Annotated in this window: 47 protein-coding genes, 2 tRNA genes and 2 pseudogenes (1 of these 51 only partly in view); 22 read left to right on the top strand and 29 right to left on the bottom strand. The window is 66.3% G+C overall.

Annotation, left to right across the window (positions count from 1 at the left end):
- Positions 1-145, top strand: the 3' end of a protein-coding gene (locus AC3WQZ_RS00255; RefSeq protein WP_010814563.1) for a hypothetical protein. 386 nt of this gene lie to the left of the window's left edge; the window shows 145 of its 531 coding nt (coding positions 387-531); its start codon lies off the left edge, out of view; its stop codon occupies positions 143-145.
- A gap of 8 nt (positions 146-153) precedes the next feature.
- Here AC3WQZ_RS00255 and AC3WQZ_RS00250 read toward each other — a convergent pair whose 3' ends face one another.
- Positions 154-624, bottom strand: coding sequence for an Lrp/AsnC family transcriptional regulator (locus AC3WQZ_RS00250; RefSeq protein WP_010814564.1), 471 nt, complete (start codon positions 622-624; stop codon positions 154-156).
- Between the two features lie 151 nt (positions 625-775).
- On the opposite strand from AC3WQZ_RS00250, the gene AC3WQZ_RS00245 reads away from it, so the two are divergent.
- A complete protein-coding gene (locus AC3WQZ_RS00245; RefSeq protein ID WP_010814565.1) occupies positions 776-1,117 on the top strand; it encodes a hypothetical protein in 342 nt (113 codons plus the stop codon).
- Between the two features lie 7 nt (positions 1,118-1,124).
- On the opposite strand, the gene AC3WQZ_RS00240 is transcribed toward AC3WQZ_RS00245, so the two are convergent.
- Positions 1,125-2,048, bottom strand: coding sequence for a LysR family transcriptional regulator (locus AC3WQZ_RS00240; protein ID WP_010814566.1), 924 nt, complete (start codon positions 2,046-2,048; stop codon positions 1,125-1,127).
- Positions 2,049-2,178: 130 nt separating this feature from the next.
- Between AC3WQZ_RS00240 and metE the strand changes: the two genes are divergently transcribed.
- A complete protein-coding gene (gene metE, locus AC3WQZ_RS00235) occupies positions 2,179-4,557 on the top strand; it encodes a 5-methyltetrahydropteroyltriglutamate--homocysteine S-methyltransferase (RefSeq protein WP_010814567.1) in 2,379 nt (792 codons plus the stop codon).
- Between the two features lie 90 nt (positions 4,558-4,647).
- Here the strand turns inward: metE and AC3WQZ_RS00230 are convergent, their stop codons facing one another.
- The 6 genes from AC3WQZ_RS00230 to AC3WQZ_RS00205 all read right to left on the bottom strand — a co-directional run bounded on the left by AC3WQZ_RS00230 (position 4,648) and on the right by AC3WQZ_RS00205 (position 9,737).
- Entirely contained in the window at positions 4,648-6,063 is a 1,416-nt protein-coding gene (locus AC3WQZ_RS00230) for a DUF1254 domain-containing protein (protein WP_492299735.1), read from the bottom strand.
- A 249-nt stretch (positions 6,064-6,312) separates the two neighbouring features.
- Positions 6,313-7,092, bottom strand: a complete 780-nt coding sequence (pcaD, locus tag AC3WQZ_RS00225; RefSeq protein WP_011617320.1) for a 3-oxoadipate enol-lactonase — start codon at positions 7,090-7,092, stop codon at positions 6,313-6,315.
- A gap of 39 nt (positions 7,093-7,131) precedes the next feature.
- Positions 7,132-7,416 carry a muconolactone Delta-isomerase gene (gene catC, locus AC3WQZ_RS00220; RefSeq protein ID WP_010814570.1) on the bottom strand — a complete coding sequence of 95 codons (285 nt, stop codon included), beginning with the start codon at positions 7,414-7,416 and terminating at the stop codon, positions 7,132-7,134.
- A 53-nt stretch (positions 7,417-7,469) separates the two neighbouring features.
- Complete coding sequence (locus AC3WQZ_RS00215) at positions 7,470-7,766, bottom strand: YciI family protein (RefSeq protein ID WP_010814571.1); 297 nt, start codon at positions 7,764-7,766, stop codon at positions 7,470-7,472.
- A 41-nt stretch (positions 7,767-7,807) separates the two neighbouring features.
- On the bottom strand, positions 7,808-9,148 hold the full coding sequence (locus AC3WQZ_RS00210; protein WP_011617321.1) for a short-chain fatty acid transporter: 1,341 nt from the start codon (positions 9,146-9,148) through the stop codon (positions 7,808-7,810).
- Positions 9,149-9,359: 211 nt separating this feature from the next.
- Positions 9,360-9,737, bottom strand: coding sequence for a short-chain fatty acid transporter (locus tag AC3WQZ_RS00205; RefSeq protein WP_492299734.1), 378 nt, complete (start codon positions 9,735-9,737; stop codon positions 9,360-9,362).
- 224 nt (positions 9,738-9,961) lie between these two features.
- Between AC3WQZ_RS00205 and AC3WQZ_RS00200 the strand changes: the two genes are divergently transcribed.
- Both AC3WQZ_RS00200 and AC3WQZ_RS00195 read left to right on the top strand, forming a co-directional pair.
- Positions 9,962-11,659 (top strand): MBL fold metallo-hydrolase, encoded by a 1,698-nt coding sequence (locus AC3WQZ_RS00200; RefSeq protein WP_011617323.1) that lies wholly within the window; start codon positions 9,962-9,964, stop codon positions 11,657-11,659.
- Between the two features lie 88 nt (positions 11,660-11,747).
- Positions 11,748-11,824, top strand: a tRNA-Arg gene (locus tag AC3WQZ_RS00195).
- A gap of 90 nt (positions 11,825-11,914) precedes the next feature.
- Here the strand turns inward: AC3WQZ_RS00195 and AC3WQZ_RS00190 are convergent.
- Positions 11,915-12,811: a hydrolase gene (locus AC3WQZ_RS00190; RefSeq protein WP_037024230.1), complete on the bottom strand. Its 897-nt coding sequence runs from the start codon at positions 12,809-12,811 to the stop codon at positions 11,915-11,917.
- A 217-nt stretch (positions 12,812-13,028) separates the two neighbouring features.
- Between AC3WQZ_RS00190 and AC3WQZ_RS00185 the strand changes: the two genes are divergently transcribed.
- Positions 13,029-14,834 carry a GGDEF domain-containing protein gene (locus AC3WQZ_RS00185; protein ID WP_058696818.1) on the top strand — a complete coding sequence of 602 codons (1,806 nt, stop codon included), beginning with the start codon at positions 13,029-13,031 and terminating at the stop codon, positions 14,832-14,834.
- A 172-nt stretch (positions 14,835-15,006) separates the two neighbouring features.
- Here the strand turns inward: AC3WQZ_RS00185 and AC3WQZ_RS00180 are convergent.
- The 7 genes from AC3WQZ_RS00180 to AC3WQZ_RS00150 all read right to left on the bottom strand — a co-directional run bounded on the left by AC3WQZ_RS00180 (position 15,007) and on the right by AC3WQZ_RS00150 (position 21,932).
- Positions 15,007-15,093 (bottom strand) — tRNA-Leu (locus AC3WQZ_RS00180).
- A 95-nt stretch (positions 15,094-15,188) separates the two neighbouring features.
- A complete protein-coding gene (locus tag AC3WQZ_RS00175) occupies positions 15,189-16,475 on the bottom strand; it encodes an amidohydrolase family protein (protein WP_058696819.1) in 1,287 nt (428 codons plus the stop codon).
- A gap of 70 nt (positions 16,476-16,545) precedes the next feature.
- Positions 16,546-17,238 (bottom strand): TetR/AcrR family transcriptional regulator, encoded by a 693-nt coding sequence (locus AC3WQZ_RS00170; protein WP_010814578.1) that lies wholly within the window; start codon positions 17,236-17,238, stop codon positions 16,546-16,548.
- Positions 17,238-17,924 (bottom strand): uracil phosphoribosyltransferase, encoded by a 687-nt coding sequence (gene upp, locus AC3WQZ_RS00165; protein WP_010814579.1) that lies wholly within the window; start codon positions 17,922-17,924, stop codon positions 17,238-17,240. The genes AC3WQZ_RS00170 and upp overlap by 1 nt, the downstream gene beginning before the upstream one ends.
- A gap of 73 nt (positions 17,925-17,997) precedes the next feature.
- Positions 17,998-19,320: a URC4/urg3 family protein gene (locus AC3WQZ_RS00160; RefSeq protein WP_010814580.1), complete on the bottom strand. Its 1,323-nt coding sequence runs from the start codon at positions 19,318-19,320 to the stop codon at positions 17,998-18,000.
- Positions 19,317-20,555: a GTP cyclohydrolase II gene (locus tag AC3WQZ_RS00155; RefSeq protein ID WP_010814581.1), complete on the bottom strand. Its 1,239-nt coding sequence runs from the start codon at positions 20,553-20,555 to the stop codon at positions 19,317-19,319. Before AC3WQZ_RS00155 ends, AC3WQZ_RS00160 begins: the two co-directional genes overlap by 4 nt.
- 276 nt (positions 20,556-20,831) lie before the next feature.
- On the bottom strand, positions 20,832-21,932 hold the full coding sequence (locus AC3WQZ_RS00150) for an acyltransferase family protein (protein ID WP_011617328.1): 1,101 nt from the start codon (positions 21,930-21,932) through the stop codon (positions 20,832-20,834).
- Between the two features lie 811 nt (positions 21,933-22,743).
- Between AC3WQZ_RS00150 and AC3WQZ_RS00145 the strand changes: the two genes are divergently transcribed.
- From AC3WQZ_RS00145 to AC3WQZ_RS00120, 6 genes are all read left to right on the top strand, one after another.
- Positions 22,744-23,841 carry a substrate-binding domain-containing protein gene (locus AC3WQZ_RS00145; RefSeq protein ID WP_081050156.1) on the top strand — a complete coding sequence of 366 codons (1,098 nt, stop codon included), beginning with the start codon at positions 22,744-22,746 and terminating at the stop codon, positions 23,839-23,841.
- A gap of 62 nt (positions 23,842-23,903) precedes the next feature.
- On the top strand, positions 23,904-24,926 hold the full coding sequence (locus AC3WQZ_RS00140) for an ABC transporter substrate-binding protein (protein WP_010814584.1): 1,023 nt from the start codon (positions 23,904-23,906) through the stop codon (positions 24,924-24,926).
- A 143-nt stretch (positions 24,927-25,069) separates the two neighbouring features.
- Positions 25,070-25,888, top strand: coding sequence for an ABC transporter permease (locus AC3WQZ_RS00135; RefSeq protein ID WP_037024235.1), 819 nt, complete (start codon positions 25,070-25,072; stop codon positions 25,886-25,888).
- Between the two features lie 10 nt (positions 25,889-25,898).
- A complete protein-coding gene (locus AC3WQZ_RS00130) occupies positions 25,899-26,774 on the top strand; it encodes an ABC transporter permease (RefSeq protein WP_058696821.1) in 876 nt (291 codons plus the stop codon).
- Positions 26,767-27,825 carry an ABC transporter ATP-binding protein gene (locus tag AC3WQZ_RS00125; protein WP_010814587.1) on the top strand — a complete coding sequence of 353 codons (1,059 nt, stop codon included), beginning with the start codon at positions 26,767-26,769 and terminating at the stop codon, positions 27,823-27,825. Before AC3WQZ_RS00130 ends, AC3WQZ_RS00125 begins: the two co-directional genes overlap by 8 nt.
- Positions 27,822-28,667: a phosphodiesterase gene (locus tag AC3WQZ_RS00120; protein ID WP_010814588.1), complete on the top strand. Its 846-nt coding sequence runs from the start codon at positions 27,822-27,824 to the stop codon at positions 28,665-28,667. Before AC3WQZ_RS00125 ends, AC3WQZ_RS00120 begins: the two co-directional genes overlap by 4 nt.
- Before the next feature lie 407 nt (positions 28,668-29,074).
- Here AC3WQZ_RS00120 and AC3WQZ_RS00115 read toward each other — a convergent pair whose 3' ends face one another.
- From AC3WQZ_RS00115 to AC3WQZ_RS00085, 7 genes are all read right to left on the bottom strand, one after another.
- Positions 29,075-29,428 (bottom strand): hypothetical protein, encoded by a 354-nt coding sequence (locus tag AC3WQZ_RS00115; RefSeq protein WP_011617333.1) that lies wholly within the window; start codon positions 29,426-29,428, stop codon positions 29,075-29,077.
- 206 nt (positions 29,429-29,634) lie between these two features.
- Entirely contained in the window at positions 29,635-31,020 is a 1,386-nt protein-coding gene (locus AC3WQZ_RS00110; RefSeq protein WP_010814590.1) for an FAD-binding oxidoreductase, read from the bottom strand.
- A gap of 120 nt (positions 31,021-31,140) precedes the next feature.
- Entirely contained in the window at positions 31,141-34,404 is a 3,264-nt protein-coding gene (locus AC3WQZ_RS00105) for an AfsR/SARP family transcriptional regulator (RefSeq protein WP_492299731.1), read from the bottom strand.
- A 759-nt stretch (positions 34,405-35,163) separates the two neighbouring features.
- On the bottom strand, positions 35,164-36,240 hold the full coding sequence (locus tag AC3WQZ_RS00100; RefSeq protein WP_010814593.1) for a lipocalin-like domain-containing protein: 1,077 nt from the start codon (positions 36,238-36,240) through the stop codon (positions 35,164-35,166).
- Positions 36,237-38,762: an FtsX-like permease family protein gene (locus tag AC3WQZ_RS00095; RefSeq protein WP_492299729.1), complete on the bottom strand. Its 2,526-nt coding sequence runs from the start codon at positions 38,760-38,762 to the stop codon at positions 36,237-36,239. The genes AC3WQZ_RS00100 and AC3WQZ_RS00095 overlap by 4 nt, the downstream gene beginning before the upstream one ends.
- A 3-nt stretch (positions 38,763-38,765) precedes the next feature.
- On the bottom strand, positions 38,766-39,461 hold the full coding sequence (locus AC3WQZ_RS00090) for an ABC transporter ATP-binding protein (RefSeq protein ID WP_011617337.1): 696 nt from the start codon (positions 39,459-39,461) through the stop codon (positions 38,766-38,768).
- Between the two features lie 495 nt (positions 39,462-39,956).
- Positions 39,957-41,021, bottom strand: a complete 1,065-nt coding sequence (locus tag AC3WQZ_RS00085; RefSeq protein ID WP_492299728.1) for a VWA domain-containing protein — start codon at positions 41,019-41,021, stop codon at positions 39,957-39,959.
- 75 nt (positions 41,022-41,096) lie between these two features.
- On the opposite strand from AC3WQZ_RS00085, the gene AC3WQZ_RS00080 reads away from it, so the two are divergent.
- The 4 genes from AC3WQZ_RS00080 to AC3WQZ_RS00065 are packed head-to-tail and all read left to right on the top strand — an operon-like array spanning position 41,097 to position 45,128.
- On the top strand, positions 41,097-42,044 hold the full coding sequence (locus tag AC3WQZ_RS00080; protein ID WP_011617338.1) for a S1C family serine protease: 948 nt from the start codon (positions 41,097-41,099) through the stop codon (positions 42,042-42,044).
- 12 nt (positions 42,045-42,056) lie between these two features.
- The gene (locus tag AC3WQZ_RS00075) at positions 42,057-43,070 is read left to right on the top strand and encodes an AAA family ATPase (RefSeq protein ID WP_439669149.1); all 1,014 of its coding nucleotides are present in this window, start codon (positions 42,057-42,059) and stop codon (positions 43,068-43,070) included.
- Positions 43,048-44,073: a DUF58 domain-containing protein gene (locus AC3WQZ_RS00070; RefSeq protein ID WP_492299727.1), complete on the top strand. Its 1,026-nt coding sequence runs from the start codon at positions 43,048-43,050 to the stop codon at positions 44,071-44,073. The genes AC3WQZ_RS00075 and AC3WQZ_RS00070 overlap by 23 nt, the downstream gene beginning before the upstream one ends.
- Positions 44,070-45,128 carry a VWA domain-containing protein gene (locus AC3WQZ_RS00065; protein WP_010814600.1) on the top strand — a complete coding sequence of 353 codons (1,059 nt, stop codon included), beginning with the start codon at positions 44,070-44,072 and terminating at the stop codon, positions 45,126-45,128. Before AC3WQZ_RS00070 ends, AC3WQZ_RS00065 begins: the two co-directional genes overlap by 4 nt.
- A 56-nt stretch (positions 45,129-45,184) precedes the next feature.
- On the opposite strand, the pseudogene AC3WQZ_RS00060 reads toward AC3WQZ_RS00065, so the two are convergent.
- Positions 45,185-45,381: pseudogene (locus AC3WQZ_RS00060) on the bottom strand (ISKra4-like element ISBte1 family transposase); the annotation flags it as partial.
- Between the two features lie 293 nt (positions 45,382-45,674).
- Between AC3WQZ_RS00060 and AC3WQZ_RS00055 the strand changes: the two are divergent.
- The 5 genes from AC3WQZ_RS00055 (at position 45,675) to AC3WQZ_RS00035 (ending at position 51,270) form a co-directional block, all read left to right on the top strand.
- Positions 45,675-46,511: a phytanoyl-CoA dioxygenase family protein gene (locus tag AC3WQZ_RS00055; protein WP_058696828.1), complete on the top strand. Its 837-nt coding sequence runs from the start codon at positions 45,675-45,677 to the stop codon at positions 46,509-46,511.
- Positions 46,512-46,536: 25 nt separating this feature from the next.
- Positions 46,537-46,944 carry a RidA family protein gene (locus AC3WQZ_RS00050; protein ID WP_011614750.1) on the top strand — a complete coding sequence of 136 codons (408 nt, stop codon included), beginning with the start codon at positions 46,537-46,539 and terminating at the stop codon, positions 46,942-46,944.
- A 95-nt stretch (positions 46,945-47,039) separates the two neighbouring features.
- Positions 47,040-48,473, top strand: coding sequence for an MFS transporter (locus AC3WQZ_RS00045; protein ID WP_058696830.1), 1,434 nt, complete (start codon positions 47,040-47,042; stop codon positions 48,471-48,473).
- A gap of 43 nt (positions 48,474-48,516) precedes the next feature.
- A complete protein-coding gene (locus AC3WQZ_RS00040) occupies positions 48,517-49,878 on the top strand; it encodes an NAD(P)/FAD-dependent oxidoreductase (protein WP_058696831.1) in 1,362 nt (453 codons plus the stop codon).
- Between the two features lie 87 nt (positions 49,879-49,965).
- Positions 49,966-51,270 (top strand): flavin monoamine oxidase family protein, encoded by a 1,305-nt coding sequence (locus tag AC3WQZ_RS00035; RefSeq protein ID WP_010814605.1) that lies wholly within the window; start codon positions 49,966-49,968, stop codon positions 51,268-51,270.
- 7 nt (positions 51,271-51,277) lie between these two features.
- Here the strand turns inward: AC3WQZ_RS00035 and AC3WQZ_RS00030 are convergent, their stop codons facing one another.
- Positions 51,278-51,937 carry a TetR/AcrR family transcriptional regulator gene (locus AC3WQZ_RS00030; protein ID WP_010814606.1) on the bottom strand — a complete coding sequence of 220 codons (660 nt, stop codon included), beginning with the start codon at positions 51,935-51,937 and terminating at the stop codon, positions 51,278-51,280.
- A 371-nt stretch (positions 51,938-52,308) separates the two neighbouring features.
- Here AC3WQZ_RS00030 and AC3WQZ_RS00025 point away from each other — a divergent pair, with 371 nt between their 5' ends.
- Positions 52,309-53,547: a porin gene (locus AC3WQZ_RS00025; protein WP_081050157.1), complete on the top strand. Its 1,239-nt coding sequence runs from the start codon at positions 52,309-52,311 to the stop codon at positions 53,545-53,547.
- A gap of 113 nt (positions 53,548-53,660) precedes the next feature.
- On the opposite strand, the gene AC3WQZ_RS00020 is transcribed toward AC3WQZ_RS00025, so the two are convergent.
- From AC3WQZ_RS00020 to AC3WQZ_RS00005, 4 genes and pseudogenes are all read right to left on the bottom strand, one after another.
- The gene (locus tag AC3WQZ_RS00020; protein ID WP_058696842.1) at positions 53,661-54,587 is read right to left on the bottom strand and encodes an MBL fold metallo-hydrolase; all 927 of its coding nucleotides are present in this window, start codon (positions 54,585-54,587) and stop codon (positions 53,661-53,663) included.
- Positions 54,588-54,816: 229 nt separating this feature from the next.
- Positions 54,817-56,289 (bottom strand): NAD(P)(+) transhydrogenase (Re/Si-specific) subunit beta, encoded by a 1,473-nt coding sequence (locus tag AC3WQZ_RS00015; protein WP_492299725.1) that lies wholly within the window; start codon positions 56,287-56,289, stop codon positions 54,817-54,819.
- A complete protein-coding gene (locus AC3WQZ_RS00010; RefSeq protein ID WP_058696833.1) occupies positions 56,286-56,636 on the bottom strand; it encodes an NAD(P) transhydrogenase subunit alpha part 2 in 351 nt (116 codons plus the stop codon). Before AC3WQZ_RS00010 ends, AC3WQZ_RS00015 begins: the two co-directional genes overlap by 4 nt.
- A 22-nt stretch (positions 56,637-56,658) precedes the next feature.
- Positions 56,659-57,054: pseudogene (locus tag AC3WQZ_RS00005) on the bottom strand (NAD(P)(+) transhydrogenase (Re/Si-specific) subunit alpha); the annotation flags it as partial.

The following is a 57,054-nucleotide window of genomic DNA, read 5'->3' as shown; positions in this document are numbered from 1 at the left end:
CCATCAACTGGTAATAACGCCGGTGCGTGAGGCCGTGCAACATGGCCGCTGGGCGCTACTGGTACACCCGACCACGCCGCAGCAATGCAACGAGGCTATGCGCGCGCTGCGCAATACCACCGCCGAGGTGCTCAGGACAGCCTGACAAGCTGCTCAGGGCTCGACCGAAGGCTCGCGCTTGAGCGTGCGCAGCACAAAGGTCGAGCGGCTGTGGCGCAGGCCAGGCAGCTTGTATAGCTTGTGCCGCAGGAACTCCTCATAACCCAGGGTCCCCGCCACGGCGACCTTGATCAGGTAGTCATATTCGCCCGTCAGCAAGTGGGCCTCCATCACCTCAGGCAATTCCGCCAGGGCCTTGCCGAAGCGGTACAGCATGTCGTCGTCGTGCCGCTCCAGCGTGACCTCGATCAGCACGGTATCCGGCAATCCCAGCGCCTTCTGATTCAGCAGCGCGGCGTAGCCTTCGATCACCCCGCTTTCTTCCAGCGCGCGCACACGGTTCCAGCAGGGCGTGGCCGACAGGCCGACTTGCTCGGCCAGCCGCGCATTGGACAGGCGGCCATCGCGCCGCAGTTCACGCAGGATGCGCCGGTCGGTGTCGTCGAGTTTGGGCGGCTGTGCCATCGCAATACCCACAAGAAAAGAAACATCCTTAGATTCTGCCATGAATGGATGTTTATTCTCCAATAGAAGCCATATCGAAGAAAATTCAGAAGCCAATTTTGCGTAACGGCTGGTAAATTTACCTTATCGAACGACCTGCCGAAAACAACACATGCCAGCCACCACCCTCCCCACCTTGCACCTCTCGCTGCGACTCGAAACCGCCGACCTGTTCGGCGCCATGGAATGGGTGCTGGCCAATGCGCGCCGTACCGGCCTGGCGCCCGCGCAACTCAGCTTCGACGCGGCCCGGCAGGCCGTGCTGCATGCCACCCTGACGGCGCAGGATGCCGGCCAGCTGTGGCTGTTCCTGCGCCGCCTCGACAATGGCTTCGACGTGGAACTGCTGTTTGCCGACGTGGATGACCCCGACAGCGACGCCGTGGCCGAGCCGGCACCGCGCGCCGCCATGCGCCGCACCAACAGTGAGCCGGCCCTGGCCCTGCCCGCGTGAACCGCGCCTAAGCAGCCTGCGGCAGCAGTTCGATCCCATCGAGCTGCGCCGCGCACGTATCGCGCACGATCGAGACAAAGTCCGCCACATAGGGCCTGCGCGCCATCGCCGCCGGCACCGTGGCATAGAGCTCGCTCCACAAGCCTCTGGCACCGATGCGCTTGGCCAGCACGTAGTCGTGGTCGACGTAGTTCTTCACCCCCCAGTTGGGCAGCGCCGCCACGCCGCGGCGGCTGGCTACCAGCTGCAGCACCGCCACCGTCAGTTCCGCCGTGCGCCGTTCCAGGTGGATGCCCGCGGGCTCCAGCACCTCGCGGATCAGGTCGATGCGCTGCTCGGGCACCGGATAGGTAATCAGCGTTTCGCCGGCCAGGTCTCCGGCTTCGATGCGGCGCTTGTTGCGCAGCCGGTGTTCATTGGCGATGACCGCCAGGATCTCGAAGCGGAACAGCGGCGCCACCTCCAGCCCGCGTCGGGCCGCCGGCTGCGAGCCTATCACCATGTCGGCGCGGCCGTCGCTGAGCAGCGCGATCGGGTCGGCGTGGAAGCCCGCCACCAGATCCACCTCCACTTCCGGCCAGCGGCGGCGGAACTCGTCCATCACGGGCATCAGCCAGTCGAAGCAGGTATGGCATTCCAGCACCACGCGCAGCTCGCCACGGGTGTCGCCCTTGAGCCGTTCGATATCGCGGTCGGCGGCGCTGACCGCGGCCAGCACCTCGCGCGCCAGCGCCAGCAGGCGTTCGCCCGCCGGCGTGAAGCGCAGCCCCTGGCGCGTGCGGTCGAACAGCGGCAGGCCGTAGTGCGATTCGATCGCCTTGATCTGGTGCGACAGCGCTGACTGGCTGACATGCACGCGCTCGGCCGCGGTGGCCAGCTTGCCGGACTCGGCAATCGCCACCAGCGAGCGCAAATGGCGGACTTCGATCATGCGGCGCCCCCAACCTGTTGCCCGTCTGTCTTGATATGAAACTCATTCATATGTTGTTTAAAACTTGTCGCTTGATTCATTTTACGGGCAAACCGACACTGTGCGCCAGACATCTTCCGGAGCAACCTCCATGGCACGCACCCATATCCTCGGCTTTCCCCGCATCGGCGAACGCCGCGAACTGAAATTTGCGCAAGAAGCGTTCTGGCGCGGCGATCGCACCGAAGCCGAGCTGCGCGACGTGGCCGCGCAACTGCGCCGCCGCCACTGGCAGCTGCAGGCCGACCACGGCCTGGACACGGTGGCCACCGGCGACTTTGCGTATTACGACCAGATGCTGAGCCTGACCGCGCTGCTGGGCGCGCTGCCGCGCCGCTTCGGCTTCGATCCGGCCCGGCTCACGCTGACGCAGTACTTCGAGCTGGCACGCGGCAACCGCGAGCAGCCGGCCATGGAAATGACCAAGTGGTTCGACACCAACTACCACTACCTGGTCCCTGAGCTGGACGCCGAGACCACTTTCGGCGGCGGCCCGGCCTGGTTCTTCGAGGAAGCCGATGAGGCGCTGGCGCTTGGCCTGCGCGCCCGCCCGGTGCTGATCGGGCCGGTCACCTACCTGTGGCTGTCCAAGAGCCATGTGGCGGGCTTCGACCGCCTGACCCTGCTGCCGCAACTGCTGCAGGGCTATCGCCGCATCCTCGGCCAGCTCAAGGCGCGCGGCATCGAATGGGTGCAGATCGACGAGCCGGCCTTGTGCCTGGACCTGGAGCCGGCCTGGCTCGACGCATTCGACACCGCCTACGCTGCCTTGCGCGAAGCCGGCCCCAAGTTGCTGCTGGCCACCTATTTCGACACCGCCGCCGACCATGCGCAGCGCGCCGCCGCCCTGCCGGTCGACGGCTTCCATATCGACCTGGTGCGGGCGCCGGAACAACTGGCCGCATGGCAGGCCGCGCTGCCCGCGCACGCCGTGCTGTCGCTGGGCGTGATCGACGGCCGCAATATCTGGCGCACCGACCTGCGCCGAGTCCTGGACACGCTGCGCCCGGTGCAGGCCGCGCTGGGCGAGCGCCTGTGGCTGGCACCGTCGTGCTCGCTGCTGCATGTGCCGGTGTCGCTCGCGCATGAAGTGCGTCTCGATGTCGAGCTGAAGTCGTGGCTCGCCTTTGCCACCGAAAAGCTCGACGAGCTGTCCGTGCTGGGCCGCGCGTTGAATCAAGGCGACGCCGTGGTCGCCGAAGCGCTGGCAGCATCCGACGCCGCGCAGGCCTCGCGCCGCGCCTCGCGCCGGGTGGTCAACCCGCGGGTGCAGCAGCGGCTGGCAGCCGTGAGCGCCGGCATGGCCGACCGCGCCAGCCCCTTTGCCGAGCGCATCGAGCGCCAGCGCCAGGCGCTGCAGCTGCCGCTGTTGCCGACCACCACGATCGGCTCGTTCCCTCAGACCGCGGCCATCCGCCAGACCCGCGCCGCGTTCAAGCGTGGCGAGATCGGCGCGCTCGAATACCTGGAACGCATCCGTGCCGAGATCGCGGTGGCCGTGCGCAAGCAGGAAGCACTGGGCCTGGACGTGCTGGTGCACGGCGAAGCCGAGCGCAACGACATGGTCGAGTACTTCGGCGAGCAGCTGTGCGGCTACGGCTTTACCGAGAACGGCTGGGTGCAGAGCTATGGCTCGCGCTGCGTCAAGCCGCCGGTGATCTACGGCGACGTGTACCGGCCCGAGCCGATGACGGTCGATACCGCCCGCTACGCGCAATCGCTGACCGAGCGGCCGATGAAGGGCATGCTCACCGGCCCCATCACCATGCTGCAGTGGTCCTTCGTGCGCGACGACCAGCCGCGTGCCACCACCGCGCGCCAGCTGGCCCTGGCCATCCGCGACGAAGTGTGCGACCTGGAGCAGGCCGGCATCCGCGTGATCCAGATCGACGAGCCCGCGCTGCGCGAAGGCCTGCCGCTGCGCCGTGCCGACTGGGATGCCTACCTGGACTGGGCCGTCACTGCCTTCCGCCTGTCGGCCAGCGGCGTGCAGGACCAGACCCAGATCCACACGCATATGTGCTATGCCGAGTTCAACGATATCCTGCCCGCCATCGCGGCCATGGACGCGGACGTGATCACCATCGAGACCTCGCGCTCGGCGATGGAACTGCTGGAAGGCTTCGGCGACTTCGACTACCCGAACGAGATCGGGCCGGGTGTCTACGACATCCACTCGCCGCGCGTGCCGTCGGTGCAGGCCATGGAGCGGCTGCTCGACCGCGCCTGCGAGGTGGTGCCGCCGCAGCGGCTGTGGGTCAACCCGGACTGCGGCCTGAAGACGCGCGGCTGGGAAGAGACCGAAGCAGCGCTGGCCAATATGGTCAGCGCGGCCCGCGCGCTGCGCGCGCGGCTGTCGGCGCGGGGCGCAACGACCTGGAAGCGCCTCAGCAAGCCTGCAGCCGCCACCGCCGCGGCAGTGCCCCACGCCGGCAACGCCTGCACGGCCTGCGCCACGCACGCGAACTGAGACGGCGTAGCGCCAGTTGCGCTGGCAGGAAAAGACAAAGGCCGCATGCCCCTCACAGGCATGCGGCCTTTGTCCTCGATGGCGGCCTCGTCAGTCCACCTGCATCACCGCCGGCGGCATCCAGTTGCCGTCCAGCAGCACCTGCTCCGGCCAGTACGCGCGCAGCATCATGTTCAGGCCATCGGGCGGCGCCGGCAGCCAGTTCGCCGCCTTGGCGCCGGCCGGGCGCTCGTGCTGGATATAGATATCGAGCGAGCCGTCGCGGTTGTAGCGCAGGCGGTCGCGGCTGCCCACGGCGTAGCGCTGGATCGGGTTGGAAATGAACGCCTGCCGGTCGTTGTACAGCGTCAGCGACCAGAACGCGCGCGCCGGCGGCAACTGGTCCTTGTCGAAATGCAGCACATAGCGCGCCCCGCCCTGCAGCGGCTTGCCGTTGGCATCCGTGCGGGTGGAGGCGTAGATCGCGTCTTCGGGCAGGTTGGCACCCAGGCCCACCCACGCGGTCACCGCGCGGCGGCCGTAGCTGGTGCCATAGGTGCCCAGGTCGCGATGCATGACCCAGCCGTTGCCGGCATCGGCATTGCCCTTGCGCGCACCCTGAACGATCGCGGCCAGCGCAGCGGTAGCACCCTCCTGCACCGCGCGCGCGGTGGAGGGCTCCATCACCGTGGTCTTAAACGGCACCCCCGGGGTGATGCCCATGCGGCGGAGCTTGTCCACCATGGCGGCATCGGCGGGCGCCGGCGGATTGGCCGGCAGCAAGGCGGCAAAGCGCGTGAAGAAAGCCTGTGCATCCATTGCCGCCACCAGCTCCACGGGCGAGCTTTCAGGGTCGATGGCCGTGGGCCGCGGCGCGGCCCTCTCCGGCACGCGCCGCCCGCCACCCCAGGCCGACAGCGGCGTCAGCCGGTACTGGTCCTGGAGCCGGTGCACCGCCGGGAAGTCCTGCTTGCCATTGGCCTGCGTACGGCCGATCAACCAGACCATCGACGTGGGCGAACGGATCTCCTGCATGCCCTTGGGCAGCGTGCCGCGCCAGTCAGGCCCGGTGATGGCGAAGTTGCCGCGGCGGGTGCCGGTGGTGCGCTTGCCCGGCGACGCGAACACATTGGTCCACGCATCCATCAGCGGCATCAGGTAGTAGCGCCCGTACGTATCGGGCACCGACAGGATGACCGGCTCCCTGGACAGGTCGAGCCAGGCCGACGAATACAGCGTGTCGGCGTTGGGGCTGACCACGTCGGTGAAGCTGGCGTCCGGGAAGGTGCGCTTGTGGTGGAAGGTATTGGCCGGCGTGCGCAGCGTCATCAGCTCGCGCGTCACGTCCGTCAGCACCATCGGATAGGCGAAGGTGAAGACCTCGGCGGACAAGGCCTTCATCGCCTGGTCGGACGGCGGTTGCTCGGCGACTGCCGGGCTGGTTCCGTGATCCGGCGCGGACGCACAGCCGGACAGCATGACGGCAAGCGTGACCGCGCTCGCCAGTTGACACAAGGATGGCTTCATGACCCCGTTTTCCCAATGTTTTTGCGGCTTTTCGGGTGTTGCGGCTATGACTGCCGGCATGTCGTCCCGAAGGCGCATCTATTCCGTGCGCATCTTGTCCCGCGCGCCGGTGACCTGTCAATTCCTCTGAAGCCGGGAAGCGAGGGCAAGCGCACCGAACGCCGGCGGCATCGGTCACGGGTGAATCATGAAGCACTATCAGGGGTGATGAAAGCCGCACGCATGGCTCGGCCTTTCCGCCTCAGAGCCTCAGCGCGTCAGGAAATCCAGCACCACCTTGCTGAACGCCTCGGCCTGCTCCAGGTTGGAGATATGTGCGGCCTCCAGCTCGACATAGTGGGCGCCCGGGATCGTCTGCGCCAGGAACACGCCATCGCGCGGCGGCGTGGGCAGGTCGCCCGAGCCAGCGATCACCAGTGTCGGCGTGGTGATCTTTTCGATTTGCGCGCGCAGGTCGGCATCGCGCACCGCCAGGCAGTTGGCCGCGTAGCCCGCAGCCGGGGTGGCCCCGAGCATGGCGCGCAGCGATGCCACCAGCCCCGGATGCGCGGCCGCGTACGGCGGGGTGAGCCATTTGTCGACTACCGCGGCAGCGATCGATGCCACGCCGTCGCGCCCGACCGCAGCGGCGCGGTTGGTCCAGTTCTCCGGCGGGCCGATATAGGCAGCGGTATTGCACAACACCAGCTTGCGCAGGCGCGGACCATGGTTCAGGGCCAGCCACATGCCAGTGATGCCACCCATCGACAAGCCGCAGAAACTGGCTTCGCCGATGCCAAGGTGATCGAGCAACGCGATCACGTCGCCGCCGAGTTGCGCGATGCTGTACGGACCCGCCGGCACCGACGACTCGCCATGGCCGCGCGTGTCATAGCGCAGCACGCGGAAGTGCTGGCTGAAGGCCGCCACCTGCGGCTCCCACATGCTGAAGCTGGTGCCCAGCGAATTGGACAGCACCAGCACCGGCAGGTGCTCGGCGCCATCGAGGCGGTAATGCAGTCGGAGGTTGGCGAGGTCGGCGTATGGCATGGCGTTTGGCTCAGGATCAGGTGGCTGGATGGCAGGCGCTCAGTTCGGCGCGATGGCCGAACCGTGTTGCGCCAGCGGCGTGACCTTGATCTCCATGTACGGGTACAGCGGCAGCATGGTCAGCAGCGTGTGCAGTTCGTCGTTGTCGCCGACATCGAAGATGCTGACGTTGGCGTACTGGCCCACCACACGCCACAGGTGGCGCCACTTGCCTTCGCGCTGCAGGCGCTGCGACATGGCCTTCTCGTCGGCCTTGAGCTGCTCCACCAGTTGTGGATCGAGCGATGCGGGAATCTTGACGGTCATTTCTGCCATGAACAACATGGGGTCTCCTTGTCCGGGGGTATGGTGGGATGGAGGCAGCGCGGGCTGCCTCGTCAAAGATGGCGCACGCCGTCGAGATAGGCCTTGCGCCAGCGCACGATGCGCACCTCGGCAAACAAACCCGCCTCGGTGAACGGATCGGCGTCGATGAATTGCTGTGCCGCGTCGCGGGTGTCGACATCGACGATATAGATGCCGCCTCCGGCATCCGAGCCATCGTCGTTGAGCTTGGCGCCGCAAGCCAGCAGCAAGTCCTTGTTGGCTTCCAGGTAATCCAGGTGGCTGGCACGGGTGGCCTGGCGCACATGCTGGTGATTGGGCTTGTCGACGGTTTCGATCAGGTACGGCATGGCAATCCTCCTGTCAGCGGCACGCTGGCCGCGGGTCAAAGTCAGGCAATCTGCGCGCCCCACAGCAGCAGCGCGGCAATGTAGATCAGGCCCACCCAGAACATCATGATCACGGTGTAGCCCATCACGTCCTTCAGGTTCAGCCTGGACAGCGCCAGCGCCGGCAATATCCAGAACGGCTGCACCAGGTCGTTCCAGGCATTGCCGAGCATCACCGACATCGAGGTCTGGCTGACCGAGCTGTTGATGGCCTTGGCCGCATCGACCATGAACGGGCCCTGGATCATCCAGTGGCCACCGCCCGACGGTGCGAAGAAGTTGATCACGAACGAACTGAGCAGCCCCCAGAACGGCAGCGTCTGCGGCGTGGCGATCTCCACGAACACACGCGAGATGGTATCCACCAGCCCCGAGCCGGCCATGATCGCCATGATGCCTGCATAGAACGGATACTGCAGGATGATGCCGGAAATGGTCTTGATGCCTTCGTTCAGCTTGGCCACGTAGTTGACCGGCGTGCCCAGCAGCAGCACGCCCGCGAACAGGATCAGGAAGTTGATCAGGTTCAGGTCGAGCGAGCCGCCCTGCGTGAAGTAGATGACCGCGTAGGCCATGCCGCACAGGCCGATGGCCAGGCTCAGGATACGGCTGTTGTTCAGGCGCGCGGCCAGGGTGTTCTCGCCGCCCATGCTGTGGGCCGAGCCGGCCTCGGCCTTGGCGGGTTCCTGGTCGCGGCGGATCTCCACCACATCGGCCGGGTTGCGCGGATGCAGCCAGGCATTGAGCAGCGGCAGCGTGACGATCACCGCCAGGCTGGTCAGCAGCATCGGCGTGGAGAAGATGGTTTCAGACAGCGGGATCACGCCCATCAGCTTTTCCATCGGGTGGCCCGGGGTGGAGATCAGCACCGGGATGCTGGCCGACAGGCCCAGCCCGTACAGGGTGAAGCCGCTGTACGCGGCGGCGATGATGAGCGGGTAATGCACGCCACGGACCTTCAGCGCCAGCTTCCTGGCGATGATGCCGCCGATCACCAGCCCGAAGCCCCAGTTCAGGTAGCTGCCGATGCCGCCCACCAGCGTGGCGACGATCACCGCGGTGCGCGGCGAGTGCACGGCACTGACGATGCGGTCGAGCATGCGGTCAGTGAACGGCGCGGTGGCCAGCACGTAGCCCATCGCCAGGATCACCGCCATCTGCGTGGTAAATGCCAGCAGGTTCCAGAACCCCTTGCCCCAGCTGGCGATCACGGCCGGCGCTGCCTGCCCTTGCACCGTCACCGCCAGCGCCATCGTCAGCAAGGTCAGGCCGATGGCAAATACAAAGGGATCCGGCAGGTACCGGCGCATGAGTTCGGTGAAGAACCCGGCAATCTTGCTCATAGCTTCCTTGTCTCCAGTTTCGGCCAAAGTTACGCCACTAGAACTACAGTTCTATATGCGAACTTCAAAAATACGCGTGGCTATGCTAAGAGCCGGTCGACCGGTTGGTCAAGGAAATGGGGACGCGCGATTACATTCGTTTCGCGCAACAATTGTTGAATGAGGCCTGGAATTTTCTACGCAGGCCATGCAATGCGGACGATCGGCAGGATCAATAGCGCATCTGCACATCTTCGACCTTGCCCGTACGCGCGTTGTACAGGCAGGCGTAGTGGAAGCCGATCGCCGACGAACTGTCGTCAGGCTCGAACACGCCTTCGCCATTGACCGAGGTTTGCGCATTGGGGCGCAGGTAGTACTGCTCGCGGTCGGCCATCAGCATCACGCTGCCGGGCTGCGGGTAGCGGCGCTTGAGGGCTTCCGCCACGGCCGGCTCGCAGGCCGTGGACGCGGCCCTGGAAGCGGCTTGTGGATCGACGGTGATGCGGGTGGTGGCCGGGGGCACAGGGCGCGGTGCCATCTGCGGCGGCGTTTCGCAGGCGGCCAGCAGGCACACCAGCGGCAGGCACAGGCAAGAAGCTCGGATCACGCGGACCTCCTCAGAAGGAGGGCGCCGGCAACGGGCACCCCAAAAAGTGAAGCGGAGCTATCAGGTTACTGCCTCTGGCCGGAAAAGCCAAAGCCGGCGCGCCCGGGCAGCCCGGCAATGCCCCGCCGATAGCGAATCCTTGAACGCGGCTAAACTATGGCACGCGGCAGCGCCCCGGGTTCCGGCCAGGTGCGTGCCGCCAGCACAACCACGATGCCGACACAATGACAACCACAGAGACAAGCGGCAACCGCCCTGCCACCCCTGCTCCCCTGCTGCGCACCGCCGCCAGCCTGCTCGTCGTGCGCGATGCGCCGGCCGGCATGGAAGTGCTGCTGGTACGCCGCGTCGAACGCGCCAACGACCGCAGCAGCGGCGCCTACGTTTTCCCGGGCGGCACGCTCGACGCGCAGGACAAGGCCCTGCACGCGCATGCCCACGGCCTGGACGACGCCCTTGCCAGCGAACGCCTGGGCATGCCGGCCAGCGGCCTGGACTTCTACCTGGCCGCCTTGCGAGAATGCTATGAAGAGGCCGGCCTGCTGTTTGCCTGTGACCGCGACGGGCGCCCGCATTCGCCGCACCAGCTCGACGCCGCCGGCCAGGCGCTGCTGCGCGAGGCAGTGCAGCGCGGCGGCCCCGGCCTGGCCCACGCTTGCGAGCAACTGGGCCTGCGCCTGGCGGCCGACCGGCTCGCCTATCACAGCTACTGGCTGACGCCCCCCGGCCTGCCCAAGCGTTTCGATACCCGCTTCTTTGTCGCCATCGCCCCCGAAGGCCAGGTGGCCGTGCCCGACGGCACCGAGATCGTGGAGCACCGCTGGATTCGCCCCGGCGAGGCCGCCGATCCCGCCAGCGGCCTGCCGCTGATGCACGTCACGCGCCGCACGCTGAGCTCGATCGCGCAGTTTGAAAGCGCCGCGGCCTGCTTCGCTTATTACTCGCAGCTGCGCGGCATTGCCTGCATCATGCCGCGGCTGGCCACCGGCGCGGCCGGCGTGCGCCCGGTGATGCCGAACGAGCCGTGCTACGCCGAGATCGGCCGCATCGATCCCGACGGCAACACGCACGGCCGTTATGAGCTGGTACCGGGCGTGCCGGTACGACTGTCCGAGCGCGTCTGGCGCGTGACCGCCAACAACGGCAACGTGATGACGGGCCCGGGCACCAACACCTACCTGATAGGCGGCGGCGCGCGCAATGAATGGGCCGTGATCGATCCGGGCCCGGACGATGGCGAGCATGTGCGCGCCATCCTTGCTGCCGCACCCGGCCCGATCCGCTGGATCCTCGCCACGCATACCCACCTGGACCATTCGCCCGCTGCCGCCGCGCTGCAGGCCGCCACCGGCGCCACGGTGCTCGGGCGTGCCGCGCCTGCCGGCCAGTGGCAGGACCTCAGCTTCGAGCCACAGCGCGAACTGAACCACGGCGAGCGCCTTGCCATCACCGAGGACTGCACCTTGCGCGTGTGCCACACGCCGGGCCACGCCTCGAACCACCTCTGCTACCTGCTGGAAGAAGAACAGACACTCTTTACCGGCGACCACGTGATGCAGGGCTCGACCGTCGTCATCGGCCCGCCCGATGGCGACATGCGCGCCTACCTGGACTCGCTCGCAGCACTGCAGGATGAAGACCTCGACTGGCTGGCGCCGGGCCATGGCTTCCTGATCGCGCGCCCGCAGGACGCCATCCGCATCCTGGTCCGGCACCGGCTGCAGCGCGAGGCCAAGGTCGTTGCCGCACTGCGCGAACTGAGCCCGGCACCGATCGGCGAGCTGCTGCTGCGCGTCTACGACGATGTGCCGCCGCGCATGCATCCGGTTGCGCAGCGATCGCTGCTGGCGCACCTGCTCAAGCTGCGCGATGACGGCAAGGCGCAGGAAGCGGACGGCATCTGGTCGAACGCCACGGCGTAGCACCGGCGCGGGCATCGGGGCAAGTTGAAGATTTTTGGCGGGGGGCTTGCACAAACCAGAAATTGCGCTACAATGGCGCCTCTCGTGTGCGGCTGTAGCTCAGTTGGATAGAGTACTTGGCTACGAACCAAGGGGTCGTGGGTTCGAATCCTGCCAGCCGCGCCACCTATGCAGAAAGAAAAAGGGCTTCCGGAAACGGAAGCCCTTTTTTCATTGCGGCGCTCGCATTTGGCGCCACCCTCCCCACTACCACCACTACCACCGATAGCGCGCCCCGACCGTTCCGCCCGGGTTGCGCCCCGCCCTCACCTTGAACCACAGCTTCATGCCGGTCGATGTATTGCCATGCGCGCCGATGTTGAAGGAGAACAGCCCGCGCAGCAGGTCGGCATCGATCTTGGTGCCGTTGATGTTGATGACCTGTTTGCGGCTGTCCTGCCACCAGTCAGCCTCGACAAAGGGATAAATACCGGCCAGCCGCGTCGGCTGCGCGCCGTACAGGCGCACGCCAATGCCGGCGGCGCTGGCATCGCCGGGCATGGCTTGCATCGGCATGCCGGAGACGGGCGACATGCCAGGCTGGTAGGCCAGCTGCAAGCGCGGCTGGATGGTCAGCCCGCCTGCGCGCGGCACCACGGCATCGACCGCCAGCGCCATGGTGCGCATGCGACTGTCGGCAAAACCGCCTGCGCTGGTGATGTCATCCAGGTGCAGCGACACCCGGCGCGGGCGTTCGGCCATGGCGGCGGTTTCACGGTCGACCGCGGCAAGGCCGGGCGCATCGTCATCGGGCCCGGGGCCCATGGCAAGCGTTAACGCGGATGGGGATGACTGCGACGGCGCGGCATACTCGACGGTGACGGGCTCGGCGGGCGTGGCGGACCAGGCAGGAGCAGCGGTGTCGGCAACCAGCAGATCGGGCACGTCAGCCATGGCGGGCTGCCCGGCTTGCGCCTGCAGCGGCTGGTCCCAGCCGGAGACGCCCTGGCTTTCCGGAACGGCGTCATCTGCATGGGCCAGTGCACACATCAGCATGGCCAGGATGACGCTGTACTGCAGGTGATGCAGGACCATGCCGTGATGCGCGGCACATGCGTGCCACCCGGGGCAAGTCCCCGCCTCCCTTTCTCTCGATGACAAGACCGTAGTCATGGCAACCACCTTCGGACGTTATATGTGCCTGCCCGATGAGTTCGAGCATAGGTCAAATGCCCTGCCAGCGTTAGCCGGGAATGTTCGGCCGCGCGCGCCCCGTACGACCCTGTCAGCGAGCAAATTCGGCCTGGCCGCTGCGCCTTTTCGTCAATAATGGCGGTAATGACAAATCTTGCAGACATCGCCCGGCAAGCTGCCGCCGGGAGCAAACCTTATGGCCTTGTGGCAACGTGCGCGCCGGCGTGAGTCCGAACCCGGGGGCATGGCACCGCCGGCCGGACGCAGCCGCAGCCTGAAGCGCAAGCTGGCGATCGCCACGGCGGTCGGCGGGCTCTGCACCCTGGTGCTCGCCGCGCTGGTGATGGCCCGCTCGTATGGCGACTTCACCTCGGCGCGGCAGAACCTGTACGACATCTCGGCATACCGCGAGCTGCTCGAGGCCGCCAACGTGCTGTCCGCGGAACGTGGACCGGCCAACAGCGTGCTGGGAGATCCACCCTCGCCCAACACCTCCGCGCGTGAGCGCCTGCAAGCGTTCCGCGCCCGCAGCGACGCCGCGCTGGCGCGCCTGGCCGCGCCGCCGCCGGCACCCTTCGGCCTGCACAACCACCACCTGCCGCCGCTGATGGTCGAGCGCGTGCGCGAACGCCTGGCGCGGGCGCGGGCCGAGATCGACGAACTCGCCGGGCGGCCGCGCCAGGACCGTGACATGGACGAGATCCGCCATGCCATCGAAAGCATGTTCGAGGTCGTGGACGCGCTGCAGCCGGTCATCGCCTGGCAGGTACGCGAACTGTCCGCCTGCGACGACGGCCTGGCGGCGCCGGCGCTGACCGGCAGGATGCTGGGCGACCTGCGCGAGTATGGCGGGCGCATCGCCTCGCAGATCATGGCGCCCGTGGCGGCGCGCCAGCCGATGCCGGTGCAGAGCCTGGTGGACGCCACGCGCTCGCGCGGCCGGCTGCTGGAGCTATGGCAGCTGGCGGGGCCGGCGTACAACATGTTCGGCGCCGTGCCCGCGCTGGAGCAGGCATACGCCGACGCCGGCCACCAGTTCTTCGGCCAGGGCCTGTCGATGATCGACAGCCTGGTTGCGCAGGGCCGCGTCTCGGGCAATTACTCGATGACGCCGACGGAGCTGACCAACCGCTACGTGCGCACGCTGGAGCCGCTGGAGCGGTTGCGCAGGGTATTCCTGGACGAGGTGGTCGCGCATTTCACCGCAGCGCGCGCACAAGCGCTGCGCGAACTGACGGCTGCGTGCGGCACGTCGGCGCTGATCCTTGCCGTGCTGGGCTACGTGCTGGTGTTCATGCAGCGCTCGGTGATCCTGCCGCTGCTGCGCGCCGGCGACGAAGTGATCGGCCTGGCCGAGGCGCGCGAACACCCGCACTACGCTGCGCCAGCGGCGTCCGCCAGGCCCGCGGCGGAGATGCGGCGCCTGTTCGATGCCATCGAGATCCTGCGCCGCAAGCTGCGCGAGCGCGCCTCGCTGACCGCACAACTGGAACACCAGGCGCGCACCGACAGCCTGACCGGGCTGCTGAACCGGCGCGCGCTGGAGCTGGTGGCCGCGCAGTACGCGGCACACGACAGCGCCAGCCTGGTGCTGATCGACGTGGACCGCTTCAAGCAGATCAACGACCGCCATGGCCATGCCGCCGGCGACCAGGTGCTGCGCGACATCGCTGCGATGATGCGCGCGCTGGTGCCGCCCGAAGGCGTGCTGGCACGCTTCGGCGGCGAGGAGTTCGCGCTGCTGCTGCCGCACGGCAGGCCGGGCGAGGCCGCCGCGCTGGCCGAAACCCTGCGCGCGGAAATCGCGTCGCGCCCGGTCTACCTGTCGGGCAGCACCCAGCTGTGCGTCACCGCCAGCTTCGGCGTGGCCATCGGGCGCGGCGGCGAGCGTCACTGGCAGCGGCTGTTCGGCGCGGCCGACGCTGCCATGTACCGCGCCAAGGCCGAAGGGCGCAACTGCGTGCGCGAGGCACAGCGCGAGGAAGGGGTGGCAGCCGGCTGAAGCAGGCCGGCCCCGGCACCAGCACGGAAACGATGGACGAAAAAAACCCGCATCGCTGCGGGCTTCTTCCACATATCCGGCACCGCCGCCTCGGTATCGAATGGCGGTGACCCGGTCACTCACGCCGGGCTAAAACGAAGAAAGGCTCGCTTGCGCGAGCCTTTCTAAATATTGGTGCCCAGAAGAGGACTCGAACCTCCACAGTGTTGCCACCGCTAGGACCTGAACCTAGTGCGTCTACCAATTCCGCCATCTGGGCTTCGTTTCGCTGCATTGCTGCCGCGATGCGAAGAAAGAAATTATGCCGAGCGCGTCAGGGACTGTCAACACCCTGACACAAAAAATTTGTGATCCTTATTGCCCGCCGCTGCGCCGCAGGAAATCCACCTGCGCCGGCCGGCCAGGCAGGTCCAGCGCAGCCATCGCCAGAGGCATGCTGGCGATGGTCTTGCCGGCACGCAGCACCCGCAGCCGCGTGGCGCGCAGGCGGATCGCCTCCACCGGGTCGCGCGCCTGCAGCAGCACCAGGTCGGCGCAGCAGCCAGGCGCCACGCCGTAGCCATCCAGCCCCAGGATTTGCGCAGGCATGGCGGTCACGGCGGCGAAGCACGCGCGCATGGCTTCCTGCCCGGTCATCTGCGCGACATGCAGCCCCATGTGCGCCACTTCCAGCATGTCGCCGGAGCCCAGGCTGTACCACGGATCCATCACACAATCGTGGCCGAACGCCACCGGCACGCCGGCCGCCAGCAACTCCGGCACCCGCGTCATGCCGCGGCGCCGCGGATAGGTATCGTGCCGCCCCTGCAGCGTGATGTTGATCAGCGGATTGGCGATTGCCGCCACGCCGGCCTCGCGCATCAGGGGGATCAGCTTGGACACGTAATAGTTGTCCATTGAATGCATCGAGGTCAGGTGCGAGCCCGCCACCCTGCCCTGCAGGCCGAGCCGCACGGTCTCGCTGGCCAGCGTCTCGATATGGCGCGACAGCGGGTCGTCGCTCTCGTCGCAATGCATGTCGACGCGCAGGCCGCGGTCCGCCGCCAGCTCGCACAGCAGCCGCACAGATTCGGCGCCCTGCGCCATGGTGCGCTCGAAATGCGGGATGCCGCCGACCACGTCGACGCCCATGTCCAGCGCGCGCTTCAGGTTGTCCAGCGCGCCGGGCGCGCGCAGCACGCCGTCCTGCGGGAACGCCACCAGCTGCAGGTCCAGGTAGGGGCGCACGCGCTCGCGCACGTGCAGCAGCGCCTCCACCGCGAGCAGCCGCGGATCGCACACGTCCACATGCGAGCGGATCGCCAGCAGCCCGCGCGCCACCGCCCAGTCGCAGTAGGCCAGCGCGCGCTCGACCAGCGCCTCCTGCGTCAGCATCGGCTTGAGCTCGCCCCACAGCGCAATGCCTTCGAGCAGCGTGCCCGACTGGTTCACGCGCGGCAGCCCGTACGACAGTGTGGCGTCCATGTGGAAGTGCGCATCGACGAACGGCGGCGTCACCAGGTGGCCGGCCGCATCGATCTCGTCGGCGGCGTGCGCGGCCAGTGCCGGCTCAACCGCGGCGATGCGGCCCGCGGCAATGCCGATATCGATGTCGGTGCGCCCGTCGGGCAGGTTGCAGTGCCGCAGGATCAGGTCGAGCATGGAGGTCTCTCAGGCAGGAGGCACGGCGATACGGCGATGTTCTCACGGCGCCGGCTCCGGCGCCACGGCGTCATGCGCGCCGGTCGGGCGCCGCGGGCTCGGGGTCGAGTCCGCAGCCGCGCAGCAGCAGCGCCACCAGGTGCTCGGTGGCCTGCGCATAGTCCCGCTGCTCCAGCTGGCTGACGCCGAGCACCGCGCATACCTGCGACTCGAAATCCGCATAGGTCTGCGTGGCCGCCCAGATCGTGAAGAACAGGTGCTGGGGGTCGACCGGCGCCATCTGGCCGCGGTCGATCCACTGCTGCACCACCGCGGCCTTGCGCGACACCAGTTCGCGCAGCACCTGCCGCAGGACCTCGCCGATCTCATGCGCGCCGTGCAGCAGTTCGTTGGCAAATACGCGCGATGCATCCGGATGACTGGCCGACAGCCGCATCTTGGCGCGGATGTATTGTTCCAGCGCCACCTGCGGCGGCAGCTCGGCGCGGATGATGTCGGTCTCCGACAGCCACAGCTGCAGCGTATGCGCCAGCACGGCGCGGTACAGCGCCTGCTTGGTGCGGAAGTAGTAATGCAGGTTGGACTTGGGCACGCCGGCGCGCACCGCGATCTCGGCCATGGTGGCGCCGGCAAAGCCCGCGCGCGCAAAGACATGCTCGGCCGCGCGCAGGATCATGGCCTGGTTCTCCTGCCGGATGCGCCCGCCCGGCGCATCGCACGCGGGCAGCGGGCGCCGCGCCGCGGCGCTGGCCTGCGTGTCCATCAGCGCGTGCCGTAGAGGCGGTCGCCGGCGTCGCCCAGCCCGGGCACGATATAGCCGTGCTCGTTGAGCGTTTCGTCGATGGCCGCGGTGACGATGCCGACCTCAGGGTGCGCCGCGCGCAGCGCGCGCAGCCCCGGCCGCGAGGCGATCAGGCACACGTACTTCATGGTGGTGACGCCGGCCTCTTTCAGGCGGTTCAGCGCGGCAATGGCCGAGTTGCCGGTGGCCAGCATCGGGTCCACCACGATCACCATGCGCTCCTGGATGTCTTCCGGCATCTTGAAGTAGTACTCGATCGGCTCCAGCGTCTCGGGGTCGCGGTACAGGCCGATATGCCCGACGCGCGCCGCCGGCAGCAGCTCCAGCATGCCGTCGATAAAGCCGTTGCCCGCGCGCAGGATCGACACCAGGCACAGCTTCTTGCCCGACAGCACCCGCGACTGCATCGGCGCGATCGGCGTGCGGATGGCGACCGTCTCCATGGCCAGGTCGCGCGTGGCTTCGTAGGTCAGCAACTGGCTGATTTCACGCACCAGCCGGCGGAAGTTGTCGGTGGTGGTGTCCTCACTGCGCACCAGGGTGACCTTGTGCTGCACCAGCGGGTGGTCGACGACCAGCACCCCGGCCAGGCCGGCAGGATCGGCATCGAGTGGTTCAACAGCGGGAACAGCGGACATGTCGTTCATGGTGACGCTCCAGATGCCAGGTTTCACACGCAATGCCTGCCGGCAAAGTCGGCCGCCTGGCGGCCGACCTTGCTCAGAACACCGTGCCGTCGCTGATGATGGCGAACGGCGGCGCGCCACCCGGGCGCCGCTTGGCGGCAATGCGGCGCCCCGCCGCCCAGGTGCCGCCTTCGAGCACGCGCGCCAGCGGGAAATTTTCTTCCTGCAAGCCAAGCGCCTGGCGCACGCCGTCGGCCACCAGGTCCAGGCCGGTCACGGTCAGCGCGCGCCATTCGACGATCACGGGCTCATCCACCGCATGCGGCACGGCGGCAAAGCCGGGGTCGCGCGGCACCATCAGCTCGAAGTCGTAGAGCAGGCCGCCGTTGCGGTATTCGGGCAGGCCCGTCAGCGCGTCCAGCCCGGTCACGGTCAGGCCGGCGTCCTCCAGCGGCTCCAGCAGCGAATAGGTCAGCCATTGCGTGAGCTTGTGGAACGGCACCAGCCCGCCCGGCGCGGCCGGATGCCGCCAGCAGTCGCCCAGCGACACGCCTTCGACAATGATCCGCCCCGGCCATACCGGCCCCAGGCCGACCAGCAGCGTGCGCAGCAGGAAGCCGGCGTCGAGGTGCCCGTTGACCGCATGCGCCTTCAGGTAGTCGTACAGGTTGCCCAGCCGTGCCGGCCGGCCGAACAGCGCCGGGGTCGCCTCCATCACCTCGCCGAGGCGGCGCAGCAGGCCGGCGCGGCCTTCCAGCCCCACCAGCGGGTTGTGCTGCGCGACCTGGAAGGCGTGGGCGATGCTGTCGGCATCGATGCGCTGCAGCCGCTCGGCGTCGGCGCGCAGCGGATCGCCCGGCGCGGCCGAGAAGCCGCCGCGCGCGAACAGGTCGAAACTGGCCACGCCCAGCCCTTCCGAGCGCGTCAGCACCAGGTCGCTGGCCGGATCGCGGTAACGCCAGTCAGGGCCGGCGCCGGCATCGAGCAATACGCTTGGAATCACCAGGTCGATGCCGATGCGGGCGCGCTCCTCGCGGTGCTCGGGCCCGCTCAGCGCGGCACGCTCGCACAGCACCTGCCACCGGTCCGCGCGCTGGTCGACGCCGGCGCTTTCAAAATGGCGCCAGCGGCTGTGGTACGGCACCTGCAGGTCAGGATAGCGCTGGCGGATGGTGCTGGCGACATAGTCGGCAATGGCATGCACGCGGTCCGGATGCCAGGTGAAAAGTTCGGACGCGCCGCTGGCCACGTTCTCGGTGACCGCCGCGCAATGCGTGCGCACCGCCTCGGCACACAGCAGCGCCGAAGCGGGATGCCCTTCCGGCACCGGGCTCAGCCAGCCGGCACCCGGCCGCATCTCGTTACCTGTGCCCTGGCGGTCCATGCCGGGCTTGCCATCCTCGGGAAACATCGTCATTCGTTCAACCCCCTGCCCTTTGCCAGGGCCAGTTCGTTCGCATCCGGCGGCGTGTAGTGCGTAAAGTAGCCCGCGGCCACCTTGGCATCGATCTCGACACGGGCGTCGGCGGGAATCAGGGTCTCGGGGATGGCCACCTGCTCGACCACCTCGATGCCCTGCGCCACCAGCGCGCCATGCTTCATGTTGCTCATCGACGCCCAGCGGTCGATGCGGCGGATGCCCAGCCAGTGGAACACATCCGGCATCAGCTCCTGGAAACGCATGTCCTGCACGCCTGCCACGCATTCGGTGCGGGCAAAGTAAGTCTCGGCACGGTCGCCGCCTACCTGCCGCTTGCGGGCGTTGTAGACCAGGAACTTGGTCACCTCGCCCAGCGCGCGGCCCTCCTTGCGGTTGTAGACCACCAGCCCGACACCGCCCTGCTGCGCCATCTCGATGCACACCTCGATGCCATGTGCCAGATACGGCCGGCAGGTACAGATGTCTGACCCGAACACATCCGATCCGTTGCATTCATCGTGCACGCGGCAGGCCACGCGGGTTTCAGGCTTGCCCAGCTGGCTCACGTCGCCGAAGAAATACAGCGTCATGCCGCCGATGGGCGGCAGGAACACCTTCAGGTCCGGCCGCGTCACCAGTTCCGGGAACATGCCGCCGGTCTGCTCGAACAGGCTGCGGCGCAGCACGCTTTCCTTGATGCCGAAACGGGCCGCCAGCCCGGGCAGATACCAGACCGGATCGACCGCAGCCTTGGTCACGCGCACATCGCCATTGGCATGGAGGATGTCGCCGTCGGGCTTGAGCCGGCCGGCCGCGATGGCCGACATCAGCTCCGGCATGTTGATATGCGCGCGGGTGACGGCGATGGTCGGGCGGATATCCACGCCGGCCGCGATGCGGTCGGCAAACACGGTGGACACCAGGTGGCCCCACGGATCCAGCGAAACTATCTTCTCCGGGTCGCCCCACTGCGGATGCGGGCCGATCGCCTCCGCCGGCGCGGTATCGGTCAGGTCGGTGCGATGGTCGCGCTGCAATGCGCCCGCGGCAACCGCCAGGGCCCGGTAGATGGCGTAGGCACCTGCGTGAGTGCCGATCACATTGCGCTGCGCCGGATTCGCCAGGCTGGCGATGACCGGCCCGCGCTCGGCCGCCGTGGGGGCGCCCCAGTGGATAGGCTCGGCCGGCTTGTCGCGGCGTGCGTGCGAGGTCAGGACGATATGGTCGGACATGGCACCCTCGGTTCCCGATGGAATCCTGACCAAATGGTCAGGTTTACGATTCCATACTAGGCAACCTTTGTGCCATCGCCCAATGCCATTTACGCGAGTGTTGCTCCGATGTGTGTGGCGCCGAACGCAAGTTTGCGCGGGCGGCATGCACGCATGGCGTGCAGGCGACGTGGCATGACGGGTGCACAAGCACCAACAAGAAGCGCGCACGGCCATGCTGGCACGTCGCCGTCCGGGAGAAGCCGTACCACCGCTGCACGGCCATGCCTGCAAACGTTACACGCTTTGCCGGCTGGCGCGGTCGCGGCCGTTGCCCAGCAGCGCACGCAGCGCCGCCAACGGCCGGGCGCTTTCGATGTAGCGATAGAACAACGCGCCGGCCACATTGCTGAGCGCCCATGCGGCAACCATGCCGAGCGCGTTCAGCACCGGCTGGCCCGGCGCCAGGTTCGACACCAGCGCGTTGACCAGCAGGCAGACCGGAAAGTGAACCAGGAACACCGAATAGGAAATGCGCCCGAAGAAGCCGATCACGCGCGCCCGCGGCCAGCGCTCCAGCCAGCCGCCGCGGCGCGCCACCGCCAGCAGCAGCGCAGTCGCCAGCGCCACCGCGATGCGCAGCCGGAAATCGAAGGCCAGCGCCGCCAACGTTACCGCGCCGAGGACCAGCAGCGGCAACACCGGGCGACCGGGGTTGGACGCCCAGTAGGCCAGCGCCCCCATGCCATAGGCGCCGAAGAAGTACAGCGCCCAGATATCCCACGCGGCATCGCGGTTGAACCAGAACAGCGATGCCACCGCCACCAGCACCACAATGCCAATGCTGACCCCGGCACCCGCTGGCGCTTTCCCGCGCGCCACGGCGCGCGCGGCCCACAGCGCACCCAGCAGCAGCGCAAACAGCTGCAGGTCGATGGCCACGTACCAGACCCCGGCCGAGAGCGCGTCGACATCGAGCACGTTATGCAGCAGCGTCACGTGCGCAAGGAACTGCAGCAGGCCGGGCGGCGCGGGGATCGAATCATGCACCATCCATTGGCGCGCCAGGGCGGCCCCGGCAATGCTGAGCAGCAGCGCCGCAGCAAAGGGCACCACCAGCTTCTGGTAGCGCCGCCACAGCACCAGCAGCGGATGCTGGCTGATTTCCAGCTGGCCATGCGGCGCCAGGCTGCGCGCGGCGAGGAAACCGCTGACCACCAGAAAGACCTGCACGGCGATGCGAGCGTAGTCGTAGAGCCAGTCCACCAGCCCCGGGGCCAGCCGATACGCGGTATCGGACATCGGGCCATAGAAGGCCAGGTGATGGAGCACGATCAACTGGGAGCTGACCGCTTTCAGGGCGTCAATGCACGGCAGGCGCGACGGACGGGGGCTCATTGTTATAGGAATGTTGCGATTGGCACGGAAGGCGCGATTCTACCTGCTTGCATCCGCTCAAATGTGGCATATGCACCACTACATATAGATTCGTTACACACTGCCCCGGCTTGTTGCGAGTTTGCAGGCACATGGCTTCATGTCTTAGCCAGCAGGCATTGGCTTATGAAAATGCTGCGCAAAACAGTCAGGGGCCAACAGGAGCCGGCATAAGGAAGTGCATACACAGGCGGCAGCTCTTTCCACGAAGCAAGGCTTGTGAGTCAGGCACGTGCCTTTATGCGTCGCGGCCCAGAATATACAGCTGTCGGGTGGATACGGGGGTGTCAGGCTTGAACCACACATTCCAGGAGAGCTCTGTTGTGCGCCAGTAGCATAAGCTAGAGGCAGGATTGCCACCTGGGGTCCGCTTATGCAGCACCGCACGCTCTTCCCCCGCACCGGTCACGCCTTCCGTTGCGGCTTGGCTGAGTGCTCCCTCATCGCCCTTCTGGCCGCGGCCCTGGCGGGATGCGAGGGAGTCCCCCGGGATACCGCGGCGACACCGCCACCGCCGCGTCAGCCGATTGCGCCCAGCGACGACGTGTACCCCGCCCCGACCACGGTACGCGACACGCGACCTGCGGTGCGCACTCCGTAGGCGGCGTTTTCCTACGCGGCCGGCATCCGGCCTTTGCACCCGGATGTCATCCCCCTGTCATCCACGCCAAACAAAATGCCATCCAGGCAGGGTGCAGGCGCCCGTCCGCCAGCCGCCTTCTGCGGCAGTGCAGCGACGGAATGTCTTGACGCCCCGTTTTTTCCACCTTCAATGAAAACGTTTTCATCCGGAGCTCTAAGCGTGAATCGCAAAGATCCAGCGGGGGGCAGGCCCGACACGACAGGTGGCGCCACCCTGATCGACGTGGCGCAAGCCGCGCGGGTGTCGCTCGCCACCGCATCGCGCGTGTTCAGCAGCCCGCACCTGGTGCGCGACAGCACGGCGCAGCGCGTGCGCGAGGCGGCGCGCCGGCTCAGCTTTCGCCCCAACCTGCTCGGCAGCAAGCTGCGCGCCCAGCAGACCCGCATGATCGGTGTGATGGTGCCAACGCTGGAAAACGCGGTGTTCGCCGAATGCTGGCACGGCATCGAGGAAGCGGCGCTGGCGGGCGGCTATTCGCTGATGCTGGTCACCAGCGGCTACGATCCGGCTCGCGAATGCGAGCGTGTGGAGTACCTGTTGCGCCATCGCGTGGACGGCATGGTGCTGACCGTGGCCGACGCGGCGCACAGCACGGTGCTGGATCAACTCGACGGCGAGGGCGTGCCATACGTGCTGGCGTACAACCAGGCCGGACCGCGCAGCCGGCGTCATTCGGTATCGGTGGACAACCGGCGCAGCGCCTGCGCCGGCGTGGAGGCCCTGATTGCCGCCGGGCACCGCCGCATCGCCGTGGTATCGGGCGCCTTCGTCGCCTCGGACCGCGCGCGCCAGCGCTTTGCCGGCTATCAGGACGCCATGCGCGCGCACGGGCTAAGGCCCGCCGCGCCAGTCTGCCTGCCATCGCACACCGCCAGCAATGCCGAACAGATCCGCGCGCTGGTCCGGGCAAACGATGCGCCCACCGCCTTTTTCTGCACCAATGACCTGCTGGCCATCGGCGTGATCTCCGACCTCAGGCGCCTCGGCCTGAGCGTGCCGCGCGACATCTCCGTACTGGGCTATGACGGTATCGCGCTGGGCAGCGTGGTCGAACCGCCGCTGGCCACCGTCGTGCAACCCAATTCGGAGATCGGCGCCAGCGCCGTCGGCCGGCTGCTTGCCTGGCTGCACGATGGCGGACGAGCCTCGGCGGCGCCGCCGCGCGTCACGCTGCTGCCGCACGCACTGCGCGTCAACGGCACCGTGGCCGCTCCGCCATCAATGTAACCGCGCGTAACCGCGTGCGCATGTTGCATCCCCCACCCCTGTCCTCAACCAAGGAGCCTCTCATGCAACCTATTCCTTCCTGGCGCCGCCCGCTGCGCTGGATTGCCCTGGCGCTAAGCGCCGCCGCGTTCAGCCAGGGCGTGGCCGCCCAGACCGCGATCTGCTACAACTGCCCGCCCGAATGGGCCGACTGGGCGGCACAGATCCGCGCCATCAAGGAAAAGACCGGCGTTGCCGTGCCGCTGGACAACAAGAACTCCGGCCAGTCGCTGGCGCAGCTGGTCGCCGAGAAGGCCAGCCCGGTGGCCGATGTGGTCTACTACGGCGTGACCTTCGGCATCCAGGCCAAGAAGGACGGCGTCACCGCCGCCTACAAGCCCGCCCACTGGAACGACATTCCCGACGGCCTGAAGGACCCGCAGGGCAACTGGTTCGCCATCCATTCCGGCACGCTGGGCTTCATGGTCAATGTCGACGCGCTGCGCGGCAAGCCGGTGCCGCAGTCATGGGCCGACCTGCTCAAGCCCGAGTACAAGGGCCTGGTCGGCTATCTCGACCCCGCCAGCGCCTTCGTCGGCTACGTGGGCGCAGTGGCCGTCAACCAGGCCATGGGCGGCACGCTCGACAACTTCGGCCCGGCCTTCAAGTATTTCAAGGACCTGCAGAAGAACCAGCCGATCGTGCCCAAGCAGACCGCATATGCGCGCGTGCTGTCCGGTGAAATCCCTATCCTGCTCGATTACGACTTCAACGCCTATCGCGCCCGCTACAAGGACCACGCCAACGTTGCCTTCGTGATCCCCAAAGAGGGCTCGGTGGTGGTTCCCTACGTGATGAGCCTGGTCAACAAGGCCCCGCATGAGGCCGAAGGCCGCAAGGTGCTCGACTACGTGCTGTCCGACGCCGGCCAGGCGCTGTGGGCCAACGCCTACCTGCGCCCGGTGCGCGCCGGCGTGGTGCCTAAGGAAGTACAGGCGCGTTTCCTGCCGGCCACCGAATACGCACGGGCCAAGGCGGTGGACTTCGGCAAGATGGCCGACGTGCAAAAGGCGTTCAGCGAGCAGTATCTGAAGGAGGTGCGCTGACAGGTGCGCTGAAAGGTGCGCTGACAAGCGCGCTGACGACTGGCGATGGTGTCTCCCGTCTGATGGCTGTCTTCCCGCAAGCGGGGGGACAGCCGGGCGGCTCACCCAAGCCATCGCCCACCGCCCATCACCCCGTCACTGCCATGACAAACCGATCCCCCTCCCTCTTCCTGTTTGCCTTGCCGGCACTGGTGGTCTTCCTGGCCTTCTTCTGCCTGCCGATGGCGCGGCTCGTGGCGGTCAGCATCAACGGCGAGCAAGGCGCGGGCGTGTACTGGACCGTGGTCTCCAGTCCGCGCTACCTGCACAGCCTGATGGTCACCGTGCTGCTGTCGGCAGCCGTGACACTGGTCACGCTGGTGATTGCCGGCATTGCCGGCACCTTCCTGCAGCGCAACGCGGTGCCTGGCAAGTCCGTGCTGGTGGCCATGCTGACCTTTCCGCTGGCGTTTCCCGGCGTGGTGATCGGCTTCATGGTCATCATGCTCGGCGGCCGCAACGGCCTGCTGGCCATGGTCGGCGACAAGCTCGCCGGCGAGCGCTGGACCTTTGCCTACGGCCTGGCCGGGCTGTTCGTCGGCTACCTGTACTTTTCGATCCCGCGCGTGATCCTGACCGTGATGGCGGCAGTGGAGAAGCTCGACGCCTCGCTGGAAGAAGCTGCCCGCTCGCTGGGCGCCGGGCCCTGGCGCGTGGTGCGCGACGTGATGCTGCCCGCGATGATGCCGGCCATGATCTCCAGCGGCGCGATCTGCTTTGCCACCAGCATGGGCGCGTTCGGTACCGCCTTCACGCTGGCCACGCAACTCGACGTGCTGCCGCTCACCATCTACAACGAGTTCACCAACTACGCCAACTTCGGCATGGCCGCTGCGCTGTCCATCCTGTTGGGCACCGTCACCTGGGCCTTGCTGGCGCTCGCGCGCTGGTTTTCCGGCGACGCCGTGGCCGCGACCGCCTAGGAGCCATCCCATGACCCCAACCCATCGCCGCCCCGGCTACTGGCTGCAACTGGCGCTCACACTGGCGGTCTGCGCCTTCATGACCGTGCCGGTCGTGCTCTCCGTGCTGGCTGGCCTGACCAACAATGTCTTCATCGGCCTGGAAAGCGGCCTGACCACGCGCTGGCTCGCGGAAGTCTGGTCGCTCTATCGCAATACCATCTTCCTGTCGCTGCTGATCGCGCTGGCCTGCCTTGCCTGCACGCTGGTGCTGGGCGTGCCGGCCGCGTACTACATGGCGCTGCGGCGCAACCGCATCACCCGGCTGATCGAGGAACTGCTGATGCTGCCGGTGGCCGTTCCGGGCCTCGCGACCGCGCTTGGCCTGATCCTGCTCTACGGCACCTGGCAGGCGCTGCGCACGAGCTGGCTGTTTATCCTGATCGGCCATGTGCTGTTCACCCTGCCCTTTATGGTGCGTTCGGTGCTGGCCATCCTTTCCGCCATCGATATCCGCACGCTGGAGGACGCAGCGGCCAGCCTTGGCGCGAGCCGCCTGCAGCGCTTCTTTACCGTGGTGCTGCCCAATTGCCGCCAGGGCATCCTGGCCGGCGCGCTCATGGTGGTCACGCTGTCGGTGGGCGAATTCAACCTCACCTGGATGCTGCACACGCCCACCACGCAGACGTTGCCGGTGGGCCTGGCCGACAGCTATGCCTCGATGCGGCTGGAGATCGGCTCGGCCTACACCATCGTCTTCTTCGTCATGATCATTCCGCTGCTGGTGCTGATGCAAGCGCTCAGCGCGCTGGGCGCGCGTTCCCGCAAGTATGTTCCCGAAGCGGTGCCCGCCCCTGCTGTTGCCGCCACGCCGGCCAACCCTCATACCGAGACCCGTCATGCATGAACCCACCACCATCAGGCTGCGCGATTGCGGCAAGACGTTTGCCGACGGCACGCTGGCGCTGCAGCCGCTGGATCTCGACATAGGCGCCGCGGAAACCGTGGTACTGCTAGGCCCGTCCGGCTGCGGCAAGACCACCACGCTGCGCATCATCGCCGGGCTGGAGTATCCCGATGCAGGCGGCGAAGTCTGGTTCGGCGATACCTGCGTGACCGCGCTGCCGATCGAGCAGCGCGGCGTGGGCATGGTGTTCCAGAGCTACGCGCTGTTCCCCAATATGACCGTCTCCGAGAACATCGGCTACGGGCTGCGCGTGCGGCGCGTGGACGCCGCCACGCGCCGCACGCGGGTTGCCGACATGCTCGCGATGATGCATCTCGAACCCTTCGCCGACCGCCGCGTGGACCAGCTCTCGGGCGGCCAGCGCCAGCGCGTGGCGCTCGCACGCGCCATTGCCGTGCAGCCGCGCGTGCTACTGCTGGACGAGCCGCTGACCGCGCTCGACGCCAAGCTGCGCGACGCCCTGCGCGCCGACATCAACCAGTTGCTGCGCAACCTGGGCATCACCGCCGTCTATGTCACGCATGACCAGGCCGAGGCCATGGCGCTGGGCGACCGCATCATCGTTATGGACAAGGGCCGCATCGCCCAGACGGGCACGCCGCAGGATATCTACCGCGCGCCGGCCAATGCCTTCGTGGCGGATTTCATCGGCACCATGAACCGCCTGTCCGCCGCTGCCGAGAACGGCGCCTGGCGCGTGCCTGGCGGCGTCGTGCCCCGGACGCACGAATCCGCGCCGGCGCAGCGCGCCGACCTGATGTTCCGCCCCGAAGACGTGGCGCTGGTGCACACGGACGACGCCCATCTGCACGGTAGCGTGGTCACGGCCCTGTTCCTGGGCAACTGCACCCGCCTGCTGGTGGAAGTCGGCGCCGCCGCGCCGCTCATCGTCGACACCACGCGCCGCGACAACTGGCACGCCGGAGACCGCGTCGGCCTGCGCATCGACACCGGCCACCTCATCACACTTCCCGAAGCCCTGGCAGCATGAACACCGCCCCCTACCTGGTCGCCCACATCACCGACCTCCACATCAAGGCCGGCGGCAAGCTGTCGTACCGGCTGGTTGACACCGCCGGTGCACTACACCGCTGCATCGACACCCTGCTGGCAGCCCCGCAACAGCCCGACGCAGTGATTGTCACCGGCGACCTGGTCGACTTCGGCGCCGAAAGCGAATACCAGTTCCTGCGCCAGATCCTGCAGCGGCTATCCATGCCCGTGCGGTTGCTGCCGGGGAATCACGACAGCCGCGGCGCGCTACGCCGCGTCTTTGCCGATCACGACTATCTGTTCGCCACCGGCAGCGGCGAAGACCCGGTGCACTACAGCATCGACTCGGGACCGCTGCGGCTGGTGGCCTTCGACTGCACCGTGCCGGGCCAGCCCGGCGGGCGCGTCGATCCCGGCGCGCTGCCATGGCTGGAAGCCGCACTGTCTGCCGACCCGGCCCGCCCCACCCTGCTGTTGCTGCACCATCCGCCGTTCTTTACCGGCATCGGCCACATGGACGAGCAGGGCCTGGCCAACGCCGACGCGCTCGAAGCCATCGTGCGCCGCCACCCGCAAGTGGAACGCGTGCTGTGCGGCCATCTGCATCGGCACATCACGCGCCGCTTCGGTGGCACGGTCGCGATCACCGCGCCCGGGCCGGCGCACCAGGTGGCGCTGGACCTGGACCCGCAGGCGCCCTCGTGCTTTCGCATGGAGCCGCCCGGCTACCTGCTGCACTGGTGGCATCCGGCACACGGACTCGTGACGCATGCGGCAGCGATCGGGGATTATGGGGCAGCGCATCCGTTCTTTGACGCGCAGGGCAAGCTGATCGACTAGCGGTGACGCTCTGGCAAGTTGTTCGTAAGCGCCAGGTGATGGCCTTGCAAGAGTACGAATGGCGAAGCCATGCCTCGCAACCGCTTGCGTCATGTCCCAGCTTGCAGGTGGGGTCATCCGCGATGATTCCACCGCGGAGACTCCTCACCGAGGTGGTTTGCTGCTTTGCAGATCCGCTATTGCCAAACGGAGAATCAACGACGCATGATCGCCACGATCGAATCGACGCGGGTTCTGTCACAGGCCATTGCGATTGCAATGCGATTTGACTACACCCCTGTCGATCGGGACTCGGTTGCCTGACCGCAGGGTTGCGTCATATCGGGGCATGCCCAAGTCATGGCGCATATTCCCGCGCCTGGACAACGGAGCAGGCCCAGACCAACCGCCCCGTTGCCCTGCCCTGCTCAGGACAAGCATTCCCCGCTGTCGCGCGCATCGCTGCGCGCGCCGTCGGTGAAGCCATCGCGCGAGCTGATGCGGGCGCCATCGGTGTAAGGGTCAGGCTTGCGCATGCCGTCCAGGTACGGATCAAAGCCACGGACCGCGCACACGGACCTGCCCTGATACGCGACCACGGGCAGCATGGTGGCCTCGGTGGGCGGACTGTGCGCGCCATCGGTAAAGGCGTCGCGCTGGTCGCTGTGTCCCGGCGCGGCGACGATCAGCCCATCGGCATAGGCACCGGCGTGGGCGGTCTGGCTGAGCCCGGCGGCAAGTGCGGCAGCGGCAAGCAGGGTCTTGGCAAGAGTCTTATGCATTGCTATCTCCAACAGGGGTGTCGGCGGCGTTGCCGCGACGGCACTCCTCGTGCAGGCGACCAGCTACGGAACGGTACAGGCCGCACGGGATCGCCTCTGCCGTGCAAGCCGTTGCCTGGCGTGTACCGGCTGCCATCCGTGGCAGCGGTGTCGCGCCGGGCTTCTGGATAAGGGGTACCTGCGCCCCATGTCGAAAGCGTGGTGCGTCAGGCGGGCCTGATGTTCTGATTCACGCGGAACAGGTTGGCCGGGTCGTATTTGCGCTTGATCTCCGCCAGCCGCGCATAGTTGTCGCGATAGGACGCCTTCACGTTGTCATTGCCCTCGTCCATCATCATGTTGATGTAGCCGCCGCCAGCAGAGTGCGGATGCAGGGCCAGCCAGTAGTCCTTCGCCCACTGCACGATGCGATCGTTGTTGGCCGGGTCGGGATCCACGCCGACAATCACGCTGGCAAAGTTGGCATCGCGGTAGCTGAAGGCCGTGTCGTCGCAGCCGGCGCGATGCGCTGCACCATTGATCGGATACAGGTGCATGGTCGAGTGCATCGACGGCAACTGCTGCCCGTACTTGATGTGCAGATCGATGGCCTTGTCGCTCAGGTCGCTGACGAAGTCCGCTTTCCAGTACCACTGCAAGCCCGCCGGATACAGTCCGTCGAACAGGCTCTGCAGGACAGGCCAGGGGACTGGTCCGGCAAAGTCCACCGCTGGCGGCATGGCCTCGCGAATCGGACGGAAGTGCGTTTCGGCCTGATCGATCGGGCCGGTGTAGCACCACACCACTGCGCACATCTTCTGCAGGTGAACTTCCTCCGGGAAGGGCGCTGCGGGAGGCACCGTGACGAAACCGAACCAGCCATTGATGTGCTGCGGCGCGCTCAGGATGAAGTCGCGCCACCATTTCATCAGCTCGCGGGCCTGCTCCATCGGCCACAGCATCGGGCCGCCATAGACCGTGGCTACGGGATGAGCCTTGAACTCGAACGACGTCACCACGCCGAAGTTGCCACCGCCGCCGCGCAACGCCCAGAACAGGTCCGCGTTTTCGTCCTCGCTTGCTGTGACGATGCGCCCGTCGGCCAGAACGACCTCGGCGCTGAGCAGATTGTCGATCGTCAGGCCGTAGGCGCGGCTGAGGTAGCCGATGCCGCCGCCGAGCGTCAGTCCGCCCACGCCGGTGGTCGAGATGAAGCCACTCGGCGTCGCCAGCCCGTAGGCACTGGCGGCGTGATCCACATCGCCCCAGGTGCAGCCACCGCCAACCCGCAGTGTCTTGCTTCCGGCATTGACAAACACGCCCTTCATGGGCGACAGGTCGATCACCAGTCCACCATCGCATGTGCCGAGCCCGGCGCCATTGTGCGCGCCGCCACGCACGGCCAGCAGCATCCCGCCGTCGCGCGCGGCGTTCACCGCCGCGATGACGTCCGCAACATCGACGCAGCGCGCGATGATCGCAGGTCGCTTGTCGATCATTCCGTTGTAGACGGCACGCGCCTGGTCGTAAGCCGCGTCGCCCGGCTGAATCAGTTGTCCCCGAAAATGCGCCTTGAGTGCGGTTGCGACGGGTTCGCTCAATGAAGCTTCCATGGTTGCCTCCTGTCCGGTTGGTATGCAGGAGTTTTAGCAACCTCGGCGTTTTGAAAGCGTTAGGTGAACCGTTACAAGGGGATTCTGCCTCCCGACCGGGGCGCGGTGGTCGAGCCGAAGCTAACGCGCGAGTAACGCCCGCGCCTTGACGATGTCGGGCTGATCGAAGCCCTCGGTGAATCGCGCAAGCGGCGCCTCGACCACCTCATGCGCATTGACGCGCCCCTGCGAGGTTCGCAGCGTTGTCAATGACAGGGTGGCACGTAGTTCAAGCGGTAGCGCGTGCTGGGCTGTGGCGATCGCGATCGCCTTGATCAGCGATGACTCGGCTTCGGCGAGGCTGGCGCTGCTGCATAGCAGCAATTCACCGCGCAGACGGTACAGCTCGGCGTCCACCCAGTGCTCGCCAGTGCGCCCGGCGCATTCGAGCGCCTGGTCCAAAGCCGCCAACGCAGCCTCGGTCTCTCCTACGTCGCCCAGGCATTCAGCCAGCATGGCCAGATACAGCGGCAGACGCAGGCGTGCGCCCGTTACGTGAAAGCCCTCGATCGACGCCTGCATCGCCACCACAGCGTCGGCGCCGGGCGCCTGTTTCGCGTTCGCCCAGGCGAGCAGTATGCCTGCCCAGGCAAGGTAGTAGCCTACGTGGTACTGTTCGGCGATCTCGTGTGCCTGGCGGGCATAGTGCAGCGTGAGACCGTGCTCATGTCGCAGCGCATGCTGCGTCGCGAGATATGACAGCGCGAGCGCCTGGGAGAACGGGTGTGCTACCCGGTTTGCCACCTCCAGCGCTTCGCGTCCACGCTGAAGGGCCTGATCGGCAAGCCCCCTGAACCACAATGCGTGCGCCGACCACGCGGCGGCCAGCACGCCGAAGTTACCGCCCATCAGGGACGCATGCTCGGCGTGCTGGGCCTCGTCATAAGCGCGGTGCGCGCGTTGATACGCGGGCTCGGCAGCCATCCAGTCGCCTTGCTGGACCAGACTACCCATGACGCTGGTCCATGCCATCACCGAGTAAGTACCGGAGCCCAGCGGCCCCAATCCCGCAATCAGTTCCTCGCTCAGGCTACGTGCCTGTGCAAGCTCCGCCCTCACTACCAGGAAAAATGAAAGGCTGACCTGGGCGCGTGCTTGCTGACTGGCGTCACCCGCCAGCCGGCTCAGTTCCACCGCGCGTCGCAGCGGCGCCTCCAGTTCGGGTGCCGCCCAGCCTCGGGCGATGCGAATCGGTGGCGCAAGGTCGAGTTGCAGGGCCAGCGATTGACTGGCGCGCTCCTGCGGATCGGCAATCCGGTCCGCTTGCACCAGCCCGCGCGTCAGCAATGCAATGGCATCGTCATAGGCATACACACTCTGCGCAACAACGGCCGCGCGCCGATAGAACGCCGCCGCCTGGGCTGGCAGGCCCGCCCGCTCATAGTGCGAGGCGATCTGCGCGCTTGCCGCGTCGGGCGCATCGCCTGACGCCTGCTCGAGCGCTCGCGCCACGCGCAAATGCAGGCGGCGGCGCTGTAGCGGACTCACGTCGGCGTATGCCACGTCGCGGATCTTGTCATGGCTGAAGTCAAAGGCCAGGCCGCCAGCGTCGGTCTGGCGCACGATGCGCCGCTGCCACAGCTCGTCCAGTGCGCCTGCCAGGGCATCCTCGCCGAGGTCGCTTGCCTGGGCGAGGATGTCGGTCGTGAACGCCCGTCCAATGATTGCAGCAACCCCGACGATTTCGCGGGCGCCCGGAGGAAGCTGTGCCAGCCGGTTCGAGATGATGGAGTAAACCTTGGGCGGCAACTTCGACGCCATGCCGCCCTGTGCGTCCCCGACCGGCATGGTGTCGGAGCGGGCCCGCATCATTTCGACGGCAAACAGCGGGTTACCCTCGCTCTCTTCGAACAGCCGGGTTGCCTCCGTGTCGGCCAGCGGCCGGTCCAGGATCTGGGCCGCTATCTTTGCCGTTTCCGCGGCGTCGAGTGTCCCCAATGAGATCTCGATGAACTGGTCGTCGCGGCGTAGTGCGTCCAGCAGCCGGTTCGCCGCGTGCAGCGGCATGATTTCCTCGGGGCGCGCCGTTGCGACCACCATCAGCCTTGCCGCCACGTCGAAACGCATCAGGAAGCGCAGCCATTCGAGCGTCTCGCCGTCGCACCATTGCAGGTCGTCGAGCAGCAACAGAAGCGGCCCGCCTTGTGCAAGCACCGCTCGCGCAAGCGCCTCGAAGAACCGTTGGCGTTGCCAGTATTCGGTAAGAGGCGACGGCGGCGACAGTCCGGATTGCTGCGTGAGAAGTTCGGGCAACAGGCGCGTGACCTCGGTCAGCCACAGTCTGTCGAGCTTGCCGATCGCACCACTCAGGCCAGGGCTGCGCAGCCAGCCGGTCACCGGCGCAAACGCAAGCTGTCCCTCGGCCGCATAGGCGCGCGAATGCGCCACGGTGATGCCTTGCTCGGCCAGATGGACCAGCAGTTCCTCCGCCAGGCGCGATTTGCCGATGCCGGCTTCGCCCAGGATCAGGACAAACTGCTTGTCGCCCAGCTGGGTACGCTGCCAGACTTCAAGCAGCCGGCGCCATTCGCCATGCCGGCCAATCATTGGCAGCATCGCATCCCGCCGCGGGCGTTGGCGCTGCATTGACGCAGCCTGCGCAGCCAACCGCGCATAGGCCTCGCGCATGGGGTCGCCGGGCAGGACGCCCAATTCGCGAGCGAGCGTTTCCACACAGCTACGATAGGCGCGCATGGCCGATGCGTGATCGTGGTTCAGCGCGTGCAGGCGCATCAGCGCCAGGCAGGTGGGTTCGCGGCAGGGGTCGAGCCGCTGCAACTGCTGTGTGTACTTCAACGCCTTTGCATAGTCGCGCCGGTCCTCACTCAGTTGACCGAGGCGCGCGAGCGCCGCGATGCACTGTTCGCGCAACTTTTCGCGCTCGGGGTGGATCCACTCGTCATAGCAGTTGGCCAGCAGGTCACCGCGATAGAGATCCGCGGCATGCGTCAGCAGTTCTTCTTCAGCGCCTGCGTCGCCGTGCCTCGAGGCCCTGGCCGCAGCCGCAAGCGCGGACTGGAACTGCGCTACATCGAGGTCAAGCGGCGAATCGGGCAGCCATCGCACCGTTTGCGCATCGGCATGGACAAACTGATCTGCCTCCGGCCAGGTCTTGCGCAGCTGAAACAGCAGTTGACGCAGGGCATTGCGCGCCTGCGCCTGCGAGGAATCAGGCCAGAACAGTACGGCGAGCTGCTGCCGCGTCTGCGGTGCGTCGCGATGCAGGACAAGGCAGGCGAGCAGCGCCTGCAAGCGGGGGGAGTTTGCGTTAAACAGGGGCGCGCCAGCGCCGTCGAGCTGGAACTCGCCAAACAAACGGACGGAGGAGCGGGCCTGCGAAGTCATGCTGGAGCGCAATGCGGCACAAAGCGATGGGGAGCTCCTGTAGGCAGCGTGCGGTGCGCGCTGCGCTAGCGCTCGTGCGGGAACTCTCCAACACCCAAGCCCGCGCGAGCGCCTTCCGTGACTATACTCGCGTTGGCGCGTCCCATCCGGCCAACGTCGACGAGCAGTCACTCCCTTTCCCGCAAGGTCCTAGCCGAAGACCTCGGATGCGTCCGTCATCAGTCTAAGCCCATGGGCTCGGATTCGCTCCTGGGCACGCCGGGCAAAGACTGATGCATCCAGGTTTGACCCGAGCTTCCGTACGCCGTGGGAGACTCGCCGAAAAATGAAATCAACTTCGTTTTCGGTGAAGTCGCCGTAGGCAAGGTATGCCCTCAGCATCTGGTTAAGGTAGGCATCACACTCACTTCGCTGCAATACTAGTGCGCTTGCCAGCAGAGACCGCGAGTGCCACCGCAGCCACCGGCGTCTCCAGTGCTTGTAGTCGTCCTTTACCAATTGACCCCTCCATTGCCCGGCGGCACCTTTCTTTACGCTGCCCGCAATCACCAACGAGTAGGGAGCACGCGGCGCGCTGTTTGAAAATCATCATAGCGTGACGGAAATAGCAGGGCAATCGGCTTTCCTCTGGAGAAGGTCCCACCAAAGAGGGGGTATGGCGAGAATCTTGCGATTGAGGGAAATCGTGTGGATCGCCGAGCGAAGCGGCGGGCGGGCACTCCGACCGGCCGCTCCCAATTGCCCGGGCCGGGCCTCAAGTCAAAGATTGAGGCGCTGGAAATACCCGGTCAGTTCGAGGTAGCCCCGTCCGACCACCTTGCCTCCCCGCAACGCCGTCACCGCGCCCTCCCAATAGACCGCGCCGGTACTCGCGCGGCTATCGAGTTCCTGATCATCCATCAGCGGTAGCAGTTCGAGCGTGAGACCGCCTGCGTTCAACCGCATGGCAACCGGATAGCTCGTGCCGGTACGAGGCGAGCGCCAACGGCGTGCCGGCATGAAGTTGACCTCGTCGGGAGCCAGTACCTGGACGCGACCGTCGCTGCCGCGCAGCGTGCCGCCTCCCCAGAACTTGCGCCCCGGCTTGTCCCGGATCTGGAAGGCCATCAACGCGCTGCCGTCATCCAGGTTGAGGCCGAGCCAGTCCCAGCCGACGGCCTCGTCGGCCAGCAAGGTCGACGACCATTCGTGATCCAGCCAGGCGGTGCCGTGCACGGTTTCCTGCAGGCTGCGCCGCTCCAGGGTGCCGCTCACCTTGAGCCCCGGCTGGCTGTAGTAATAGCTCGCCTGGGCCGCCAGCGGTCCCTTGCGGCTGTATCCCCGTTCGCCCTGTAGCAGCAACCGTTGGGTTGGTTCCATTGTCAGATCGAGCGTGAAATCCCGCGCGGGAAATCTGGCTCGGTAGTGCCCCGTCGCCTCTCGGCGCAGCGACCAGTTGTCGATGTACACATCGGTATCGGCAGTATCGGCAAGCGCAAGGCCGAAGCCGCTGCGCGCCGCGCGTTGGTCGTGCTGGAGCTTGCCGGCCACGGGATCGCTCAGTGCGACATTGGCGAACAGCAGTTGCTGCGGCGCGAAGCGGCTTGGGTTGGCCTGGTCGAACGGCGGGCGCGAACGGAAGAACGTAACCTGGAAGCCGAGCGGCGCTCCTGCCGGCGTCTGCAGCCAGCCGGTGGCATACCACCATTCGGTGCGATAGTCGGGGTGCGCGCCGTGGTCGCGCGGGAAGGCCAGGGTTCGTCCCGCGGCGACTGGCGGATAAGCGGGCGCTGCGCCCAGCGCCGCGGCCGCCACGCCGGAACCCGGCAACAACAGCAGGAATGAGCGCCTCTTCACCAATCCTCCTGAACCGCGCGCACTGCGCTACGCGACATCGCCTGCCGCCCGCTCGCCAGCGCAGCCAGCGAGGCCGCCGCCACCACCGCGCTCGCCAACTGGGCGAGGAATGCCCAGGGCAAATGCAAACTCATGGTCCAGTGGAACGACTGCGGGTTGACAACGTGAACCAGGATCAGGGCGATGATCCATCCCAGCGCAAGACCGGCTACCACGCCAAGCAGAGCGAGTAACGCGCCCTCCAGTGCCAGCATCGCGCCGATCTGCCAACGCATGAAGCCGAGATGCCGCAGCATGCCGAATTCGCGCGCACGCGCCAGGGCCTGCGCGCTGAAGCTGGCGCCAATGCCGAACAGGCCGATCACGACCGCTATGCCCTCCAGCAGGTAGGTCACGGCGAAGCTCCGGTCGAAGATTCTCAAGGTGACGGCGCGAATCTCGCCAGGCTCGGCGAAGGTAATGTGTTCACCGCCGGCGACGCGCTGGCGCAGCCTCTCCTTGACCTGCGCCGGGCCGGTGCCCTGCTCCAGCCACAGGGCAACGTCAGTGACACGCCGCTCGTCCGTGAGCCGTCGATAATCGTCCTGGCTGATCACGACCGTACCATGCTGGCGTGCGTAATCGCGCCACACGCCGCCCACCAGGAAGGCGACGGGCCGGCCCTGCAGCGGCAGCGTGATACGTTGCCCCGGGCGGAAGCCATAGAGGTCGACCATCGCCTCGCTGACCCATACCGCCGGCGGATCCCCCGGCTGCGCCGCGACGGGCGCTGCCGTCAGCGGCAACCGTGCGCCCGGATTGCGCGGATCGATCGGCCGGGCAATGACCGTGACGGGGGGGCGCTCGGGATCAAGCAGGATCTGGCTCGAACGTAGAAACTCGGCACGCGCAACGCCACGGACGCTGGCGATGGCCGCCTGGTCGTCAAGCGAGAAATACGCGCTGTCGCCGCTTGACGAAGCACGCAGATAAAGGTCGGCCGGCAGGGCATTGTGCAACCAATCGTCCACCGAGATGCGAAAGCTTGACACCATGATCGCCATCGCCGCCATCAGGCTAAAGCTGGCGACTATGCCGGCCAGCGCGATGGCCGCGCGGCCCGGTGCGCCGGCGAGCTGGGTCAGGGCAAGCTGCGGCACAGCCCGTCGCCAAGAGGGCAGCAAGCCGAACACGAGATGCGCCAGCCGTGGCATCAGCAGGATGGCGCCCACCAACAACAGGGCGATCGCCGCATAACCGAAGACCGGCAGATCCGCCACCGGCCGCAGTGGCGTCAGCACAAGCCCGGCTGCCATCGCAGCAAGCCCGGTCCACGGCGAGCGTAGCCGCTTGAGCGGTGTCTCCTCATCGCCCGCCTTGAGCGCCTGCGCCGGCCGCGCGCGTGCGGCCTCCCATGCCGGTGCGAGACTGCCGAGCACCGCCGCCGACAGGCCGAGTGTGAAGAAGATCAGCGCTGCCAGCGCGTCGAAGCGGACCTTGGGCTTTACACCTGCAAAGTAGCCGCCGCCCAAATCTCCGCCCGCGTACCCGAGCACCGTGGCGGCGAGGACGAAGCCAAGCGCCAGGCCGAGCATCGCACCGAGCGCGCCTTGCACCGCGCCTTCCGCCAGCAGCAGCCGCAGCAGACCAGCGCGCGTCACCCCAAGGGCGCGCAACAGTGCAAGCTGCGAGCGCCGCCGCAGCACCGAGACTGCCTGCATCGTGAACACCAGGAAGGCGCCAGTGAACAGCGCCACCAGGGCAAGCACGTTCAGGTTCACCCGATAGGCGCGCGACAGGTTGGAAGTCCGGCGCGCGTTGTCCTGCGGCGAACCCGCCACCACCCCTGGCGGCAGCAGCGCGGCCAGCGCTTGCGCAAAGTTGTCGGTGTCCACTCCCGGCCTGAGCTTGACGTCGATCCGCTGCAGCAGGCCAAGCCGGTCGAGGCGCCACTGCGCGGCACCGATATCCATCACGCCCAGGCGCATGCCCTCGCCCGCCGCCGGCAGCGTGCCGGCAATACGCAGCGTAAGCGCGGTCAGCCCGACTTGTACGGTGAGCGGGTCCCCGGGCTTGAGATCGAGCCAGCTCAGCGCCGCCGGCGACAGGAACACGGCGTCGGGATCGAGAACGTCGAGCTTGCCCGCGCGCTCCTCGGCGGGCCGCCCGATCAGATTGGGTGTTACAGGCGCCGCCCGGAACACATCGATGCCAAACAGCGTCAGCGCACCGGTGCGCCCCGGCACCAGCGCATTGACTTCCACCACGGGGCTGGCCGACGCCACCTCCGGCAGGCCCGCGATGCGCGGATAGAGCGATTCGTCGAAGCCCATGCGCGGCCCGCGGATCTCCAGATCGGCATTCCCCATCAAGGAGCGCACCGCCTGGGAAAACTCTGCCAACGCAGCGTGGTTGACCAGATGCACGCCATAGCCCATTGCCACACCGATGGCCACGGCAAGGATGCCGATGATGGCGCGTCCGGGATGGGCGCGCAATTCGCCCAGGAGTAGTGCAAGGCCGAGTGAGCGCGGCGTTCGCATGGCTTAGGCGGCCGCGCTCATCGGCGGCTGTGGCCCCAGCGGCGTCAATCCGCCGGGCGTCAATTGCAAGACGCGATCCGCCGTCGCCGCAGCCACTGCCGAATGCGTGACGATAATCGCGGCCGTGCCGTTTGCGTTGACCAGTTTGCGCAGCAGGCTCAGCACCCGCGCGGCCGTCTCGTGATCAAGGTTGCCAGTCGGCTCATCCGCCAGCAGCAGCATTGGACGGTGTACCAGGGCACGCGCAATCGCCACCCGCTGCAACTCCCCGCCGGAAAGCTCGCGCGGCAGACTGTCCTCGCGCCCCTCAAGCCCAACCGCGGCGAGCATCTCGGCAACGCGCGCCGACGCCCCTTTTTGCTCGAGGCCGTTCAACAGCAGCGGCAGCGCCACGTTCTGCGCCGCGCTCAAATTCGGCAGCACGTGGAAGGCCTGGAACACGAACCCCAGCTTGCGACGCCTGAGCAAGGTTGCGGCATCGTCGTCCAGCTTGCCCAGATCCTGTCCGTCGAACTGGATGCGGCCACTGTCGGGCCGATCCAGACCGGCGATCAGGTGGAGCAGCGTTGACTTGCCCACGCCCGATTCGCCCATGACGGCGACAAATTCGCCGGCGTCCAGCGCAAGACTGACTCCGCGGAGAACCGTGCGCGGTCGGGCGCCGTTGTATGTCTTGGAGACATCTGTAAGGGTCAGCACAATGTCGTCAACCTCGCGTGGCGTGCCTCTCCGTCAAGGCTGTGACGGGAGAGCGGGCACAAGCCATTCTGCCACCGTTGAAGTGCATGGACTTGTCGAAGAAGGCCGCTAGAAGTCGGACGATTCCCACTGGGAACGGTGCAGCCACTTTGCCATTTCCTGACGCTGGTTCGCTTCGCAGCCGATCGGGGGGATTTCGACTGACGCAGTGGCAGGCCCGTTCCATTGATCCGTTCACTGGCTATCCTTCTGCTTGTGCGGCTCGTGTAGATGCGGCACATTTGTTTCCGTCACTGTCTGGGCGCCCATCCAGCTCCTTGTGGCGCCGCCGGGGGCGGAAAGCTGGCGCAGTCCATGCGCAAGACGGCATGGATCATGCGGCCATTAGCGTGTGGCGTCTCGGTTCCCGGGTGAGATCCAGGCCGGAAATACACCCGCTGCGCCCATGGATGGCTCAGGGAATGAACCCGGCAGCTTCATCAACCGTGCTTCAGGTCACCGCCGGAACCACAGCATCGAGAGCCCGCACGCCACCCCCAGCAGCAGGACCGCTGCTGCCGAGAACAATGCACTGATCTCGGTTTCCTTGCGCTCGAGCGCGAAGCGCGCGCTGAGCTGGCGATACACCTGGCTCAGGTCCGCAGCCGAGCCAGCCTGAAAGTACTCGCCGTTCGTTATCGCCGCTACCGCCCGCAAGGCGGGTTCATCGAGCTGCATGTAGTAAGACAGGCCCGACTCTGCCGCGGCTCCGCCCTGCGACGTACCGAAGCCCACCGTATAGACGCGCACGCCGCGCTGGGCGGCCATGCGCGCAGCGTCCAGCGGGTCCGGGCCGGTGGTGCGGCGGCCATCGCTGAGCAGGATTACCGCACCGTGCCGATACGAGCCGGGCTGCGCCGCCGGCCGTTCCTGTTCGCGCTTGCGGACGGCGTCCGCCGCCGCGGCCTCTGTCAGCGATCTGCCGCCGGGACCGGGTGCGAGCGACTCGCCGCTGAAAAGGATGGCTTCCAGGTCGATGCCATCGTCGGGGAACAACACTGCCAGCGCCTGGATCAGCCCGCTGCCGGTCGCCGTGCCGAGCTGGAGCTGGAAGCGATCGATTGCGTCGAGCATGTCCTGCCGGTTGTCGGTGGGGGGCAGCACCACGGTCGCGGTGGCGGCAAAAGAGACCATGCCCAGGCGCACGCTGGCCGGCAGCCCGACGATGAGATCCCGGGCAGCCTGCTTGGATGCGCCGATCCGGGTTGGTGCAACGTCGGTCGCCGCCATGCTGCGGGAGGTGTCCATGGCCAGCACCAGGGTGATGGTGTCGGACGGCAGCGTGATCGTCGCCGTAGGACGGGCGCAAGCCAGCAGGGCCACGCCCAGCGCGAGCAGGAAGAGCAGTGGCGGAATGTGACGCCGCAGCCGCTGACCGGGACCCAGGGCGGCGCGCGGCAGCGCAAGGCTGGCATACAACAGCGCGATTTTCTTGCGCCGCGCAATCAGGTACAGGTAAGCGGCTGCCAGCAGGGGCAGCGCAAGCAACAGCCAGAGCATTTGCGGCCAGAGAAACTGCATGCACCTGCTCCTTGGCGCGTGGGTAAGACGATGGTACTGTATTTTTCACGGCGGGACGGGACCTCGGGAGCGGCAATGAGACGGGTAACGATCTACGGATGGGTCTCGGCAGCGGTGGCGCTGGTGCTCGCGGCGGTCGTTGGCTCTGCCTGGCTGTTGCAGCCGACGCCGCGCGTCCTCAAGCAAGCCGACATCGACTCCGCCGTGCTGCACACGCTGGAAACCAAGCGCCTGCCTTCGCGCACAGCCAGGGCGGCAGAGGCGGTTCGCGAGTCGGTGGTGGAAGTTCGCAGCTATGCGCCAGCCGAAAAGGCTGCGGACAAGCCGAAGAAAGCGGCATCCGCCCCACACGCCAAGCGTGATCCCCCTGCCACACGCCGCAAGGCACCTCCCGAATCGGCTCCGCTATCCCCGCCGCCTTCGGGCGATGAACTCGCAAAAGGCGACCCACCGGGCAGCAAGGGCGAGTCCGGCGGCAAGCGCACAGCCCGCCACATCGGTTCGGGGGTGGTCGTGACCGAAAGCGGCACCATTCTCACCAGCTACCACGTCGTCGCCGACGCCCTGCGCCTGGAGGTCAGGTTCCACGACGGCCACACGGCCGAGGCCTCGGTTGTGCAGGCGTTCCCGGAGAAAGACCTAGCGGTGATCCGGCCCAGTTCCATCCCCGACGACCTGCCGCCGGCGACGCTCGGTTCCAGCCGGAACCTCGCGCCCGGCACTGAAGTCGTCGCGGTCGGCTTTCCGTTCGGCATCGGCCCGTCGGTGTCTGCCGGCGTGGTGTCGGGGCTCGACCGCAGGTTCGTCTTGCCGGACGGCAAGCGGGACCTGGACAAGCTCATCCAGTTCGACGCCGCCGCCAATCCGGGCAACTCCGGCGGACCGCTGGTGAATCTGGATGGCGAGGTGGTAGGGATCGTCACCGCCATCCTCAACCCCAACCAGAGCGGCACTTTCCTCGGCATCGGCTTTGCTGTCACGATCGAAAGCGCCGGCGCTTCCATCGGATCCTCTCCTTTCTAATCGCGGGGGCCTATGAACGACCAAACCCGGGGCGCAGTGGACAGCGCCGAACTGATGGAACGCCTGCTGTATGAGGTGAAGCGCGTGGTGGTGGGGCAGGACCACTTCCTCGAACGGGTGCTGGTGGCGATCCTTGCGGGTGGCCACCTGCTGGTGGAAGGCGTGCCGGGCCTGGCCAAGACGCTGACCGTCAAGACGCTGGCCAGGACCATGAGCGGCTCCTTCAAGCGCATCCAGTTCACGCCTGACCTGCTGCCGGCCGACCTGATTGGCACGCGCATGTATAACCAGGGCACGGGCGAGTTCTCCACCGTGCGGGGCCCGGTCTTCGCCAACCTGCTGCTGGCCGACGAGATCAACCGCGCGCCGGCCAAGGTGCAGAGCGCCTTGCTGGAAGTGATGGAGGAGAAGCAGGTCACCATCGCCGGCGAGTCCCATCTGGTGCCCACGCCCTTCCTCGTCATGGCCACGCAGAACCCGATAGAAACGGAAGGCACCTACCCCTTGCCTGAGGCGCAGGTCGACCGTTTCCTGATGAAGGTCCTGGTGGGCTATCCCAGCGAGGAGGAGGAGGCCGTCATCGTCAACCGTGTCACCGGCCCCAGCATCAGCGTGAGCCCCATCGCGACGCCGGAGCGCCTGGCAAGCCTGCAGGACGAATGCGGCAGGATCTATGTGGATCCGAGCCTGCTCCAGTATGCAGTGCGCGTGGTGGCGGCCACCCGCAAGCCGGGAGGCTACGGGCTGGAGGACCTGGATCGATACATAGCGTTCGGTGCCAGCCCCCGCGCCACCATCGGCCTGATCGAAGGCGCGCGCGCCCTGGCGTTCCTGCGCCGCCGGCACTATGCGCTGCCCGAAGACGTGGTCGATCTCGTGCCGGATGTCTTGCGCCACCGCCTGGTGCTCTCGTACGAGGCCATGTCCGACGGCGTGACTGCCGACCAGCTCGTCACCCGCATCCTGCAGGCGCTGCCGGTCCCGGAGCGCCCATTGGAATCCCATGTTCGGGCGCCTGCGCAATAGGCGGCGCCGGAGCGGCCCGGAGGCCGCACCCGGCAGCATGCCCGCCGGCACGGCGCTGGCCAGCGTCGACGCAAGGCAGACCGAGGCCTTGCTGCGCCGCCTGGAATGGACCGTGGTGCGCCGCCTCGATGGCCTGCTGCAGGGCGACTACCGCACGCTGTTCCGCGGCTTTGGGCTGGATCTTGCCGACCTGCGCGAATACCGTCCCGGCGACGACGTGCGGCACATCGACTGGAACGTGACAGCACGGCTGCAAACACCGCACGTGCGTGAGTACCAGGAAGACCGGGAGGTCTCCGTCTGGTTCCTGCTGGACCTGAGCGGATCGGTCGGTTTCGGTTCCGGCAGCGTGAGCAAGCGTGACCTGCTGAGCGACTTCACCACCGTCATGGCGCTGCTGCTGACGCGCTATGGCAACCGGGTCGGCGCCCTGCTCTACGGCGGGGCCACAGACGCGGGCGCGTCGGTGGTGCCGGCGCGCTCGGGGCGCCGGCACCTGCTGCACCTGCTCGACCGCATGCATGGCACACCGGCCGCGTCGCCGGGCGACACCCGCTTGCGCGACCTGCTGGAGCGCGCACGGGCGGTCGCGAAACATCGATCGGTGCTGTTCGTGGTCTCCGACTTCATCAGCGCCCCGGGCTGGCAGGCATCGCTCCAAATGCTGGCCCGGCGCCATGAGGTCGTCGCCGTGCGGCTGGTCGACCCGCTGGAGATGGCCTTGCCCGACCTGGGCCTGGTCGTGCTGCAGGATGCCGAAACCGCCGAGCAGATGTTCGTCGACACGCACGACCCGGCCTTCCGCAAACGCTTCGCCGCCGCCGCCCAGGCGCGCGAGGACGAATTGCGCCTGGCCTTCACCCAGGCCGGCGTGGCGTGCCTGACGCTGTCGACCTACGCCCGCCTGGACCTGGCCCTGCTGCACTTCACCCGCCGGCGCCGCCACCGTCAAGGTGCCGCCGCAACAGCAAAGCAGGAGAGCGGGCCCAAGGAGGCAGCATGACCGATGCCATAAGCCGGCTACCCGTCTTCAGCTTCCTGTGGCCAGGCATGCTGTGGCTGCTCACGCTCGTCCTCGTGCTGTCCGCTGGCTACGTATGGCTCGACAGGCGCCGGCGCCACGCCACGGTGCACTATCCCACCCTGAAATCCGTCGGCGTTGCCATCAGGGGCGGTGCGACCTTGCGCCGCCACGTGCCGCCCATGCTGCTCCTGCTGGCCCTGGCCGCGCTGACCTTCGCCATCGCCCGACCCCAGGCAGTGATGATGCTGCCCTCGCACATCGAGACCGTGGTCGTGGTCATCGATCTGTCCGGCAGCATGCGCGCGCAGGATATCCAGCCCAGCCGCATCCGCGCCGCCCAGCAAGCGGCCAAGGTTCTACTCGACACACTGCCCGCGGGCGTCAGCGCGGGAGTAGTCGCGATGGCCGGCACCGCCGCCGTGGCACAGGCGCCCAGCCGCAGCAAGGATGCCGCGGCCACGGCGATCGACCGCCTCAAGCCGCAAGGCGGCACCGCGCTGGGCAATGGCCTGCTCATCGCGCTGACGACGCTGCTGCCGCAGACGGCTGGTGACGCCGAGCGCCTCATGAACGGCGACACCACGCCGCTGCAAAAGCCGGACGCATCCCACAGCGGCGAAGCCGTGACGCCCGGCTCTTATCCCTCCGGGGCGATCGTCCTGTTTTCCGACGGTGAAAGCAACACCGGCCCGGCCGCGACGCAGGCGGCGCAGCTTGCCGCGGCGCACGGCGTGCGCGTTTATACCGTCGGGGTTGGCACGACCGACGGTGTGGTGCTCTCGGTCGATGGCTGGTCGGCGCGCGTCAGGCTGGATGAGAAGGTATTGAAGGAAGTCGCCAATGCGACAGGGGCAGAGTATTTCCCGCTTGCGGATGCCGCGCAACTGAAGAGGGTGTACCGGGCGCTCAATATGCGGCTGACGTTTGGCAAGCGCGAACAGGTTGAAATTACTGCGTTCTTCGCCGCGCTGGGGGCGTTGCTGGCCACGTGTGCAGGGCTGCTGTCGTTGTGGTGGTTCGGGCGCGTGATGTAGGCAGGGACTGGCTCTGGCGGAGGAAACAAATCACTGGCCTAGCGAAGATGTGGCGGACCTTCTCGTAGCAGGAAGTTCCACATACGATCGGCCGGTCGACGCTCCAGCTTGTGCACGTAGGCAAGACTATGCCCGCGGTCCTGATCCCGCAGGGACTTCCCGACGATCACTTCAAACCAGCCATCCTGGCGGCGCCCCGTCGAAGGCCGCCGCCGTCAATGCCGATCGCGTGGATCGGACCCGGCTCGGGGATTTCGGATGGGACCGATCGACAGTCGCCCGAACGTCCTGCGGTATTGCGGCTCACGGTGGAGTACCGCAAGACGCCCTCATCAGCTTTGCCGTAACGCCTGCCACGAATGCTGAACGTGTGCTGAGGTTCGTCGGCCCAGCCCATGACTACATGGATGACATTGTGCCATTGCCCGTGCTCGGGAACAACGCCCGCATATTAACACAACAGCTGTTGTGTTAATTCGAATTGCGAGTTATTGTTCGTCCATCGCGCCGGCCAGCGTCCATCACGAGGAATGAAGGAGACCGATCATGCTCACCACCCAATCCCAACGAGAGGCGTTTCGCAATGACGGCGCCGTACTTGTAGAAAACTGTCTTGACCCGGCGCAGCTCGCTCAGTGCTACGAGGCGTTCAAGTGGAACGTCGCCAATCCGGGTCCGTATCACTTCCGCTCGCTGGACGGCACGAGCCTGCAGACCCATATCGACAACGCCAATCCGGTCGTCAAGGACAAGCTTGACGATCTGGTCTCGACGCTGCCGTTCGGAAAGATATTCCAGGAGTTATGGGGATCGGAGCATGTCTGGTATTTCGCCGAGGAGGTGTTCGCCAAGGAAGGTGGCCAAAGCGGCCGCGGACCGTGGCATCAGGACACCGCCAACCTGCCCTGGGCCGGCAAGCACTGGGGCAACGCCTGGATCACCTTCCAGCCCATTCCAAAGGGGAATTCGCTGGAGATCGTTCGCGGCTCGCATCTCGGCATCCAGTACGACGGGGCCAGCTTCGCGAATGCCGATGACCCGACCGATCCGCTCTACGGCGACGGCACTCTGCCCCGCCTTCCGCATATCGACGAGGAACTTGCCAAAGATCCGAACGCCTGGGACGTGCTCTCCTGGGGCGTGACGCCCGGCGACGTCGTATTCCTGCATCCGCGTTCGCTGCACGGAGGAGCCGCCGTCGACGCCGACTGTCCGACCCGCCATACCCTGGTACTTCGATTCTTCGGTGACGACGCCACGTTCCGCGCCCTGCCGCTGTCGAACCCGCGCTATGCCCGTAACGGGCCCCTATTCAGCGAAGAAATGGCCAAGCTCAATGAAGGCGAGCCGTTCCGCTCGCCTGTCTTCCGCCAGATCGCCTGATATCGCCTTGGACGGAGAAGCAGCCATGAAACGACAAATGATCAATCCCGGCCTTGCACAGGCAAGGCACTACGACCAGCTTCATTTCTCGTCGGCGACCCGTGTCGGCGACATGATCTGGGTGTCCGGCCAGGTGGGGTTCGATCTGGCGACGGCCACGGTGGGACAGGGAATGGAAGCGCAGGCCCGACAGGCGTTTGAAAACCTGAAGACGGTCCTCGAAGCCGCGGGAGCCAGCATGGCCGATATCGTGGAGATCATGACTTTCCACACCGACTTGCGCGGCGACATCCATGAGTTTGTGAAGGTCAAGGATGAATACCTACCCGACCGCTATCCCTCGTGGACAGGCGTGGGCGTAAGCCAGCTGGCCCGCCCCGAGTTCCTCGTCGAGATACGCGCCATTGCGGTCGCCGGCTGCGGCGCCGGCTGACTGCCGGATGCCGCGGCCCCGTTTGCACACCGGGGTCGCGGCACACGATCCCAAAAGAAAAAAAGAACAGCGACAAAGCTGATGGAGACACCGACATGAATCGTCCCAATACGGTCGTCAGGCCGGATAAGCCATCCAGCATCCTGGCGAGGCTTGACCGCCTGCCGGTGATGGCTTCCCACTACGTCTGGGCCGCGCTGCTCGCGGCCAACCTGATGCTGGAGTATTACGACAACGCCATCTTTGCCTACGCCAGTCCAACGATCAAAGCCCATACCAATCTGAGCACGGAGCAGATCGGCCTCATCAGCAGCGCGTTTTTCATCGGGATGATTATCGGCGCGCTGGCGGGAGGAAGGCTGTCTGACAGGTGGGGACGACGCTCGGTTCTGGTATGGACCACAGTCCTGTACTCGCTGGGCGCGTTAGCGACCGCCTTCGCGCCTACCTACGAGACCATACTGGCCTCCCGCGTCGTCACGGGTATCGGCGTGCAGGCCGCCACATCGGTGCTGCTTGTCTATATCGCCGAGATGTTTCCCGGCAAGGCACGTGGCCGTTTCGTCTCCATCGTGACAATCGGGTTCGTGGTCTCCGGCATCGGAGCTGCGGCACTGGCAATGTTCTATCTGCCGCACAGCAGTACCGGTGCCTGGCGCAACCTGTTCCTTGCTGGCAGCGTCGGCTTGCTGATTGCGCCCCTGGCACGCGTCATCCTGCCCGAATCGGTGCGCTGGTGTGTGTCGCGCGGGCGGTCCGACCGCGCCGAACGCATCGTCAGCGAACTCGAAGCACGCGCACTGCGCCGCGGTCCGCTCGAGGAACCCGGAATTTCCGCAACTCAACAGAACGCCGCAGCACCAACGCTGCGCGACCTCATCAACGACAAGGCCGTTCTTCGAACCATAGCAGTTCTCACGCTTGGCTATTTCGGCGCCACCCTGGGCTACTACCTGTTCGGGCAGTGGGGCGTCTACTCGCTCGTGTACAGCCTCAAGTACTCCGAGGACGATGCGTATTTCATCCTGTTCCTGTGGAACGTGATCTATGGCATCACGCCGTTCGTCGCCATGCTGTTTCTCGACCGGTATGAACGCAAGTCCACCATCCTTGTCGTGTCCGTGCTCAGTGCACTGCCGTTGGTCATGCTCGGCATCTCGGCCACCAGCTGGGTGGTGATCGGTGCGGGGGGCCTCGCCTCCATCATCACCGGACTCGTCGTCAACGCGTACTACACCTACATCCCGGAGACGATTCCGACGCAGTTGCGCGCCCTGGGCAGCGGCATCGTGATTTCTGGCGGCCGGTTCGGCGGAGCGGCCGCCGGCGTCCTGGGCGCCGCGCTGTTCTCCGCAAACGGCATGGCGGGCGTAATGCTCGCCGCGGCAGCCTGCTACATCGTGTTCTCCATCCCCGTCGCCCTGTTCGGCCCGCGCACGACCAACCGCTCGCTGGAAGCCGTTACCGACGAAGGGCCCGGCGCTGCAAACGGCGTGCGTCAATCCACGGACACGCCCATGGCCGCCTGACACGGCATGTCCGAAAATTGCCGGGTGGTTGTGTCCCGACAGCATGGATCTCCAGACCAAGGAGCACGGCAACGTGACTGAAGACTTCAAGACATACCGAACACTGGGCGGCTGGATAGAAAAGCCAGCCGATCTGCAGCCACCGCTCGAGGGCCACACCAACGCCGATGTGGTCATCATCGGCGCCGGCTTCGCCGGCCTTTGCGCGGCGCTGGAGCTTGCCCGGCACCGCGTGAAGGTGGTCGTCCTCGAACGCGAATTCTGCGGCTATGGAGCGAGCAGCCGCAATGCGGGCTATCTCGCCGGCGGCCAGGGACTCAAGTACGACCGCTTCCTCAAGCGCGCAGGCCATGAGAAGGCAAGGCAGATCGTCCGCTTCTACGAGGACGGCGTCAGCTTCGCCGAAGGCAAGTTCGCCGAGCACGGGATAGACTGCGACTACAACCAGTCGGGACTGATCCGTGCCGGCATCGACCCCTCGCAGGAAGCCAGGGTGCGCGACGATATGCGCATCAGCGCCGAACTCGGATGCCCATCGGAGTATCTGGACCAGGCCGAGATGCGCGCACGCGGCATCCCGCCAGCGTTCCTGTTCGGCAGCTACGTGTCGAACGGCGGCACGCTCGATCCCGGCAAGTACGTCCTGGGGCTGCGGCGCGCGGCCCTGCGGGCGGGCGTGACGATCCACGAGAACACGCCGTTGCTGTCCTACACCGAAGGACCGACCGTCAAGGTGCGGACGCCGCGCGGCAGCGTCAGCGCGCCGGTCATGATCCTGGCCACCAACGCCTATACGCCCCAACTCGGCCCGCTGGCGGACAAGGTGGTGCCGTTGCGGCTCTCGGCAATCGAAACCGAACCGCTTTCACCCGTCCAGCTGGCAGCGCTTGGGTGGCATCGTCGCGAAGGCATCACGACCATGCACTGGGTCATGGAAAGCCATCGCCTGACGGCGCGCAACACGCTTGTCGTGACGACCAAGCGCTTGCGCTACCCGTTCGGCTCGCAGACGCCGGACGTGCCAGAGCACGGCCAGTATCGAGCGCTGCGGATGGCCCTGCACGACCGCTTTCCACCCCTGAAGGGGATCGCCATCCGGCGCTGCTGGAGCTGGTACATCAGCTATGCCGACGATGGCCTGCCGGTGATCGGCACCACCGGAGCGGATCGGAACATCTACTACGCGGCGGGATGTTCCGGCCACGGCGTCGGCACACAGGGCATGGTCGGACACATGCTGGCCGAGATGATCTGCGGTATCGAAAACCCGCTGCTTGCGATGCTGATGCAACACGTCCCCCCATTGACGCTGCCCGAGCCGCTGCGCTGGTTTGCTCTCAACGGCGCCCTGAAGGTCGCAAGCAGGCTCGATGAACGCTCGAACCGCAAGGCACGCGCCGCATGAAGGAGCGCCGGCGGCTGCTACGCGATTGCATCACAGCAGGGCCTTGCGAAACCCCTGCATCCCCCGAAACTCACTACGGATGTACTCATGACAGATCTGTACGATGTTGCCGTGATTGGCGCTGGCTTTGCGGGCGTTACTGCTGCACGGGACCTCAGCATGGCAGGCCATTCAGTGGTACTGCTCGAAGCGCGTGAACGGATTGGCGGCCGGACCTGGTGGGGAAAGGCCCTTGGCCTGCACCTCGATCTGGGCGGCACCTACGTGCACTGGACCCAGGCGCATGTGTGGCGCGAACTCAAGCGCTATGGCATCGGCCTGGCGACACCGATGCCGGTGACCAGAGCTTACTGGTACGCCGGCGGCGTGGTACACGTCGGGACGTGGGAGCAACTCCACCAACTGACCGCGCCGCTGGTCGCCCGCTTCTTTGCCGATGCCCGGATGCACTTTCCCCAGGTAGATGACCTGGCAGCCGCCGATGTCAGCGCGATCGACAGGCAGACCATCGGCGACCGGCTTGACGCGCTTGAACTCTCCGCGCACGACCGTGACCTGCTGGTCAACGCGATGTCCATCCTGGTTTGCTCCGAACACGAACAGGGGCTCGCGCAACTGCTGTTCTGGTGCGCGATCTGCTTCGGCAACTGGAGCGCGTTCAAGGAAATCGCCGGGCACTGGCCGATCGAGGGCGGCACCGGTCGCCTGATCGACGCCATGAGCGCCGAGTCGAAAGCCGAGTTGCGCCTTTCGACGCCGGTGGCCGCAGTCGATGACAATGGGCACGAGGTCATTGTGGCCACCCGCGATGGACAGCATATCCGGGCCCGGCGCGCCGTGGTGGCATTGCCGCTGAACATGCTGAGCGAGTTTTCCGTCACGCCTGCGCTGCCGCAACCCGTGCGCGCCATGATCGAACAAAAGAACCCGATCATGCCCAGCAAGATCTGGGTACGGGTCAGGGGCGAGATCGAGCCCTTCGTGATCTATGCGCCGGCGGGCAAGCATCCCATCAATACCGCCCATGCCGAACGCCGCGACGATGGCGATACGCTGGTGGTGTGCTTCTGCGCCGATCCCTCAACGCTGGACGGCAATGACCGCGAGGCAGTACAGCAGGCGCTGCGGGACTTTATTCCGGACATCGAAGTGGTGGACACCGTCTGCCAGGATTGGGCGAACGACCCGTTTTCCAAAGGCGGATGGATGCATCACCGCCCCGGCAATCTGACGCAGGCAGCTCCCTTGATGCGACGGCCCCACGGCCGCATCCATTTCGCAGGAGCGGACATAGCGCCGATCGGGGTTGGCGGCATCGACGGTGCCATCGAGACCGGCACCAGGGCTGCCGCTGACGTCGCTCGCGCCCTGGATGGCGCCCATCATCCCTGATCCGGTGCTACGCGCGCGCCGCCCGTCCGCCAGGCTTCTGCTCGCCTGGCACAGGCGCAACCAGCACCGCCAGGGCATCGATCAGCGCCCGCATTCGCTTTGGCGTGAATCGCTTGGGCTCGATGGGGTACATCATCATCCACCCGTCGCCCATGGCAACGAGCTGGTCGGTGAGGATGTCTGCCGAAATATCGTTGCGGACCGTCCCCCGTTCCTGAGCGTCCTTGACAATGGCGGCGAGCAAGCGGCGATAACGCGCGTAGCGCCTGGCGATGACTTCCGCAAACGCTGGCTCGTGTCGCCCCTGCGCCAGCAACTCCGATGTCGCCGGCCAGAACCTCGTGCTGCGGTCCGTCAGCCTGATCCAGCTTTCGAACGGCGCGAGGATGTCACCCCTTTCCCGGGCCGACTCCAGCATCGCGTCGAAACGGTCGAATGCGCTTTCCATCAGCGCCACCACCAGCTCTTCCTTGTTCGCGAAGTAATACGTCACCGCGCCAGTGGTGTAGCCCGCATGCTTGGCAACCTTGCGCAGCGATGCGTTGGCATATCCCTCCTGTGCAATCACCATTGATGCCGCGCGCAGCAGCTCCTTGCGCTTCGCTTCGCGGTCGCCGACCGGACGACCCCGGGTTGAGACCTGCTCGATATCGTCGTCGCTGTCCATTGTTCTGTTCTGTCTCTTGAAAATCTCGATAACTGGATGCCCACTGGTTAGCCGCCAGGAGCCTGATTTTACAGAATCGACGTTATGTTCTGATTCTAGCCTCTCCAGCGTTCTCGCCTCCAGCAACTCCCAGGTGCGGACCGTTCCATCCGGATCACGCAGCCTGCGTCCGCACACGCCAGCAAATGGCAACGCCTGTGCCCCTCTCCTTGCCGGGACCACGCAGGGAATACCCGACCTTTCTATTTAACATCACGCTCGTTATGCTAATTCAAGATTCGCGCGAATCGCCGGACAGGACTTCAGAAAGAGTGCGCGGCCGATGTCCTTGCATGCGGCCGCCAGGCAACTGACAAACATGGAGATTGTTGATGGATGCATTCAGGCATAATGCGTTGAGCAAGGATGGTGCCGTCGTCATGGAACAGCGCCGTGAGGAGAAACACCGAGTGCCGCGCAATGTGGCACGCAACTGGGGCACGACGCCTGTTATCGCACTGGCAGCACTTGGTGCCTTCGCAGGCGCGGCACATGCTCAGTCCTCCATCACGTTGTACGGTACGCTGGACACCAACCTTGAGATCGATACCAACTTCAAGAGCGCGGGCGGCGGCTCGGCCAATCGATACGCGCTGAACGGCGAAGGCCTGTCTGGTTCGCGTTGGGGTCTGCGCGGCGTGGAGGATCTCGGCGGCGGCGTGAGCGGTGTCTTTGTGCTGGAAAGCGGCGTCGGCGGCGACGATGGCACCCTGCAGCAAGGCGGCCGCCTGTTTGGCCGGCAGGCATTCATCGGCCTGCAGAGCGCCACCTACGGCAAGATCACCTTCGGGCGCCAATACACCTCGATGCTCGAGGCACTGGCCAACTTCTCGCCGGCCGCCATGTCGAGCCTGTATGAACCCGTCATCGCCCAGATCGGACCGGTGTACCGCGAAGACAACACCGTCAAGTATTCCGGGACCTTCGGTCCGGTCAGCGTCGGGGCCCACTGGAGCTTTGGCACCGGCGGAAGCAGCGGCACCGTGGACCTCAGCCGCCTTGGCGGATCGGGAGAGGTTCCGGGCCAATTTCGCCGCGATACCGGCTATGGTGCCCGGGCGTCCTATACGGCAGGGCCGTTCAGCGCCACCGTGACCTATGACCAGGTGAACCCGAGCATCATCGGCAATAGCGGCTTCGCCAGTACCGGCACATTCAAGAAGGCCGCCGCAGCAGCCAGCTACGCCGTCGGGCCCGCGATCTTCATGAGTGGATACCGCTGGGGCATGTCGACTGCGCCGGGGCAGACACTGACGCGCGATAATCTGTACTGGGCTGGCGTCTACTACGAGATGACGCCTGCCCTGAGCCTGACGCTGGACTACTACTACCAGACCTTCCGGTCCTCGACCTTGCCGGCGCTGAGGCCTGCCGGCAATCCGAGGCAGCTGATGTTCATCGCCGACTACCACCTCTCCAAGCGTACGGACCTGTACCTGACCACCGCCTATGCGAAGAATGCCGGCCTGTGCCTGGACACCGCATCCATTGCGTTCAACAACGGCTATCAGCCGGGTGCTGGCAAGACCAGCATGTTCGGCGCCGCACTAGGTATCCGCCACAACTTCTGAGCGCGACGGATATCCTCAAACCGTTGCCGATGCCAACCCGATGCGATGCTGCTTCAGCAATCTGCATCGGGACATGGCGCGAGGGCCATCGCCGAAATGGCCTCCAAGGTATGTCACCTCATCCGATAGACGCCATCTTCACTCACCTCAACCCGCCCGTCAGCCAGCAGCTCCGCCAGATGCTGTGAAATCGTACGGGTCTCGGCGTTGACCACCCACAAGCCTTCATAACCCGGCGGATACAGCAGCCGCAGGTCGACCAGCTGCGCCAGTGTCTTTGGCGATTCGCGCAGCATGGCCATCAGGCGCTGTTCGCGCTCGTCCAGCTTGGCCACATAGGCAGCGAGATCACGCAGGAAGTGCTCGCGATCGGTGTAGACGCCCCGGTGATGGGACGTAACCCAAACCTTGGCCGGAATCTCGGGCAGCCGTGCCAGGCTGCGACGGAAGTCCGCCAGGCTGGACCCCGCGTCGCCATAGTAAGGCCCAAATCCAGTCAGGTCGATGTCGCCCGTGAACGCCACTCCCTCCGGTTCAACAAGAAGAACGGTGTGGCCCGCGGTGTGCCCTGGAAGGTGGAAAGCGCGAATGCCGGCCTGCCCCAGATCCCAGCACGCGCCGTCGACGTAGCCTTGCGCATCAGGCCGCGGCGCATAAAAGAATTCGCGCTGGAACTTGAGCAGCGTCTCCGATGCATACTCCGCATTGCCGAAAGCGGCGACCATGCCATCCCAGCTCCTTGCCGCTGGCAAATCCCGTTCGTGCACATATACCGATGCATACGGAAGACGATGCAAACCGGCCATATGATCCTCATGCACATGGCCCATCACCACCAGCTCGGTCGCGTCAAACTCGGGGCCGATGTAGTTCGCGACAAGCGGCGTGTCGAACGCCGCGCGAGTCTCCGAGCCTCGTATCAATACCTGATTTCCGTCGGGATACTTTCCGCTTTTCTCGCCGAAGAAGACCGAAACGCGCCCGAAATCCACGCGCTGGATGTTTCCCTGCATGTCGGAATTGCTAAAAGCTGTGCTCATGTCGATCATCCTCCCTGGCAGGCCGTTGCGATCTTCCTGCGGCCGAGGCGTTCCAGGAGCGGTCAGGCGCTACGCAACTCTGTTTTCAGTCTATTTATAATAACATCTGTCATAAAAATAGAGTGCCTGCAAACACAGACCGTATGATATTTTGGGATGGCTGTCTTAGAGCGGACGTGGCTGCCTTCGCCCAGTGGCTTGCACCACCTCCTCCCGGTCTTCGTCGGGATCAGTCCGTTGCTTTGAGCATATCCTCGACCACCTTCTTGGCGTCGCCGAACACCATCATGGTCTTGTCCATGTAGAACAGCTCGTTGTCCAGGCCGGCATAGCCGGCTGCCATCGAGCGCTTGTTGACGATGATGGTCTTGGCCTTGTACGCCTCCAGGATCGGCATCCCGGCGATCGGCGCCTTGGGATCGGTCTTGGCCGCGGGGTTGACCACGTCGTTGGCGCCCAGCACCAGCACCACGTCGGCCTGGCCGAACTCGCTGTTGATGTCTTCCATCTCGAAGACCTGGTCGTACGGCACCTCGGCCTCGGCCAGCAGCACGTTCATGTGACCCGGCATGCGGCCGGCCACCGGGTGGATCGCGTACTTGACGGTCACGCCCTTCTCGGCCAGCTTTTCGGTCAGTTCCTTCAGGGCGTGTTGCGCGCGCGCCACCGCCAGGCCGTAGCCGGGGACGATGATCACGGTCTCGGCGTTACCCATCAGGAAGGCGGCGTCGTCGGCCGAGCCGGACTTCACGTTGCGCTGCGCCTGCGCGCCGGCGGCCGCGCCAGCCGACGCATCGCCGCCGAAGCCGCCCAGGATCACGTTGAAGAACGAGCGATTCATCGCCCGGCACATGATGTACGACAGGATCGCACCGGAGGAACCCACCAGCGAGCCCGCGATGATCAGCATCGGATTGTTCAGCGAGAAGCCGATGCCCGCCGCCGCCCAGCCCGAGTACGAATTCAGCATCGACACCACCACCGGCATGTCGGCGCCGCCGATCGGGATGATGATCAGCACGCCCAGCACGAAGGCGATCGCCAGCATGAGCAGGAACGGCATCCATGCCTGCGTCAGGAAGAACGCGATGCCGAAGCCCACCATCGCCACCGCCAGCAGCAGGTTCAGCCAGTGCTGGCCGGCAAACACCACCGGCGCGCCCTGGAACAGGCGGAACTTGTAGCGTCCGGCCAGCTTGCCGAAGGCGATCACCGAGCCCGAGAACGTGATGGCGCCGACGAAGCAGCCGATAAAGAGCTCGATGCGGTTGCCCAGCGGAATGTCATGCGAACCGGCAACCGTGATGCCGAAGGCAGCGGGCTCCGCAACGGCCGCCACCGAAATATACACGGCTGCCAGGCCGATCAGCGAGTGCATCGCTGCGACCAACTCAGGCATCTTGGTCATCTGCACCTTCTTCGCCACGTAGGCGCCGATGCCGCCGCCCACTACCAGCGCCGCCAGGATCAGCGCCAGGCCGGTGCCCGGCACGGACGGGTCCGCCCCGCCGGACAGCAGTTCGCTCTTCAGCTTGAAGATCAGCGCCACCGTGGTGAGCGCCGCCACCAACATGCCGGCCATGCCGAAGGTATTGCCGCGCCGCGCCGTGGTCGGGTGTGACAGCCCCTTGAGCGCCTGGATAAAGCACACAGACGCGCCCAGGTAGGACAGCGTCACCATATTCATCGACAGGCCATTCATTGCGCCACCTCCGCCAGTTCTCCGCCAGGCTGGCCCTTGGCTTCTGTCTGCGCCTTGGGTGCCTTCTTCCTGAACATCTCCAGCATGCGCTGCGTGACCAGGAAGCCGCCGAACACATTCACCGCCGCCAGCGCCACCGCCAGCGTGCCCATTGCGCGGCCAACGTAGCCTTCGGTCAGGCCCGCAGCCAGCATGGCGCCGACGATGATGATGGCCGAGATCGCATTGGTCACCGCCATCAGCGGCGTGTGCAGCGCGGGGGTCACCGTCCAGACCACGTGGTAGCCCACGTAGATCGCCAGTACAAAGATGATCAGGTTGATCACCGTGTGGCTAACCATTTCCATCGATATCTCCTTGAATGCCCGTTCAGCTGGCCAGCGCCAGTTCTTCGCGCCGCGTCATCAGGCAGGCCCCGACGATGTCGTCGTCGGTGTTGATCACGAGCTTGCCGTCCTTGTCGATCAGCAGCTTGAGGAAGTCGAGCACATTGCGCGCATACAGCGCCGAGGCGTCGGCCGCGACCATGCTGGCCAGGTTGGTGTGGCCGATGATGATGACGCCGTTGTGGTTGACCACTTCGTCGGCCACCGTCAGCGGGCAGTTGCCGCCCTGTGCCGCGGCCAGGTCCACCACCACCGAGCCGGGTTTCATCTGCGCCACGGTGGTTTCCTGCAGCAGCACCGGTGCCTTGCGGCCCGGGATCAGTGCGGTGGTGATGACGATGTCGGCCTGGACCGCGCGCTGGTGCACCAGCTCGGCCTG

It is taken from the genome of Cupriavidus sp. FW305-26 (assembly GCF_058787975.1).
This window is presented reverse-complemented; position numbering and strand designations above follow the sequence as displayed.

Excerpts from the sequence above, each read along its gene's own strand:
- AC3WQZ_RS00250 (WP_010814564.1), bottom strand. The coding sequence starts at position 624 with ATGGCACAGCCGCCCAAACTCGACGACACCGACCGGCGCATCCTGCGT.
- AC3WQZ_RS00245 (WP_010814565.1), top strand. The coding sequence starts at position 776 with ATGCCAGCCACCACCCTCCCCACCTTGCACCTCTCGCTGCGACTCGAA.
- AC3WQZ_RS00240 (WP_010814566.1), bottom strand. The coding sequence starts at position 2,048 with ATGATCGAAGTCCGCCATTTGCGCTCGCTGGTGGCGATTGCCGAGTCC.
- metE (WP_010814567.1), top strand. The coding sequence starts at position 2,179 with ATGGCACGCACCCATATCCTCGGCTTTCCCCGCATCGGCGAACGCCGC.
- AC3WQZ_RS00230 (WP_492299735.1), bottom strand. The coding sequence starts at position 6,063 with ATGAAGCCATCCTTGTGTCAACTGGCGAGCGCGGTCACGCTTGCCGTC.
- pcaD (WP_011617320.1), bottom strand. The coding sequence starts at position 7,092 with ATGCCATACGCCGACCTCGCCAACCTCCGACTGCATTACCGCCTCGAT.
- catC (WP_010814570.1), bottom strand. The coding sequence starts at position 7,416 with ATGTTGTTCATGGCAGAAATGACCGTCAAGATTCCCGCATCGCTCGAT.
- AC3WQZ_RS00215 (WP_010814571.1), bottom strand. The coding sequence starts at position 7,766 with ATGCCGTACCTGATCGAAACCGTCGACAAGCCCAATCACCAGCATGTG.
- AC3WQZ_RS00210 (WP_011617321.1), bottom strand. The coding sequence starts at position 9,148 with ATGAGCAAGATTGCCGGGTTCTTCACCGAACTCATGCGCCGGTACCTG.
- AC3WQZ_RS00200 (WP_011617323.1), top strand. The coding sequence starts at position 9,962 with ATGACAACCACAGAGACAAGCGGCAACCGCCCTGCCACCCCTGCTCCC.
- AC3WQZ_RS00190 (WP_037024230.1), bottom strand. The coding sequence starts at position 12,811 with ATGACTACGGTCTTGTCATCGAGAGAAAGGGAGGCGGGGACTTGCCCC.
- AC3WQZ_RS00185 (WP_058696818.1), top strand. The coding sequence starts at position 13,029 with ATGGCCTTGTGGCAACGTGCGCGCCGGCGTGAGTCCGAACCCGGGGGC.
- AC3WQZ_RS00175 (WP_058696819.1), bottom strand. The coding sequence starts at position 16,475 with ATGCTCGACCTGATCCTGCGGCACTGCAACCTGCCCGACGGGCGCACC.
- AC3WQZ_RS00170 (WP_010814578.1), bottom strand. The coding sequence starts at position 17,238 with ATGGACACGCAGGCCAGCGCCGCGGCGCGGCGCCCGCTGCCCGCGTGC.
- upp (WP_010814579.1), bottom strand. The coding sequence starts at position 17,924 with ATGAACGACATGTCCGCTGTTCCCGCTGTTGAACCACTCGATGCCGAT.
- AC3WQZ_RS00160 (WP_010814580.1), bottom strand. The coding sequence starts at position 19,320 with ATGACGATGTTTCCCGAGGATGGCAAGCCCGGCATGGACCGCCAGGGC.
- AC3WQZ_RS00155 (WP_010814581.1), bottom strand. The coding sequence starts at position 20,555 with ATGTCCGACCATATCGTCCTGACCTCGCACGCACGCCGCGACAAGCCG.
- AC3WQZ_RS00150 (WP_011617328.1), bottom strand. The coding sequence starts at position 21,932 with ATGAGCCCCCGTCCGTCGCGCCTGCCGTGCATTGACGCCCTGAAAGCG.
- AC3WQZ_RS00145 (WP_081050156.1), top strand. The coding sequence starts at position 22,744 with ATGAAAACGTTTTCATCCGGAGCTCTAAGCGTGAATCGCAAAGATCCA.
- AC3WQZ_RS00140 (WP_010814584.1), top strand. The coding sequence starts at position 23,904 with ATGCAACCTATTCCTTCCTGGCGCCGCCCGCTGCGCTGGATTGCCCTG.
- AC3WQZ_RS00135 (WP_037024235.1), top strand. The coding sequence starts at position 25,070 with ATGACAAACCGATCCCCCTCCCTCTTCCTGTTTGCCTTGCCGGCACTG.
- AC3WQZ_RS00130 (WP_058696821.1), top strand. The coding sequence starts at position 25,899 with ATGACCCCAACCCATCGCCGCCCCGGCTACTGGCTGCAACTGGCGCTC.
- AC3WQZ_RS00125 (WP_010814587.1), top strand. The coding sequence starts at position 26,767 with ATGCATGAACCCACCACCATCAGGCTGCGCGATTGCGGCAAGACGTTT.
- AC3WQZ_RS00120 (WP_010814588.1), top strand. The coding sequence starts at position 27,822 with ATGAACACCGCCCCCTACCTGGTCGCCCACATCACCGACCTCCACATC.
- AC3WQZ_RS00115 (WP_011617333.1), bottom strand. The coding sequence starts at position 29,428 with ATGCATAAGACTCTTGCCAAGACCCTGCTTGCCGCTGCCGCACTTGCC.
- AC3WQZ_RS00110 (WP_010814590.1), bottom strand. The coding sequence starts at position 31,020 with ATGGAAGCTTCATTGAGCGAACCCGTCGCAACCGCACTCAAGGCGCAT.
- AC3WQZ_RS00105 (WP_492299731.1), bottom strand. The coding sequence starts at position 34,404 with ATGACTTCGCAGGCCCGCTCCTCCGTCCGTTTGTTTGGCGAGTTCCAG.
- AC3WQZ_RS00095 (WP_492299729.1), bottom strand. The coding sequence starts at position 38,762 with ATGCGAACGCCGCGCTCACTCGGCCTTGCACTACTCCTGGGCGAATTG.
- AC3WQZ_RS00085 (WP_492299728.1), bottom strand. The coding sequence starts at position 41,021 with ATGCAGTTTCTCTGGCCGCAAATGCTCTGGCTGTTGCTTGCGCTGCCC.
- AC3WQZ_RS00080 (WP_011617338.1), top strand. The coding sequence starts at position 41,097 with ATGAGACGGGTAACGATCTACGGATGGGTCTCGGCAGCGGTGGCGCTG.
- AC3WQZ_RS00075 (WP_439669149.1), top strand. The coding sequence starts at position 42,057 with ATGAACGACCAAACCCGGGGCGCAGTGGACAGCGCCGAACTGATGGAA.
- AC3WQZ_RS00070 (WP_492299727.1), top strand. The coding sequence starts at position 43,048 with ATGTTCGGGCGCCTGCGCAATAGGCGGCGCCGGAGCGGCCCGGAGGCC.
- AC3WQZ_RS00065 (WP_010814600.1), top strand. The coding sequence starts at position 44,070 with ATGACCGATGCCATAAGCCGGCTACCCGTCTTCAGCTTCCTGTGGCCA.
- AC3WQZ_RS00055 (WP_058696828.1), top strand. The coding sequence starts at position 45,675 with ATGCTCACCACCCAATCCCAACGAGAGGCGTTTCGCAATGACGGCGCC.
- AC3WQZ_RS00050 (WP_011614750.1), top strand. The coding sequence starts at position 46,537 with ATGAAACGACAAATGATCAATCCCGGCCTTGCACAGGCAAGGCACTAC.
- AC3WQZ_RS00045 (WP_058696830.1), top strand. The coding sequence starts at position 47,040 with ATGAATCGTCCCAATACGGTCGTCAGGCCGGATAAGCCATCCAGCATC.
- AC3WQZ_RS00040 (WP_058696831.1), top strand. The coding sequence starts at position 48,517 with ATGGATCTCCAGACCAAGGAGCACGGCAACGTGACTGAAGACTTCAAG.
- AC3WQZ_RS00035 (WP_010814605.1), top strand. The coding sequence starts at position 49,966 with ATGACAGATCTGTACGATGTTGCCGTGATTGGCGCTGGCTTTGCGGGC.
- AC3WQZ_RS00030 (WP_010814606.1), bottom strand. The coding sequence starts at position 51,937 with ATGGACAGCGACGACGATATCGAGCAGGTCTCAACCCGGGGTCGTCCG.
- AC3WQZ_RS00025 (WP_081050157.1), top strand. The coding sequence starts at position 52,309 with ATGGATGCATTCAGGCATAATGCGTTGAGCAAGGATGGTGCCGTCGTC.
- AC3WQZ_RS00020 (WP_058696842.1), bottom strand. The coding sequence starts at position 54,587 with ATGAGCACAGCTTTTAGCAATTCCGACATGCAGGGAAACATCCAGCGC.
- AC3WQZ_RS00015 (WP_492299725.1), bottom strand. The coding sequence starts at position 56,289 with ATGAATGGCCTGTCGATGAATATGGTGACGCTGTCCTACCTGGGCGCG.
- AC3WQZ_RS00010 (WP_058696833.1), bottom strand. The coding sequence starts at position 56,636 with ATGGAAATGGTTAGCCACACGGTGATCAACCTGATCATCTTTGTACTG.